The organism is Rhodocaloribacter litoris (assembly GCF_011682235.2).
Taxonomy (GTDB): domain Bacteria; phylum Bacteroidota; class Rhodothermia; order Rhodothermales; family ISCAR-4553; genus Rhodocaloribacter; species Rhodocaloribacter litoris.
Window position 1 is genome coordinate 1,014,609 of the sequence record NZ_CP076718.1, and the last position, 57,671, is coordinate 1,072,279.

The window sequence follows — 57,671 nt, forward strand, 5'->3', positions numbered from 1 at the left end:
GGCCATCAGGGGTGCAATCTGCCCCGGCAACCAGCCTTGTTGCCGCAACTGGCTCATGCCCAGCAATCCCAAGGTACCTGCAAACGTCAGAACCATAGCCCAGCGAGACGATGGCTGCCCTCCCGCCAGCGACAGGATCCATCCCCGGCTGCCGAGATACTGGATCAACACCCCCAAGAATACGATTCCCAAAAGCCCTCCTCCTAACAGTATCCAACTCTGCAGATCGCCACGTATCCCTACTTTCAAAAGTGTGACGAACTCCCGGACGCTCGTGCTGCTCCAAAGAGTCCATAGAACCATGATAAAGACAAACATGCCTACCACTTGCACGGTGTATTGCAGGGCTCCCCGGAACGACCAAGCCTTCGTGCCTAGGGTACGTTTTCGTCCTCGACGGGCCTCGCGCAAGGCATTGATCACCACCAGCAGGCCCAGAATGCCCCAGAACAGGCCGTCGGTGGCGGTCACGGGAAACGCTCCCCGGAGCCAGAACCACTGGTAGGAGTGCAGCAGCCACGTCCCGAAGAAAACCACTACGGTTGCCAGCCCGATGCCCCAGAACATCCCCAGACGCCGCACCCGCATGAAGACAGGATAGTAGACCATCTTCATCATGAAGTCTTTCCAGTAGATGTTGATCCGGCGCCAGTAATCGGTAAACGACGAGGCCAGAAAGTAGAGATGATGCGTCTCCGGCAGATTGAAACCGAACAGGCACAGAATACCGATGATCAGATGAAACTGCCCCGAGATGCGCAGGTAGAGCAGATAGGTCGTCAACATATACTGTATGACCCCCCCTAGATTCACGACCTCTGCCGGAGCAAGCACCAGATGATGATAGATAAATCTATAGAGTAAAAGATGGGTCACCCCTCTAAAAACCCATAAGATTCCCTTCTGATAGATGTCTTGAGCACTCTGATCATAGTAAGTACGGCGAAAAGTCTGGTAGTCTATCACGGGGAATAATAAAAAAAACAGGTTTGGAAGCATAAAGAAATAAGCAAGACGCTCCCAGAGGGTAGCCGGCTGTTTCTCATGTCGGAGTTCGTAGAGATAGATCGCCAGCCGGAACATGAACATGGCCCCCAGCACCGGCAGTACCAGTGTAGGAAGGGCCGTCCACCGGGTCTGAATCCACTCGGCCCGTATAGAGGCAAGCCCGACTCCCACGACCAACAAGAGTCCCACTCGAACATAGAACGGAACCGGTAGATGACATAGACCGATCAGCCCAACACCAAGACCAATCAGCATGATGCCATGTACAAAACCAAAGTTCAAGACAATGGCAACGAGGGTGAGCAGCAGAAAGAAAGGCAAACGATAGATGCGGGGAAGCCAAGCATGCACAAGAAACCCCAATAAGATAAGTGGGGCTATACGTAATAAACCAGATGCTTCCTCAATACGATACTGCTGCATTACCAGCAGCACCAAGGCAAGCTGCAAGCTCAGAAGAACAAATGAACTCCTCTTGAGGTCGCCACCGAAATAACGAACTGGGGTTGTCCCCCCGTCGACACCCAGACCAGACTGCATCTTATTGATCATGGATTATGAAATGGTTCTCTGTTTGACATAAGCGGAATATCCAGGTACGAAAAACCAGGCGCATGCAACACGATCAACGAGGATGATGCCTTACAAATGCTCCAAGCACCCAAATAGTGAGTCTTCGAACTGACTGCCTCAAGTCCCTCCCCGAGTCAATGAGCCAAGTTCACCTCAGTCCTGCTTCCATTTCCGGTCGAGAGTTGCAGGCCGAAGGTATTACCATGATCCAGTAGTTCCTGGTACAACCGACCAGCCACCAAGCGATGTCCCAGCGTGTTGGGATGCGTATCCCAGGGCGCCAGGTGAATTCGGTCGCGGTCATAGGTGTCGTACATTCCTTCCAAGCTCAAGGTAATAAAACCTTCCTCACGGGCCAGGCGGGACAAGTACGCAAACTCACCGCTGCGAGTTGACCGACCCGCCAGCGGCAAAAAAACCCATACCGGTGCCCACCCTCCGGTCGCCCGCCTTGAAGCCCGTCACCTCGCGCCCCACTGCCTCCACGATGCCAGTGGCGCTGTAGCCCAGCGGCATGGGCTTCTCCATCTTCGACATCACGTTGCGGAAGGTGTTCGGGAGGCCATCCTTCTTCACCTTCTGCAGCACCTGCCGTACGAGGTCCGGCCGCGCCTGCACCTTGCCGACCAGGCTCTTCTGCACCAGGTCGATGAGCATCTTCTCCGTCCCGGCGCTGATGAGCGAAGCCGCCGTGCGCACCCGCACCCCGCCGGCCCAGTCCGCCGGCGGCGGCACCGTCTCCAGCCGCGTCTCACCCGATTTTATGTTTTGGAGGATTTGTTGCATATCTATTTCTTTTCATGAAGCACACCGATTTCTCCACCCAGTCTCACCATCGTTTCGCCACACACGTCATCAATCAATTTTCTCACCTCATCTTCAGAATAAACATCAAGAATATCCAATACATATTTTCGTCTATTTTCATGGACATTCGTTTCACACAAAGAAACACCCTGCAATCCAACAAAATCCCACACAACAGCTAAGTTGCCCTTGAGAACACTTTCCAAGTCCAACACAAGCAATTTATTTTTAGGCACATTTTCCAAAACAAATTGATTATGACTAACCCAATATTCTAAATAGGGACGCAACCCATCAATGCCATTTTTCACATGGAATGCATCACAATGAAACTTCCTTTGATACCACTCACTCCACCAATTATCTCTTTTTGTAGAAACACTCTTGTTTATCATTGACCGCAACCATTTCATAGGATCTCTTGTAGTCAAAATGAACTTGGATTCTTCAAACAGATCAAGCAACACAGGAGTGAGAGGGTATAAATAATGAGAAGATTCCATCTCCAAAGATAGAAACCTATCCCTTCCTATAAGCATCTTTTCTATAGTCTTACGATCAAATCTACCTTCTTCAAAGTCAGTTACCAACTTCAAAGTAGGCCGGGTAAGAGGCTCATGTGCTGCTCTGCACACCCTTGCAAAAAGAGCAGCCAGACTTTTCGTGCCACTACGTGGTGCACCAACACAGTACACTTGAAAATTTCTTTTTTTGACAGGACAAAATTTTCCTATCCTAAAAACAAATTCCATTATTCTAGAACTGAAAAGCATTCTATTTTTTGCAATCATATTTTCTTCAAACATTATCTAATCTATCGCACTTGTCTCCAGCCAATATTTTTCTTATGCAAAGCCCATCCATACTCATCTTTCTCAAAATAGCTCCCTCTTTTCAGAGTATCCCACAGATGCAATATAACATGACCTAGCGTAGCATATCGACGCCCACTATAATAAACAGGATCGGCAATTTCCTCACTCATGTTAGCGGAGTTAAGATGCATTTTATTAGCTTTAGCCCATCTTGCCAATTGGAAATGACGGTATTGATCTTCACCAAATAAAACTGACGTGTCTATTCCACCACTTTCTGCCAACACTCTTTTTCGAACAAACTGATTTGAACCTGACCAGCAGCTATATTTACTTGTTCGCTTCAACTTCAGAGCAAGAATATGAATTAACCGATAGCTCCAATGTGCATGCTCAATGACGGCACCGGTAGACACCCCCACCGTACGCGGATGGGCTTCTAAAAAGCGATAGGCCGTTTGAAACACCGTTCCAGGCCTCAGCAGATCCTCTTCCCTCTTGATGGGCGGCACCACGCGAACATCTCCGTCTGACATCCAGATGTATTCGGTATCAGGATGTGAGGCCGCCAGCCCGGCTGCCCGGGCAAACGGTGTCCCTTGCTCTTTACACAGCACATATCGAGCCCCACAGGCCTGAATAACATCTCGCGTGCGATCGGTGGAGTTGTTATCTACAACGATAAGCTCTGCCAGTCCCGGCGGACAATCGAGCAGCGTATACGAGAGAAGTGTCGGAATGAGTTCACGCTCTTCGTTGTACGCAACCAGCGCAATCGAAACGCGCGGAGATTCACTCCGGCCAAATTTTTCTTCGATCCGCGTCCGGATAGGTGCGCAGAATTGCCACAGTTCATTGTCTGTCAACGCATCGAGTGGGAATCCTCGGCCCTTCATGCGCTGCCTGACACCTTCAATACTCAGAAAGTATCGAAGGTAATCTTCGTACTGCCAGGTTCTCCAGTTTCCAGGGTCCGGTCGTTTCATGACAAAACGCCATTTGCATCGAAGGAGTAACCAAAATAGCTCAGATCCGAAGCGTATACATCAGCTATGATCTGAGCCGTCTCGTCATCGTAATACGTCCGGTAGTCTTTGCGCCGGTGCGAGCTGTTCTGATGGGGAAGTTGTCGTTCAACACCGATACGCCTGCACACCTCGGCGAAGTCCGCCTCGAACCGTTCGAAGCGCCCTACATAGTCGACCAGTTGTTTCCCCTCCAGATCCATAATCCATTCCGTCTGAGGCGCAAAATGCAGGGGCTTGGATATGTATCTAGGATTCCGATCGACAAAAACCAGTCGCACCCACGAACGAAAGTCAATATTGTCCTCTTCGAGAAAATCCTGACCCGTCTTTTTCAAATAGGCATAGTGGGATACGGCTTTATCCCAGGGATTGCGCACGAAAGTGAACGTAAACTTTGCACTCCAGACATCGAACCCCACTTCTCTTCGCTTCTGCAAAGCCGTTTTGTGCTCATAGAGACACCCCAGAGCCGTCTCGATACTCCGTCCGCCGGTTTTGGGGATATGAATGAACAGGTAGTTCTGGAAATAGCGCTCTCGCAGTCGCCAGTACACCCTAGTCCCTTTGAGGACGACCTTTCGCAGTCTCGGGTAAGCTCGAAGATTCATGGGGTCTTTCAGGTATAGCCTAGCTGTCAGAGATCACGCGTCTCATGCTTCATTTCCAACTCATACCACTTCGCCTTGGCGTGAAAACGCTGCACGCCTTTGAGGGTGCAGTAGATCAGCCCGGGACGACCGTCGAGAAAACCGAGACGAAAGACATAGTGATAAAAAAACGTGAGCAGCGGAAAACCGGGAAGGCGCACCAGGCGAGCCTTCAGCCAGCGCCGGCGCTCGGCCTGGGTGCCGAAGAAGCGGGGCGGGACTTCCCCACCATGCCCTTCGAAATACACCCGCGCCTCCCACTCCGAGTACTCGTTGTGCTTCTCGATGTACCGGTAGAGCGAGTTCCAGTTCTCGTGCCGGATCGGATTGCGGAGCCGGCCTACCCGGCCGTCGACCACCACGTGCTCGTGCACCTCGATGTCGGCCATGTGGGGCGTCTGCTCGCCGTCGATGCGCCGCTCGTAGTGTCCCCTGCCTTTGCGAAAGAGGAACAGCTTCCAGAGGTCGAATCCGCCGTGGCGGAGCTGGCGGCCGAGGAAGTGGAGCTGGAAGCGAAGCCAGTAGCCGTCGTGGTCGTCGCGCCGGATGGCCTCGGCGATCTCGGCCTTGATGGGGTCGAGCAGGATCTCGTCGGCGTCCAGGATCAGAATCCAGTCGTTGCGGAAGTCAAACGTCTCCAGCGCCCACTGCCGCTTCTTGGGCCAGCCGCCGTTGTAATGGAACTGCAGGACCGTGGCGCCGTGTGCCTCGGCGATCTCGACCGTCCCGTCGGTGCTCTGCGAGTCGACCACCACCACCTCGTCCGCCCAGCCGTCGAGTGCGGCCAGGCAGCGCGGCAGGTTCTGCGCCTCGTTGCGGACGGCGATCAGTACGGAGACCGGCACGGTCCCCCGCCGTTCAACCCGATGCGTATGCGTTTCCGTCACCGGCTCGGTCGTGTTCATGCCACCACCTCCTGTGGTTTCCTCTCGGACGCCACCAGATCACGAAAACATGCCATCAATGTGTCCACGTACTGCTGCCAGGAGAACGCCTGCGCCCGCCGGAGCGCCGCCTGCCGCATCCGCTCGCGCACGGCCGGCTCACAGAGCACTTGCCCGATCCGATCGGCACAGGCGGCGGCGTCGAACACCGGGAAGTACACCCCCGCCGCCTCGCACACCTCCACGTTCACCGGCATGTCGGACGCCACCACGGGCAGGCCGGACGCCATCGCCTCCACGAGCGAATGTCCGAACGACTCCGTAAACGACGGAAACACGTACACGTCGGCCCGCGCATAGAGGCTGCGGAGCGCCTCGTAGGGCACGTAGCCCAGTTCGCACCAGTCCTCCCGCACCCCCAGAGCTTCGGCCCTTCGTACCAGCGCATCGTACTCGGCCTTGTCGGTCGTCTTCTCTCGTGAGGTCGTGGTCACCAATTTCACCCGGTGCCCGGCCGTCTTCAGGTGGGGCAGCGCCTCGACGAGCACCTCGAAGCTTTTGTGGACGGCATACGTCGACACGTTGAGGAGGACCGTATAGCCTTCCGCCCGCCAGCGGTCAAGGCGCTCGAACCGTGCGTCTTCCGCCCGCCGCGCCGCGAAGGCCTCGTGGTCGAACCCGTAGTGGATCACCTCCGTCCGCCGGCCGCGCAGGTCGATCCAGTCCCCCACCATCTCCTGCATCGCCCGCGTGGGGAAGAGCGTAACGTCGGCCGCCCGGATCGAGGCCAGGCTCAGCCAGCGCCGGACCGTATTGCGCCGCAGGCTCCGCCCCAGTTCGCGGTACATCTGCTGAAATTCCGGGCTGAAATAGGCTGCATTGCGTACGAGGAGCACCTGCGGGCACGGGCTCCGGAACGTCCCGAAGCCGGTGGAGGAGAACAGCACGTCCGCCTGCAGGCGACGCACCATCCGCGGGATCTCCACCTGGTCGAAGTAATTCCGCGCCAGTCCTCCGGTATCGGCATGGGGGTAATCGACCAGCGTCACGTTGGGAAACGGTCCGAACGTCTCCACCTTCGGGCGCGACGCCGCCGGCAAGACGACCGTGAACCGGTTCTCCGGCGCCCGGGCCGGCAACTGCCGCACCACGTTGATCAGGTAGGTGAGCGCCCCGCCCATGTTGGCCGAGGCCGCGTTGATCAGCACATGCATACCGGATGTCCGTTCCGTACCCACACGCGCCTGAACTCCAGCAAGCAAACGCTTGAGCCTGTCATAAAAACATGCCTGTTACGAGATGATACGAAATCGGCCCGTTCGAAGGCCTCCAGCACGCGCCCCTGCCGGTGATCTCCGGAAAAAGTCCTGAAAATCTCCACACAATTATCAGACACCGGATCGTGCAGGCGACGCTTCCAGGACCGGTCCGCCGGCCCGCTTCGTTTCGCGCCGGAACTCGCTCCCGTACGCCCTCATCGTGCCGGCCGTCACGTAGGCCAGGCTCAGGACGAGCCAGACAAACAGCCCGTTCCCCCCGATGGCGAACAGGATGGCTTCCCCCATGTTCACCAGCAGGGCCGCCGTGACCATCCAGGCCAGCGGAAGGGTTCCCCGGATAAAGACCGGCCACAGCAACGTGGCGAGAAACAAGACCAGCAGCATCGCACCGGCCACCCCGGTTTCCTCCAGCACGGCGGCCGGCTGAAACCCTTTTTCCACACTGGCGCTGACGGGTACCCCGAACGGTCCATACTCCACCCGGGCACCGGCCGGATCGGAAGGCACACCGAGTCCGATGCCCGTCACGGGCGCCCTGCGGAAGTTGTCCATGGAACGTTCGATCAGGGCACCCCGGGAATCCTCCAGGGCCGTCGTCACGTCCTGTGCGGCCTCGTCCTTGAGCAGAAACGTCACGATTCCTTCCGAGAGACGAGGACCGTAGACGTAGCCGAAGGCCGCCACGGCCAGCACGCCCAGCGCGATCACGGGCAGGTTGAAGGCACGCCGTATGTGCGGCAGCCAGGTGCGGGTTTTGAGCAGGCCGGCGATCACCACCAGCACCCCGGCCAGTACGAGCGCCAGCATGCCGGTACGCGACTGCGAGAAATAGATGCCGGCCCAGCCGGCGGCGACCGTCAACCAGAGCAAGGGCGACCGGAGCCGGTCGAAGAGCACCCGGCCGGTCACGTAGGCCGTCAGAATGGCCGTCATCGGCCCGTAGGTCTGCGGGTGGGTCAGGATCCCCTGAAAGCCGACGCCGTTGCGCGCGTAGGCATACTGGGGCAAAGCGTAGAGGGGCAAACTGCCCAGGATGGTAAAAACGGCCAGCGTGAGCAACCAGGCCTCCCAGTAACGGGCCAGGTGCCGGGTGCGGTACAGGGCCACGAGACCGGTCCCTACGCCGAGAAAGAAGGAGATCGCCTTGAAAACGGAAACGGTCGGCATCCAGCTGACGACCAGTCCCAGGAAGACCAGGGTGACCGTGAGCACCACCAGGGCTCCGAACGCCGGCGGCAGGGCCTCGTCGCTGAAAAGGCTGTCCCAGATCGTGCGCCCGGCGGCGGCGGCCAGTACCACCCAGCGCAACAGGGAGATGTCCACCGGCACCAGGGCCTTGTTGATCATGATGGCCAGCGCCAGGATGAACAACGCCTCGACCGTCTGCCGGGCTCCCCGCAAAGCATGCAGCGCTGCGCCAATCAAGACGATCTCACCACCGAACGGCATCACGGCCGCAAAGGCGGTCAGTCCCACGGCCCAGGCGAGCACATGCCACAACACCGGCGCCGTGCGCCACCGCTGGAGAAGACCAGGCTGCCCCTGCCCGTCCGTGTCTGGCTCAGGCCGGCCGGAATACGGCACGATCGTGCGTGTGGATGACGGAGAAAATTGTCTCATGCCGATACGTTCGTTCCCGGACACCCAGCCTTGTCAAACACCATACCAGTCACCATGTTCATCTGTACGCACCGCCCGTTCAGTCCACCCCTCCGTCGCTTTGGGACACCACCCAAGCCCTTCCCCCTGGCCGCGCCAGGCGGCCCTGCAGGGGGAAGTACCCCGAAGAGGGGATGGGGGTTCATGCCGACCCCACCTCAGAGGTGCGCAACGGACACGGGCAAGCTGCCGCCCCCAAGGGCGACGACGCCCTGCACGAACGTCTCCGCCCAGCGTCCCGGCGTGAACTGCTGCGAGAGCAGGTGGCTGGCCCGGCTCATGGCGAGGCGCTCCGCCGGGGTCATCCGGGTGAGACGCAGCATCAGAGCGGCCAGATGGTCGGCATCTTTCGGCTCGAAGAGAAAGCCGTTGTACCCGTCCTGGACCAGATGGACCGAGGCGCCCGAGGCCGTCGAGCAGAGGAGGGGCAGCCCGGCGGCGGCGGCTTCCTGCACGACCACGCCCCACGGCTCACGGCGGCTGGGCAGTACAAACGCGCCTGCCCCGGCAAAGATCTCCGGGAGCCGGTCCGGCTGGACGAACCCCAGGTCGGTCACCCCCTCCTCCCCTTCGAGAAGCGACGCCAGCTCGCCCGTGCCGGCACAGTACAGGGCCCACGGCTCGGGCGTCATGGCCCGGTAGCGGCGGTAGGCAGCCAACAGCGTGTCGAGCCCCTTGATGGGGATGTAGCGCCCGACGAACAGCAAGACCCGGGGCCGTGCCTGTCCCTCACGGTACACGGCGGCAAAGCGCGCATGGTCACAGGCGTAGATGCCGGTCCAGCACCGGGGCCCGGCATACCCCAGACGACGCGCCAGCTGGCGTTGCCGCTCGCCCGAGACCCACAGCACATCGATGGCGGGGTGCAGGTACCAGGGCGCTACCACGGACGCCATCCGCTGGCGCAGCGAGCCGGTCCATTGCGTATCACAGCCCGCAATCACCGGGATGCCATCCTTTCGCATCGCCCGGGCCACCGCCAGGTAGTCGCGGTCGAACCACCCGGCCATGAACAGCACATCCGGGCGGAAATCCCGGATCTTCTCCAGCATCTCCGCACGGGAAAGGGTGTGCCGGTCGTACAACCGGTCGATCCAGGCGAAGAGCGAGGGGTCGTAGGGTGCATCGGGGGCCGGCGCATGGCGAACGACCAGCAACGTCCCACCGGTTCGCGCCCGGAGCGCCTGCAAACACGCCGACATGTACCCCGAAAGCCGGGAGAAAAGGACGGCTACCCGCATCAACGAACCCCCACGGCTTGTCCCAGTAACTGCCGGTAGACCGAGAGCGTGATCTCCGCGTTCCGCTCCCAGCTGTAGTGCCGTTCATACGCTTCGAAGGCATGGGCATGGCCGGCGGCCAGCCGCTCGTTCATCCGCCGGATCCCCTCCACCAGGGCCTCCACCGTATCGCCGGGCGCCACGACGCCGATGTCGCACGTCTCGACCGTCTCACGCAGCACGGGCGCCGAGCTCACGAGGACGGGACGCCGGTAGTGCGCCGCCACATTGAGAACACCGCTCTGCGAGGTGAAGTCCTCCCGGTAGGGCAGGGCCACCCAGTCCGATGCCACGAACAGCTCACCCACCTCCTCTTCTTCGATGAACCGATCCAGGAACATGACCCGGCGTTCCAGGCCGAGTTGCCGGGCCCTTTTCCGATAAAAAGGCCCGTCCCGGTGCCGCGAGGAAGAAGCCCCCGCCACCAGCAGGTACAGGTGATCGCCCGCCCGTGCCATCGCTTCGAGGAAGCCGTCCAGGTTTTTCTCATCGCGGAGCTGGCCGAAGAACAGGGCCACGGGCCGGTCGGCGGGCAACCCCAGACCAGCCCGGATCTCCTCCCGTGCCCGTCTCACCGGCCGGTGAGGGTAGGGCCCGTGCGGCACCACATGGATCCGCTCCGGTGCGACCCCGGCGAAATCGATCAGCTCCCGTTCCTGGTAGCGGGAATGCACGAACAGGGCGTCCGCGCGGCGATAGAATGCCTGCAATTGCCGCTCCTCCCAGCCCCGGTGCAGGATCGGCTTCTGTCGCCGGATGTCGTGGGCCGAAAGCACCACCGGCACGCCGCTCTCATCGAGGGCACGGCGCCACAGGGGAAAGGTCAGGTGGTTGACGTTGGCCAGATGCAGCACATCGATCCCCTGTGCCCGCACGTAATCGATGGCCCGCCGCGGGTTGACGAACTGCCCGATCACAAAATTGGCCCGCCGCAGAACCGGTACCGGATGAGAGAGGGTCCACAACCCTTCCCATGCCCGGTACGAAGGATCCCGCTTCCACTCGAAGTCGGGGCTGCACAGCACCTCCACCTCGACCCCGGCGTGCCGGCCCAGCGCCCGCATCAACTCGTGCGTGTAGCGGCCGATCCCGCCGCTCGGGAAGAACACGTAGAAGCCAACCCGAAGGCGGGAAACCGCCGGGGGCTCAGACATGGACAGACCGTGTTGCAATGACTTTTCGATACGTCTCCTCCAGGACAGCCACATGTCGTTCGGGAAGAAAGCGCTCGCGAATCAGTTCGATGCCGCGCCGGCCGAACGCCACCAGGCGCGCCTCGTCGTCGAGCAGGTGCCGCACGGCCTCCGCAATAGCCCGGCCGTCTTTCGGCGGCACGCGGTAGCCCGTCTCGCCGTCGAGGCACCACTCGGCGGTACCGCCCAGGGCGGAGGCCACCACCGGCACGCCGCGGGCCAGCGCCTCCAGCCCCACGATGCCGAGCGTCTCGGGCCAGAGCGAGGGGAAGACGAAGACGGACGTCTCGTCGAGCAGCCGCTCCACCTCCTCGCGCGAGGCCCATCCCCGCAGCTCCAGCCGGTCCGCACACCCGTGCCGCGCGGCCAGGTTCCGCATGGCCTCTTCCCCGCCCTCACCCAGGTTGCCCACCATCACGCCGCGGACCTCCGGCGGCAGCAGCCCCAGCGCCTCGACGAAGTACTCCTGCCCCTTGTTCGGCGCGATGCGGCCCAGGAACGTGATCGTCGGCCGGGCCGGCACGGGCCGGGGCGCTTCGGACGGCGGCACCGGGCAGAAGTACGGCAGCACCGTGATCCGCTCCGGCGGGAACCCGGCCTGCACGTAGCGCTCCTTCGCCCCGTGGCTCGGCGCGATGACCCGGGCCAGACGCCCGCCGTGCCGGATGGCCCACGTCGCCCGCCGGTAGAACGCCAGCGCATAATGCGGGCGGGGCGTCAGGCAATGCTTGCGGAGCGTCGTCGTGAAGCAGCCCGGCCCGCAGGTGCGGAAGCACGTCTCGCGCGTGCGCTTGTAGAAAAACGTGTTCGCCGGGCAGACCCAGCGGTAGTCGTGCGTGGTCAGCACCGTGGGGCCGTAGTCCAGGCAGGCCGCCAGCACCCCCTCGTTCTGCACGTTGTGCACGTGGATGAGGTCCGGCCGCTCGCGGCGCAGCACGTCCGCCACCTCCGCCTGCGCCTGACGGGCCGCCCGCGCCTGCCGGATGGCCGGCACCCGCACCGACGCCGGCCACAGAGCCGGGTCGCCGTCGCCGTAGAGCACCCGGCAGGAGTGCCCCCGCGCCTCCAGCATGGGCATGAGGGCGAACAGATACGTCTCCACCCCGCCCTTCCGCGCCAGGTGCTCGTTGATGTGGAGAATGGTCACGGCGATGTACGATCCCTCAAGATGCGTTCGTCTTCCATACAGCAGTTCATAAGCCCGGTCAGAAACGAAGCAGGTCGCGATCCTCCGGCGCCACGTAACGGTCGAGAAACGGATCGAGCCAGTGGCTCACCAGGTCCCGCAACCGATCGATCTCCGCATGCGACACGAGCGCGTCCGGAAGGCCGATGCCGGTAATCGCACGCACGAGATGCCCTTTCATGCCGGAACGACCCACCTGAGCCCGCAACCGGGCCGGCCAGCCACGTCGTCGCTGCGTATCGCCGGCCCACCACGTCAGGCGGTTGATGCGGCGCATCATCTCGATCTGGAGATCCGGTGGTGAGACGTTCGCCGGCTTGTCCACGAAGTCACGCAACGGCTCGAAATCGGCCCCGATCACCCCGCAGAAGTCGGCCTCCAGCCCCGGATCCACCTTCACCTTGTCGAACAGCCGCAGGTGCACTCGTTCCGGTCCCAGTACGGTGGCCCAGCGATCCACCAGCGCCCCATAGTCCAGCCGACCGGCTTGCTCGCTCACAAAGGTCCCGAAGCTCTTCCGGTATGTGCCCATCTTGATACGCTGCTTGTAGGAAGAGTGCATGTAGCCCAGCGGATTGCGCACATAGATCAGCACATGGAGATCATGAGGTGCGAGACAGGTCTTCACTTGACCGATACGGGCTACATCAAGGCCATCAAAGGCATCCGCCGGACCAGGCTTCCAGTTCGTTTGCAAGCTGGTGCCAGGCTTCGTCTGTTTTTACCCCATGCTTGCCCAATAACGACCAGGCGAGTTCGTGATGGCCGGCCGATACAACTCCTTTCCTATCGGGACGTCCGGAACGCGGATAAAGCACGCCCTGCTCAGCCAATAAGACCTGGGTCTTCGCCAGAAAAACTTGCAGGGAGGTAGATCCTGTTTTGTGCGTACCGGCATGAACAAAAACTTTCTTCACGACCGGGACAACCATTCAATTTGCCTCAAGTACGATTGCCAGCATACGGTATCGTTCGTCCGCGACCCCAGTCGCCCGATCAACCCACCAACATCCCTCGCGGCCTGCAACACGACGTCCGGCGGCTGCGACGAGGGCGTGCGCAACAGTCCCCGGATCAGCCGGTGCGGTACTTCGTGCCCAAAAAAGCGTGCCAGTTCCAGCCAGCGCGGCCGCCGGTCCTCGCGGAGTCGATAGATGAGCCGGTTGCGTAGCAGGAGCCGCATCCGCCGGCGCTCCTTCTCCGGCGTGTCGGTGGTGGAGCCGGAGAAATGCCGCACACGGGCCGACGGCACGAAGGCGATCCGGTAACCGGCCCGCCGGATGCGCCGGCACAGGTCGTAGTCCTCGTAATAGCTGCCGTAGATGGGGTCGAACGGCCCGACCTGGCGCAGGACGGGAGTCCGCACGAGCAACGCCGGGGCCGGCGCCACCTCCACCTCCCAACCGGCCGCGTCCGGCTCCTCGTCCAGCCGGCGGCGTTGCGCTTCGCTCAGGCAGGCCGTGAAGCTCGGGTCCCAGCCGTCGTCATCGTACGTGCGGATCAGCGGCGAGACGGCCCCCAGCGAAGGATCGCCCGCCAGTGCTTCCAGGCAGCGGTCGATCCATCCCGGCGGGCTGATGGTGTCCTGGTTCAGAAACAGCACCACCTCTTCCAGATGCCCGGCCCTGGTGAGGGCGAAGTTGTTGGCCTCGGCGAAGCCCAGCGGTCGCGGCGTGGTCAGGATCTCGGCCTTGAAAGGCGAAAGGTCCTGCTCATACAACACGGTATTGCCGCTGTTATCCACCAGCACCAGGTGCATCCGCCGCGCCGATGCCCCCGCCAGCGACGCCAGGCACGCCGGCAGCCACCGGTCGGCGTGATAGGCGATGAGGATGATGGAGGCGCTCATAATGTCCTTTATGGCGGGTTGCTCGATGTCTAAGATTCCCTGCCGGGGACCGGAGCCGCCACGCCGGAACCTGTACCGGCAGACCCGAGCCACCGCATCGGCATAGTGATGCGACATCCATCGAAGGTATAACCCATATACTCCAGCTCGGCGGCATACAGGTGTTCGATGAGCCGGCGACTGAAGGTGTTATAATACTCCGTGTAGGCCCGCTTTCCGGGCGTAAGATTCTTTCTGGGCAGATGCACCGGCCCGGTAACCCCCTGGTGTTGCAGCACGGCATTCAACCCAACCTCCAGTTGCTCCTGCCGCAACACAACGTTCACCTTTTCCAGCATCGGAAAGAGGTGGTTCAAAAAGCGGGGTCCATCCGAATGGACCGGCTTGCGGTCGCCAAGCCGCCGGCGCAGAACGGCCCACACGACCCACGTGTTGAAGCCGATGCCCCGTATGATACGCACCCGGCGCCGTTTCCGCTTTTCCTCCCGCTCGATCCGCTGCTGTTCTCGTTCGACGTCGGCCTCGCTCAACCCCTCTCGCTGTCTTCGCCGTTCGAGGTCACGACGACGGAACGCAAAGTATTCGTCGATCCATACACCGTTCAAACGCTGGTAGTACGTCACGAGCCGGTCGAAGGGATTGCGCACGTTGGCAACGACCAGCAGCCGCTCCACTTCAGACGAAGACAGCACTCCGCTTGCCAGCAACCGAGGGACGTCATCGTGCTTCCGCCCGACGTCTTCGCCATCGAACTGTTTTTTGAGGATCTGTCCTACGACGCTGCACCCGGTAGCCGGAACCTGCACGTACAGGAGGTTGAGGTTTCTACAGAGAATGGCCATCGGTGTTGCCTCCTGTTTGGGAAACGAGGTCTCCGAGGCGGGTCTGGTATACCCGCTCATGAAACCGCTCGCAGGCATCCCGGCGGGCCGCCTCCACCAGACGCGCGCGCAGATCGGCGTCCCCGAGCAGGCGGTCGAGGGCCGATGCCAGCGCGGTGTGATCGCCGTACGGCACCAGCAGCCCCGTCTCCTCATGACGCACGATCTCCCGGATGCCTCCGACGGCCGTGGCGACGACCGGCGTGCCCACCGCCATCGCCTCGATCACCGTCCGGCCGAACGGCTCGGCCCGCGATGGCACGCAGACGACATCGCAGGCCCGGTAGAAGGCCGGCATGTTGGCGATGCTGCCCAGGAACCGGGTGCGCCCGGCTAGCCCCAGCTCCTGCACCCGGGCCTGCAGGGCTTGCTCGTACGCCTCTGCGCCGTGCCCGGTGATCGCCAGCGTCAGCGACGGATACCGGGCGGCAAGGGACGCGACGGCCTCGAAAAAGAATGTATGCCCCTTCATGGGACGCAGCGTACCCGGTACCCCGAGTATCAGGCCGTTTTCCGGTAACCGAAGCACCCGGCGCGCCTCACCCCTGGTGCGCTCCTCCTCAAAGAACCGCCGCCCCGCGGCATTGGGCACAAGGGTCACCTGCTCCGCCGCCGCGCCCAGCAAGTTCTCTGCGATGGCCCGGGAAGGCGCCACGAGCCGATCCGGCAGACGGGCGATGATCCGCCGGACGAGCGGTTTCAAAAGGACTGGCGCATGCATCTCGCCACCGACATCGGCGAACAACTCGCGCAGGTGCCAGACGACCGGCACCCCGGCCCGCCGCGCTGCCACCACAGCCGCCAGGCTCACGACGCTGTTGACGTAGACGACGTCTGGCCGCACCTGCGCGATGCACCGGTCGAAGGCTCTCGCCCGCCGGTATTCGGTAATCGCGTCTTTCATGAACCTTGCCGGATGCGCCCGGCGTAGCCAGTTCTTGTGCGGCACCACGGACGTTGCGTGTCCGCGCTCGGCATAGACAGCCTCCATCGGACCGGGATGTCCGAAGACCACGTGCACCCACCAGCCGGCGTCCCGCAACCCGTCGGCCAGCAGCAGACCGCTGAAGGTGGAGCCGTCCCGCGACGCGCTGTGCTGCACCAGCAGCACCCGCCCTGCCGGATCAGGTCTCGTCACGGCGCCTCCATCGATCCTGAAAGGCCTCGATCTCTTCGGCATAGAAGTGCCGGGCATAGCGCGTGGCATAGATACGATCCAGCAGCGCCTCCGGCAATTGCAACGTCGCCTTCACTTCTCGAAGCGATGCACCGTAGGCTTTGCCCTCACCCACATTGGCCCGGGCCACGTGGATGCGTTCCTCGGGCAAGTCCAGAAACGCCGCCAGGGCCGGCGCCAGCACCCGGTTCAGGTCCTCCAGCCGCAACACCAGGGCCGAGACACCACCCTGCTCCAGGATCTGGTATCCCCGTTCGTGATCGAACGGCCGTGCAAACACGTCGATGCCCAGCATCTCGTGCAGTTCGCTATCGAACCAGCGGGTCGGATCTGCAATACCGTTCTCTCCTTCCAGCAGTTCGAGCACCTTGTGCCGGACCCGGCCGGCGTCTACCGATCCGTCGCCCTGTACCGCCTCGGGGACTTTCTTCCAGCGATCCTCGAACACGAACGAAATCGCTCGTGCGACGGGGTCACGCACCAGCGTGATCACCCGGCACGGAAACGGCAGCCGCGGGATGAGCCGTTCCGAGACCAGCAAATGCGTGTGGAGCCGAGGCCGCACCGACGCACGCTGTCGTTCGACGGCCCGGCGCAGGGTCTCCGGGTTGAGCGTGTGCAGATGCAACACCGGCTCGGACAGGCCCAGCGACGCCAGGGTTCGCGTCACCGTGCTCGATCCGACCTTGCCCATCTGGTAGACCAGGATCGGGTTCCGGTGCTCCACATCACGCAGGGCATACCGGAGGCAGAGCCGCTCCGTGCCTTCCCGGATGCGATCACGCAGGCTCCGTGTCATACCCCCTCCTCCGTAGCCAGCAACACCTTCAGGTCTTCCTCCGGCACATAGCGGCGCATCACGTCCAGGTCCCATGCCTGCACCACCTCCCGGCCGTACCGGCGAAGCGGTTCGTCATCGATCGGAGGCAGAAAGTCGAAGCGCCACCCCGAACGACGAACAGCCCGGCGTACCCTCCAGGACAGAAAGGCCGGCAGCAACCGGTTGGCCCAGAGCATGACCTGATGCGCCCCGTCCGACGGGGTCACGTTGACCACGCGGCGCCGCACGTCGATCCGATCGAGCGGGGCACCGATGGCCTGCATGAAGTCGGCTTCGATAGCGCCACGCACCGCCTCGTAGGCCCGCACGCGGAGCGAAAAATGCCGCCCCCACCGCTCCAGCAAGCGCGGATAGTTCATGCGGTCTTCTTTCCGAACGCCGGCCAGGTACGTCTCGACCGATCGTGTCCGTCCCTTTTGCTTGATACCCTGGCGATAGGACGAGGACAAATAGCTTCCAGGGTGACGGAGATAGAGCACAACCTGTACTTTCCGTTCGCCCATTGTCTCCGCCAGGCAGGCAACTTCGTCATCGCCCAGAAGCCAGAACCCTTCACAACTTATCACGACCGTTTCAACGCGTTCCGCCTCTACCAGCGCCCTTTGCAGGTGATCCGTTGCGCGACGACGCCGCAGGTCCTCGTTGATCTTGAAGTGCGCGTTTCCACGCCTGCCGCTAAGCGGATAGATGATTCCACACGTACGCAAAACGGCATCGTTATCCACCAGTGCCTGCTGAATGGCCGACGAGCCGGCCTTCGACATACCGATGTGTAAAAACACCATCCCGCTCAGATCAGGCCTCAGAAGTAATATCCCCTCGAGCTACGGTCAGATTCACTGTAGTCGCTTCAGATACGCCACGAGCGCATCCAGCATAGCCTCGTCCACCAGAACGGGATCCGGCATGGTAGTACCCGGTGCAAAACCCTGCGGATCGGACAGAAAAGCTTTCAATGCACCTTCATCCCACTTTCCCCTGACGCGACGAAGTGCATTAGAATAGTTCGAAAACTCGGACCCGGCGATATCCCGGCCCCATACCCCCCAGAGCGACGGAGCACTAGTTCCCCCTGCTGCTCTGCTGAAGCTATGACAGGTGGAACAGTAATTTATCACCTCATCCAGCCCCAGTTCTCGCTCCTGTTCGGTAAACTGCAAGGTAACATCTTCGTCCTCCTGGCCAGCAGGCTTTAACTCAATAAACCTGGCATTATCGGCAAAAAGAAGAATCGCACCATCATCCAGCATCAGCAGGTCACGTATCCGCTCGCCAATACGAATGGGTTCAGCAAGCACTACGCGTCCCTCCCGGATATGTAGCCTGTACAGGCTCAAACCAGCGAGCGATGACACCAAGAGATCTCCATCCCAGGGATGCGCGGCGTTATCAACCTGTGTTAGATTAGAAATGCCTATTGAAGGTACCCAGGCATATACGGGCCGCACATATTCATCATGATGTCCCTGCCGCTTATTGTGTGGCCACACAAACGCGTTTTCCTCGGTTCCATAGGTGACGAGGGGCCATCCGTAATTATTTCCCTCGCGGATCAGATTCAACTCATCTCCTCCCCGAGGACCATGCTCGGTCTCCCAGAGATTCCCATCTCGATCTAGCAACATACCCTGAGGATTACGCACCCCTTTGGCATAGACGCCGGTCTGTCCTGTCTCAAGGTCGATTCGAATCAACTTGCCATAGCTGCTTGTGTCGTCCTGGGCGGCAATCTGTGGATACGATATTCCGTCGAACCGGTGCTCGCCCACCCCAACGATCAGATTCCCCTGTCGATCCAAGGCCATTCGGCCACCGGTATGATTGGTTATGATCGCTTTGTGTGGTGGATCTCCAAACGGAATGGGCGGATAGCTTTCATAAAGCACTTCCCATGCCTCGGCCCCGACACGTTGCCCTTCGAGCAAAGCCTTCAGGTCATTCACCAGCAGGCGAGAAACACGCATCCGCTTACCCTGTGCCTCGTCATCCCAGTAATGATGAGAAACCACCAACTCCACCCCTCTTTCGGTTTCCCTTGCTACCAGATCCAGCACCCTGAAATACCGATCCGCGTTCCGCCTCGTCCCCTCCCTTTCTATATGCTCCTGCATATAACCCAGGAAAGAGTTTTTATTCATATCAACATGAATATTTATTTTGATAACAACCCCTCCTGGTTCATAGAAAAAGAAGGTTCCCTCCCTATCAACACCTAGCACTACATCACCCACCTGTTCCAGAGCCCCGCCGTCGCCCATCAAACCATGTTCTCCCATGATATTATACTTATGAGCCTCCAGCACCATAAGATTGGTTTCAATCATTGATTTCTCCTGCCCACTGACCGTACCCTCCAATGCGGGCGCTACCACCTTCTTCACACCCGATGCTGAAGACCAGACATTTTTCAAGCTATCGTAGGGAAATATCTTAAATCTTCCAACAAGAATGCCATACGAAAAGCTGATCACAAGAGTACTCACAAAAAACAAAACCAACAGATACTTGCTTTTCAGAAAACCGAGTTTCATATCAAGCTCCGGTTTAAGGGTGGTATCAAGCGGGTCATAGCCATTGAAGGCGTCGGTGTGCAGCGCGATGTAGCCGCACCCTTCACGGGTGCGCCCCATGGCCCACAGGAGAGCCCGGGCCAACGGGACGTGCAACGCGTCCAGATCCGCGGCTACACGTGGGCCGTTCGCGAAGGGCAACCATGCCCTCAATAAAAATGACCTCCGCTATACTATCTTCTCATAGGCGAGGCTTCCGAGAAAAGGTCTTTCTGACGGCTGTCCGTTGTCACCTTCATCCCAGCCCCAGCACCTGCTCCACCTCCTGCCACATGTCCCGCGTCTGCGCCATGAACGCCCCGGCGCGGGCCTGTAGCGTCTCGACCAGGCCCTCCCGCCCGGGGCCGAGCGTGCGCGTCATGGCAGCGTGGACCTGCTCCGCATCGGTCGGGACGGGCAGCACCAGATCCGGGCAGCCGTAGTCGGCGAAGAGCATCTCGTACTTGTGGCTCCAGCTCGTAGCGATGGCAGGTACGCCCTGTGTCAGCGCGCTCACCAGCGCGTGGAAGCGCGAAGCCACCACCAGCCGGCTCCGGCCCAGTTCGGCCTTGATCCGGACCGGGTCGCGCTCCTCGATCACGGGCAGCGAACGGCCCAGGTGCTGCTGCACGGCCTCCACCAGCGGGACGTCGTGCGCACCGTGGATCAGCAACACCGGCTCCACCCCGTGCGCCTCCACGGCCCGGACGACCGTCCCGAGCAGCGGCACGTAAGCCTCGGCCTCTTCCCGGCTCGTGGCCTTTTCGACCATCCGCTGGTTCGGCACGATGCAGGCCCGGTTCAGCGAACCGATCTCCGCCGGCTCCAGCGGCTTGACGAGGTTGGTAAAGTCGGGCGCCAGGCGCAGGTTCTGCGCATCGGGGACCACCGATCGGGCATGCTCCAGCGAGATCGGATCCCGCGCGTAGACCCGCGTCGCCGCCCGCAGCACCCGGGCGAAGGCCTCCCGCATGGCCGGCTGCTCGAACGGCCCCAGCGCCTGGGGCAGCAGCACGACCGGCTTGGCCTGCCGCCGCCACCGCTCCACGTCCTCGGCAAAGCGCACCGTACGCTGGAGCGGGTGCTGATCCCCGAAGGCAAACCCGGAAGCATCCAGGATGGCATCCACCTCCTCCTCGACGACGACGCCAAACGACCGGCGAAGCGGGACCGGCAGGAACTGCAGGGCGAGCCAGGCACGCCCTTTACGCAACGGCGGCAGCAGGTAGCGCAGACCGTACTGCGCCCGCTCCTCGTACGTGCCGAAATCGCCCGGCACCGCCAGCACCACCCCGGGATCCCGGCGATGCAGGTGCTCCTGGATGGCGACCTGCATCAGCTCGGCTCCCTTGTTCCAGGCATTGGTTCCAACGATGCCGACGGTCATTCGAAGTTGTACCGGCAGATCTGCGAATTGGGCTTTTTCTGAGAGTAGGCCACCATCCCCTCCGGATCCGGAAAACCCACGGCGATGAACATGATGGGACGCTGATCCGGCGCCAGTTGCAACATCTCCTCCGCCCGCTTTTCATCCTCCTCGATATCCGGCCAGTTGATACAGCATGTTCCGAGCCCCAGCGTCTCACAGGCAAAGACGAAGCTCATGGCTGCCAGAGAAGCATCGATGTAAATCAGGTGCCGATCCCGCTCGCCGTAATAATTCCTGAGTTCGCCAACCAGCACAACAATGACCGGGAACTGATGGTAGAACCCGGCGGTGCCCCCGGGCAACGACGCCACCTTCGGCACGAGGTCCGGATCGTCGAATACCCGGAACTGAAAGGGTTGACGATTACATGCACTGGGAGACAGCTTCGCCACGTCAATGGCCTTCTCGATGAGTTCCCGCGGAACCGGATCGGGAAGAAACCAGCGGACGGAGCGCCGGCGCCAGGCCAACGCCAGCAGGTCCTCGTACTCGACGGTAGGCGGTACCGAAAGATCGCGTTTGTATGGCCTCCAGGGACGATCCTCTTGCGATGGCCGGGAAGGCTGGGGAAGCCGAAAGAAACGCTCCCGCAAACCGTCCAGCCTGGGATGGGCATCCGTCACGGTGAAGTATTCCCGCAGCACGTCATGCGCCCAGTGCAGCTCCTCCACCGTCAACGGCAGGTGCTCCCCCTGCTTCAACACCGCAGCTTCGTAAAAAAGAAACGTCTCTTCGATGTAGTCCAGTGCAAAGAGGCGCCGTCGCGGCCGCATGAGCAGGCCCTTCTCCAGCCTGTGTACATTGCGCCGCAACAGGCTTGACGTCGCCCCTTCCGCCGTTCGACTGCGCTCCCAGGCCAGCCGTCCCACCAGCACGGCCCGGTGTTCCCGGTCGAAACTGCGGTCAAAGAGGGCATAATACCAGGAACTGAGACGACCCGACCTTGCGGCAAGACGCATCAGTGCCGGTTCCAGCCGTTGCCAGATTCGCCGCATCCGGCGCCCCACAGCCGCCCACAACCGATGGGCAAAGGTCCTTGGGGCAGACGAGATCTGCCGTTCCCCCGCGTCCGGGAATGATACGACGCGTGAGGACTCCTTCTGAACAACTTGTGTGCTTTCCATGTTGCTCAAGTTGTGGATTGATCGCCCGCAAACGTCGGCCAGTATGCCGCCAGGTCAATCTCCAGCAGGTCGGGGAGCCCCGCGTTGCGCCTTCGCAGGAAGCCCGACAACCATCTACGCGTGGCCGGATCCATGGCAGGAGGACGCCGGGCCGTCATCGGGTTAATCCATCGAAACACTTTTTCCATAACCCGATGCGACAACGCGGGCGACTCAGACGCCTGCAACCGGGGAACCTGCATCCGGTAAGAGGATCCGAATTTCCGACGCAGACAATAATTTTCCAGGCATTTCAGTCGAGGAAAACGGGGATAACGCCCCGGGTTGGCATGCTGACCCACCTTGATGTCCGCAATGAAAGGCACCCCGATGAATTCGAGAACCTCTCTCAGAACGGCAAGCTGATTCCTTATAAAATGCTCGAAAATCAAAATCTTGACCTGTTTTCGGGAAAACCGCTCCAGGCAGTACCGAAGGTGTTCCTCGTAATAACTTCTCTGCAACAGGTTACCGTGCCCATAACGTATCGAATCCTCGAAGGAAGCAATGGCCCGTCCAGTACGGACCCAGTGCCAGTAATGGGAATACGTTCGGGCAACCGGGTCTCTGAGAAGTACGATGAGTTTGGCCTCAGATGCATATCTGGCAATACGGTCTATAGCCAGCCTGGAAGACAGATACGTAGCTGAATCCTCACCCTTTATCTGATCCGGTTTAGAGAGAGCAAAATGCCTCGCGTACCATGCTGCATAGACATCAAAAAATGATTCAAAATCCTGTTCCACCCAGCAACCATCCCACTGGGCCTGTGGAAAAGCATCAAGATCATCTATTGCAAAGAAATGCAATTCCCCCCGGGGTATGTAGACGTCCGGATGCTGCTCGAGCAGATGGTGCAGCGTTGTGGTGCCGCTTTTCATGGCCCCGATGATGAGAAAATCGGGGACGACCGGAAGCGCACGTGAGGCGCTTTCATCCGGCTTTCCCCGCCACAACGAGGCGGTGGCGTCCATCTTCATCCGTCCCAGTCAAAATGCTTTCCGATCAACCTGAAGAGCGCTTCATTGGGCTCGCGAAAGCGCTCATACAGCATCTCATGTTCCCTGGTACGTTTTCGCTCGTAATTGCCCCGATTTCGAACACGGACGTCGGCAATGGGGCGAGGTTCGAGATCCAGAAACCGAGACACTTCATCCACGACCTGTTGCGGATTCGAGAGCATTACTTCACTCTGCACAACGTATACCTGTCCTCGATCGAACAGTTCGAAATACCGCTCTAACTGCCTGGCATAAAGACCACGTGCCACATAGGAATAAGCATAGAATGCATGACTATGATATTCAGGATCTTCCAGCATTCGTTCCTCTTCCCCGGCCGTGCGTTCGGCCTCTTCCGCCAGGGCTTCGGCAAACGAAAGTTCTTCGAATCCTTTTCGCTTCGTATGTTGATAGTGTGAGTAGGCACGATCTACAGGATTACGAAGCACCGCAATAAGTTTTACATCCGGCAGGTTCTCATGAATCCGCTTTGCAACGACTGGATGGAACAAATACGAAGGACTCGCCTCCCCCGTCACACGGGACCCATGCACATACTTCAGAGGAAAGAAGGTTCGATACCAGAGTAGCCCTTTCTTGTAATGCCGGTCGAAGAAATGCACCTCTTTCCGCAAAGCCGGTAAGATATAGCGCTACGCAGTAACATGGTCCGCAACAATTGTGGTTGCTTCAAGTTATTAGTAGCTCGTCTCCGCTCCGCTTGCTCCAGTGCTCATGAAAGCCCTCTCCCCTGATCTCAGAGAACGTATCGTGAAGGCCTACCTCAACGGGGAAGGCTCACAAAAACACATCGCCCAGCGCTTTTCCGTCTCTCAACGCACCGTCAGACGTCTGGTCAAACTCTACCGAAGCACCGGTTCGCTCTTACCCCGTACGCGCTTCAATGGCCGTAGCCCCATCCTCGGCCCACAAGACCGACAATGGCTGCTGCAACTGTTCAAGGAAAACCCGGATCTGACGCAGGAGCAACTGGCCCATCGCCTCACCGAAGCCGGACGTCCGGTCAGCCAACAGACCGTCAGCCGGGCCCTTAAGCGCCTGGGGATCACACGAAAAAAAAGACCTTGAGACCTTCCCAACAAGATCGTCCAGCGGTTCAAGCCGAGCGCATGGCTTTCAGGCAGCGTCTGTCCGAGATCGCCCCTGAGCGGATCAAGGTGGTCGATGAGAGCCGGGTGGAGGTGGGCATGCGGCTCCCCTACGGCTACAGTGTTCGCGGTGCGCGCTGCCATGAGCGCGCGCCGCTGCGCAGTCCGATTCGGCGTAGCTTGATCGGCTGGATGGGATTCGATGGGTCGGGGGTCGTGGCCACGCACGCAGGCACGGTGCGTGGGTGGACCTTTCGCGGGTTTGTGCGCCGGCACCTGGTCCCGTATCTGAGGCAGGGAGACGTCGTCATCTGGGACAATGCCACGATTCATGGTGTCGAGGGGATCAAGGACCTGATCGAGGCGGCCGGGGCGGAGGTATTGCCGCTGCCGCGTTATAGTCCGGATCTGAGCCCGATCGAGTTGGCCTGGAACAAAATCAAGCATGTGGTCAAACGCGCGCGTGCAGAGACGGCGCAGGCGTTGGAGGCGTCCGTGGAGCAGGGGGTGGCCGCGGTTAGGCCCTCCGATGCCGTGGGGTGGTTCAAACACTGTGGTTATTTGGGTCAAAGTCCCTGAGTAGCGCTATATCCGGATGCTGGATCAGGTAATTGTACAACGCCGTCGAACCGCATTTCATCCCGCCCAGAATGATGAAATGCGGCAACATGCGTAGTGCACTCGTGCCCCTACGCACCGTCCACCTGATCCGATCCATTCGCACTTCCGAGAGATGCCTCGACGGGTGGCCTGCCGGGCGAAAAGACCAGTCCTGCGGCAAGCCCACCGACGTTCAACGCACGAGCACGACGGGTACCGTGCGAAGGAACTGCTCGCCCCGGACACGGACAAAATACATCCCGGCCGGAAGATTTTCTGCTTCAATCACTATATCGTGTTCCGTGTTCGGCTCGACGGTGCGCTCGAGGATCGTGCGGACGTGGCGTCCTGTAGCGTCGTAGAGCATCACCTGTACGCCCTGCGGGCGTGCCACGGCCAGGCGCAGGGTTGCCCGCCCCTGAAAGGGATTCGGGAACGGCGGTTCCAACTCCAGGCTGCCGGTCACGGCATGGGCCAGCGTTACCTCGGGCGAATAGGCGAACGATCCGTCGAAGTCGACCTGCCTGAGGCGGAACGTGTAGGTACCCGGCGGCAGGTCGGACAGGCGCAGTTCGTAGGTCTGGGGCTCCGAGGTCGTGCCCTGCCCGTCCACGAAGCGGACCGTCCGGAACGCCGTGTCCCCGGTCGAACGCTGCTGTACCTCGAAGCCGGCGTTGTCGGTCTCCGAAGCCGTGGCCCAGGCCAGCAGCACGTCCCGGCCGTCCGAGACGGCTTCGAAGCGGGTCAGCTCGACGGGAAGCTGGCTGCAGTCCGACGCACGTGAAGCCTTGGAGGAAGACGTGCCCCCGCCGAAGGTTCCGACTGCAACCGCCCAGTCCGAAACGTAGGGCAGCTCCCACACGTTGAGGCCGGCGGTCGCCTCACATCCATCCACCTCCACATAGGGGGCCTTCGTGTCGACAAAGACCACGTCGAGTTGCCCCAGCACCCCGGTCAGATCGCCCTGTATCTGATCGGTTTCCTCCTTATAAAACACAAAGGACGCCCGGGCCGGGTCGCCCAGACAATAGCCGTCCGACAGTTCGCTGCAGGGCTCCATGTCGTTGAGGAAACGGTTTTCCCAGAAAACAAAGTGCGTCTTAAACCAGTGAGGGTTAGAATAAGGATCTCGCTTATAACTACCGTCCCATCCCCATATGGCACTGACGCCCCCGGCCATGACCAAGGTCCACAACTGCCGGCGCTGGCTTTCTTCGTCCATGCGGGATGCATACCATCGTTCATCAAAAGAATGAGGAACGGTTGGGTCAGATTCAATAACCGCTACTGTTGCATTGTAATCGACGCCATTGAACCAATTACCCCGCGAGTACCAATCGGCACCAGGCCAAAACGTGTAATTTATATTTTCTCCCTGGTCACGAGCTCCGAGGGGGTGCTGCCAACCCATATGCTCACGCAGATAAGTCCCCCAGCCATTCAACTCGGTAACATCCGCAAACTCATGCAAGTCATACCCATAACCCATGATCCAGCCTGGTAACGGCCCCAATCGGGCGGCAATGTAACGCAAGAGCCGCTGCTCGCCTATCGTTGAGGCTCCAGCTTCCCCGAAACCAGCTTCAACACATTGAGACCGCTTGCAATCGCCATTGTACCAGATATGAACGACCCCGCCCCGGGCATAAACCTTGGTTATGATTTCCTCCAACACACGGAAAGAATCCATATCGGGGTCGTTGTTTGTAAAATCTGCTCCGGTAGCATTGATATCCACCCAGTAGCCAGCCATGAACACGAAAACACCATTAAAGCCCTCCGAAGTCATCCATTGATCCAGGTATCCATCAATCTCTGCCGACGACCAGTTGAAACTGTTCTTTTTTTCAAAACCCATACGAAACTGTGGAACGAAGGCCTCGATCTCCCCGTCGTTCCCCTTCTGCCGCGCCCACTTCGTATGCGTGGCCGACTCGTACTCCGTCACGAACCCGTACGCCTCCGTATCCGGGTTCGGATTGATCGTCACCGTGCCCGAAAGCCCGTCCAGCTCCGCATCCGCACTCGCACTCTCGAACGTCCACGTGCCGACCTCCGTCCCCGTGAAACGCCACTTCCACGTGTCGCCCCCGTCGTAGAACATCTCCGTCGTGTGCGTGGCCCCGCTGGCGCTGTGCGTGAAGGTGACCGTGGCGACCAGGTCGAACGGGTTGCCGCTGTAGCTCGGGTTCTCCACCTCCCACTCCAGGTACGGCGCCCACAGCGTGCCCGTACGGTCGAGGGAGTTTGTGTTCGTTTGTTGTACCCGGGTTTCACCGGCAGCACCCGGAAGGATCATATGGGCCAGAATGAAGAGGAAGAGAAAGATCCGAATCCTGTCGTGCATGTGGCTGGTCGTAGCTTACAGGTGGTGGGAAGGAAGGATACCGGCAAGACAAGCGAGCGGTCGATTATCTTCAATTTTTCCACGTCATTCCACGTAGAAGTATCCTTCTTTTGCTACGATATCGTCACGGGCGCCGCGGGGATAAGCGGCGACGTGTCATTTCCCCATGAAGCGCTCACAGAGCGGGTCATCCTGCCCGGAATGCTCCAGTGCCACGGCCCAGTCGGAAACGTGGGGAAAGGAAACCCCGGCCACACGCCCCGTCACCATCCTGCAAAATCCCTGTTCTTCATAAGGTTGCCGCGTATCGACGTATACCACCCGAAAGGCGGTGGTGTCCGGCATGGCATGGAGACCTAGAACCACCTCTCCTGCCTCTTCTACATAGACCACGTACATGCCTTCTCTGGGATCTCCCAGACAATACTCAGCGAGTTCGGGACAGGGCTCCATATCCGGCAGGAAACGCTCTTTCCAGAACGTCGCATACGTCCTGATCCAGTCCGGACGTGGATACGGGCGCGAGCCGGTACGACGCCCGAAGAGACGACGCACCCGGTACCAGAGGCCCTGGTCCGGGATACCGGCCAGGTTGCCCCAGATGTTGGCGACCCCGCCGGCCAGGGTGGAATGCCAGAGGCCGCGCCGTGTATCCTCCATCGAATAATCCTTCTCGCGGAAAGGTGCCCCGTCGCGTATGCGAAAGCGATCCTCTGAGAAGGCCGGCTTATCGGGGCGTGCCCGGATCGTCTCCAGATAAAGCGGATAATCCGGCCGGTGCTGTTCGTAGGAGGCATAGTCGAGCTTTTCGCTCAGCTGGGTGAGCCTGTTCTTGTGCGACCTTGCCCCCAGCAGGTGCGGCCATCCGAAATGGGCATGGAGGTAGTCGTGCCAGGCATCTAGGGTCGCGCCGTCGACCCACTCCCAGAGATCGAAGCCATAGCCCATGGTCCACCCGGGCAGCGGCCCCAGCCGCGCCGCAATGTAGCGCTGCAGGCGACGGTCCGCCTGGCCGTTGAGGCCCCAGCGTGCCGGCGTCTGGGTTCGGGATTCATCGCCCCACATCCAGAGATGCACGACCCCGCCGGCCGCGTGGGTCTTCGTGATCAGCAACTCCAGCGCCTCGAACGTGCGCGGGTCCGGATCCGGGTCTTCTGCATCAATCGAACGGCAGCGCTCGGTCCCCAGCTCAAACCAGTGACATAAGACGGGAACGTGAAAGCCCGTGAACCCGTGCTCCTGAAGAAATACGCGGATGTCTTCGTCGATGGCCTCCCGATGCCGGTAGATATAATCCGGCGCCTCGTACATGACGAACTGTGGAACGAAGGTCTCGATCTCCCCGTCGTTCCCCTTCTGCCGCGCCCACTTCGTATGCGTGGCCGACTCGTACTCCGTCACGAACCCGTACGCCTCCGTATCCGGGTTCGGATTGATCGTCACCGTGCCCGAAAGCCCGTCCAGCTCCGCATCCGCACTCGCACTCTCGAACGTCCACGTGCCGATCTCCGTCCCCGTGAAACGCCACTTCCACGTGTCGCCCCCGTCGTAGAACATCTCCGTCGTGTGCGTGGCCCCGCTGGCGCTGTGCGTGAAGGTGACCGTGGCGACCAGGTCGAACGGGTTGCCGCTGTAGCTCGGGTTCTCCACCTCCCACTCCAGGTACGGCGCCCACAGTGTGCCCGTACGGTCGAAGCCGGATACGACACCAGACCCCGGATTCGGCGTACCACAACCCCACACCATGCACAAGGGTATTCCAACAAACATAAAGCATATATAATTCATTTTATTTAAACTGTTATTTAAAACCATATCAATCAATCACATCCAAATCCAAAGTCCATTTCCCGCCAAGCATAAACAACACATTACTCATTAAAATACAATGATTCACAATATCCTACAGAGCAAACGATATTTAAGTTTACGCAATCTATACTGAAGATCCCAAGCAATCACATATGGGTGAAACAGCTTGCGTACGCGGCGAACGGTTCTGTCCAAAATCCATGCCACACACCGTTCAACAAAAGAGGGGCTTTTAGGATTTATATACTCACGTACATAGCCAAAATTTTCCAACGCATTTCCTGCCTCATACTCAATGAGCTCAATTTCTCTAGGTGTAAATCGCTTCTTGTATATCTGTATCTTATCTGCTCGAATTCCGGTAGTGAGCGACGAATGCCAGGGTTGTTTCGTGTATGTCTGGCTAAGTGCAGAAGCCTGATAACGATTTGTGGTATCAATGTATGATTCGCCAAGAAAATCAAAAATACACTCCAAAACATTCTGTGTATCTACAACAAGATCTTCGTAACGAATTTGCAAGATTCTACTTGAATCAATACAATCTTTTGCCGTCTTCCATGCCAGCACTTCATCCCGCCACATTCTACCTAGACCAATAGCGGAAACCGGCCCATAGACCATACGCCTCATTGCTTCTGCAACATCACGTCCGTCGCGCACGAGATGAATAAATAGAGCATTAGGAAAATCAGTATTTATAAGAGATAGATAGCGAACATGTTCAGGGGTTTTATCACCCCATCGTGACGCCCCTCTACTTCGCGCATAATATTGAAACAGAACCGAAACTATTTCTGCACGAGAATAGACCTTCAACTCAGATTCCACCTGATCTACGGTCAGAGACAATCCCCACATTCGAATCTGTGCATCTGCAAGCAGATCCCGTATAAAGCGACGCCTTTTCGCAGGTATGCGTAAATCCCCGTAACAATGAAAAATATCAGCAAATCTAAGATATAACTGACTTTCCGGAGGAATAGTAATGCGCGGATGCGCATCAATCAGTGCCTGCAGCAAAGTTGATCCAGATCGGCTACAGCCAACGATAAAAAACGGCGCCTCTGAAACATCGCCTGACACAGCGCGAGAAGATGTATGTAAATGCGGCTGATTCATATATACATCAAGCGGAAACAGACTGTGAATCATCCTCCACCTGCGCGGGTGTTGCTTTTACACTCCAAACAACTCCTGGCAAAAGAGAAAACAGGAAAAAAACAAACATCATCGTGCTGACGACCAGGACATCCGCATAGGATATTCCGAGCAAACCAAACAAAAATACCAGTGCCCCCTCTCGAATACCGATGCCGGCATAGCCAATGGGAAGCCGCTGCAGCAACATACCAAGAGGAAGTACCGCCAAGCACATTATGAAGGGAACAGGCACATGAAACATTCGAAAGCCCAGATAGAACGACAGTACGGGAAAAAGTTGTTCTGCAGCTGACAGGCCATAGTTGATCAAAATAATGCGCTGCTGAACCTGGTACTGCTTCAATGTATCGATGAAGCTTTGGAACCGGCTGAATTGTCTGAACGGACGACCATGTTTCAGGCAACCGTATAACCACCGCTGCAAGGGTTTACAGAATAACAGGGCTCCCAGTACAAAGGCAAATAATGTCCCTCCCCATACGATTCCGCTCTCCACTGGAACGAGAGAAACGTCAAGTTGCAACAGAAGTAGCCCTATGGAAACCGCTGTGACGGTCAGGGTAGCCAGTAGTCCGACCAGACGTTCCAGAACAATAGAAGCCGCTACGGCCTGTGGTGAAGCTCCCGAGAAACGCAGGTGGACATATCGGACCAGATCGGGGCCAAGACCACCCAAAGGCAGCAACAACCCTTGAAAACTACTCATGTAATAGACCCTTACCGCATCGTACAACCCCGGTGCCGGAGCAATGGCTCGTAGCAGCATCCGCCACTTCCACGCCATCCAGACTCGACTGGCCATCATGATCAGGATCAGAACAGGCAAGTAGACGAGTTCGGCTCGCCCAAGCATGTCCCAGACCTGCGCCCAGTCGAGTCGACTGTACAGAAATACCAGCAACCCGAGGCTGACCGCGAAACGAACCAGCAGTTTAGCAGCCGGCCTCACAGCAACTCTGCATGATGGCACAAGAAAAGCACCCGCATTGCCCCTGTCAATAGACCCGTCCCCCCTCCAATCGTCGCCTGAGCTTTCCTCGATAAACCTGTGTCAAGGACCGACGTCCTACTCCGGGAAGACGCCAGATAAAGTCCGCCTTGAGGCGGCATATCCGCAGCGGATCTATGCCGGGTGCATTATAGACCTGTCCGGGGATGATCCCCCACACACAACTGGGAACTTCCAGACGACGCAGCACCCGCGTGCTGAGGGCACTGCCCAGCGTATAAGGCAAACAAAAATGACGACCGGCACGCTGATCCACCCGACTCTGAAGCAGTTCGCGTGCTCTGATGACATCTCGTTCGATACAACGCTCCGTCGCGGTCAGGTCCTGGTAGCGCATAATGGCACGCAGATCATCACCCGGATGAACCGGGGACCGCGCTGCCAGACGTTCAATGTCCAGCTTCCAGAATGAGGTTCCGCGAAACAGGGACGTCGTCCGGAAAAGTGGCAACCCGTAGTAACGGGACGGTTGAATACCCCGCCCGACATCGTCCAACCCGAGATAGGCCGTCACCGAGGTTTGATAAGGCACGTAACTGCTTTCCGGTCCCAGAATCCCCATGACGCGGGTATCACAAAACACTTCCCGATGAAACAGCGAATGCGATTCGATCTCCACCCATCCGGAGCGGTACATTTCCCGGAGTTCGGGCCAGGTACACAGGGTCGTGTCCTCCGCATCCAGGCGTTCGATATCCGACAGGGTGGCGCGCCCTTCCCACACGTCCCGCAAATTACTTCGAACATCCGGTGCATCCAGCGTCAGACCCGCAATCACGAACAGCACGCCCTTCATCTGATAACGCTGCAGTAACGGGAAGCCGTAACGCCAAAAACTGGACCGCGCGTCATCGAACGTCAGCACGACATGCTTGTCCGGCAGTACCTGCCGCCCCTCCAGAAAAGCAACCAGCTCCTCCATTCCCACCGTACTGTAACCATTCTCGCCGAGAAACTGCAGATCGGCTTCGAAGGCATGGGGATCCACCGTGTGATAGACAAACACCGGGACGTATCCCCGCAGAGGCTCCGGTTTTCGCGCGTATACGAAATCAGGATACCCGCGTAACAGGGAATCCAGTTCATGCCGAAACTGATCAACGAACGTGAAATCCATACTGAATGACTATGCCGCTCACCCTAGGTGGGTACATGGATCTTCACCGTCCTTTTCGCCAGCAGAGGACGCACCAGACGCCAGTAATACGATAAAAGCCGGCTTACTATGCGGACACCGAAAGCAACCAGCCGTCCTAAGCCCCCCCCGGCCGGCCGCACATACAGAGGCCCCCCACTCAGTACGTCTCGATCGGCCACTTCCCGTAGGGCCTGGATCTCCCGGCGTCGCCGTACAAACTGCGGGAGGTGCCGGAGAGCCTTCCAGGTACCCTTGAGATACAGATGCGGTATGCCACGCATCAAGAAAAAGCCACATTGCACTACCTCGAACAACACAAGGGCCGGGGCGATCACCAGCAGGGTACGCACGGCGTAGTGCGTGGTGATGAACCGCCACCGATTGTAGACCTGCCCGCTGGCCCGATAATGACGTGCCCGGCCGAAGGGCTTGTACTCATGATAACCCACCGCCGCAGGCACCACCATACTCAGATAACCTGCGAGTAAAAAGCGCTGGTGCAATTCACCGTCATCCCCCCAGGCCAGTTCATAACCCTCATCGAACCCCCCGACTTCCCACAGCTTCTTCCTGTCTATCAGTGCAATTCCCCCCCCGATGGCTACCCTCGGTCTGTTCTCGAGTTGCCCGGCGATCCGGTCGCGTCCCATGGCTTCCGTAGCGCCACAATAATGGACCCGCGTGCCGGCCTGATATACACGGGCTGGCTCCTCAAGATACATCAGACGGGGAATGCATATCGCCACACGGTCGTCAACTTCCATCACCTCCAGCAGACGCAGCAAGGCATCCGGCTCGAACACAACGTCATTGTCCGTCAAGAAAACACGGTCGGTATGAGCCAGGTTGAGCCCCAGGTTACGCAGCCGGTTCACCTGACGGGTGTTCCTTGGCTCCCGGTGGATCCGAACCTCGGGAAATGCCGCCCGCACCATCTCCACACTTCCGTCGGAAGACCCATCATCCACCACCACGATGTGCGGCCGGACTCCCTCTTGCCCCTGAAGTGAACGAATCGTCTCCAGCAGGGTCGACCGGCCATTGTAGTTGACGATGACAACGGACAGCTCCCGCATTGCCTCCCTAAGCTTTCGAATCTTCCCGGTCAGCGATGCTTCGTTGACGGCATCATTCCGTCTTTTCCACTCCGCCTGCTTTCCTCGACCGAATGACGCGGCACGGTACCCCTGCGGCCAGGCTGCGGGGTGGAATGGCCGAGCGAACCACAGCCCCGGCCCCGATCACCGCACCCTCCCCGATGGTAACCCCGTCCATCACCTTCACGCCGGCCCCCAGCCAGCAATGCGCCCCGATGTCAATACCGCGGCTCTCCAGTCCTTCCTGATCGGCAAACGCCGGAGCACCTGCAGCGATATCGTAGTTTCCTCCGCCGACCAGGTAACAGTAGGCCGCCAGCAGGGTCCCCTCCCCGACCGTCACACGGCTGGAGGAAAAAATCTCACAGTTGAACCCGATGTTGACGCGATCTTCCAGACGGATGTCGCCATCCTTGCAACTGAGGATGGTGTTGCGCCCCACGAACACACCGTTTCCGATGGAAATGCCCTGGTTGGTGGCGCCTTTGGCATCCAGCAGACAGTTATCGTCGATGACCACGTTATCCCCGATCACGATTTTATGCGGGTGACGCAGCACCACCCCGGTGCCAAACACCACCCCCTTCCCCACATGGCCCAGTACCAGCGGGTAGAGCCTGCTTCGCAGGAAGAGCCCCAGCACGCCGGGCACCCAGCTACTGAGGAGCATGACGAGTTCATACTTGATCAGCGCTCCCCAGCCGGGTTGACCCACGACCAGCATCCTGTACCGGTCCGCACGGGAACGCCCGGTCTCGTCCAGCAGCTTGCGAACCTTGGTGTCGCGCCGAACGATTCCCCTTTTGCGAACCGGCCGTCCTTCCCCGTTCCGAAGGCCCCTGTTAGACCGGCGCTTACGGAAAGGAAGCAACTTCAGCATGGCCATCTCATCAGTACGTCATCACGCCCGGGCGGCGTGCGCACTTTCTCGCGGTCTACCTCCCCCGGACGGCGCACGGGGCCTCAAGGCGCTTCACCTCCGGCCAGCATCAGATGTGATCCCAGCACCAGCGCATCCAGTTTGCTTTGCATGAAGGCCTGGATGGCTTCCTCCGGCGTACACACGATGGGTTCCTCGTGCATGTTGAAGCTGGTATTGATCAGGCTGGGTATGCCGGTGAGGGCCTTGTATTCCTTCAAAATGGCATAATAGGAAGGATTGTCTTCTTCCCGTATCAGCTGTGGCCGGGCGGTGCCGTCGACATGGACGACCGCCGGAGAGCAGCGCTTCATGGCTTCCGTGCAATCGAACGTGATGGTCATGAAGCGCGCCGTCTCCTCCGCTCCCTCCAGGTCTTCATAACATAAGGCCCGGTCTTCCCATAGCGTCACGGGCGCAAAGGGCATGAACTCGGTGCGTGATAACCGCTTGTTGAGCCAGTCATTGACGGTCGGATCGGTGGTCTGGTACATGATGGTGCGGTTGCCGAGAGCACGGGGCCCGTATTCCATACGCCCGTCGAACCGGGCCACCACCTTCCCCCCGGCCAGCAACCGGGCCACCGTACGCTCCAGCGTATCTTGCAAGGGGATCGGGCGCACGCCGGCCGAACGCATAGCGCGTCCCACGTCCTTCTCTGTGAAGTCAGGACCGAGGTAAACGTCCCGTAGAACCGGTTCCGGCCGGTAGCCCTGCACGCGGCTGTGCTGGTACAGCGCAGCCCCCACCGCGAGCCCGTCGTCCCCCATGCCGGGATGGACGAACACCTTCTCGACCGACGGCAGTTCGTGAACACGCTGGTTCAACTTGACGTTCGCGAAAACACCACCGGCCAGCGCCACCTGCTTCACCCCGGACTGGCGGACCCAGTAGTCACAATAACGGGTTACGGCCTCCTCCAGCAGCACCTGCACGCTGGCACTCAGGTTCTCATGCGAGAAACCGCGAGGTAAGGCACGCTCCAGCTTCCTGATGGCGGAGTGATCGAAGCACTTTCCGGTGTTGCGAATCGCCTCGCCGTCCCAGGCGACGAAACGACGAAGCAGGTCCAGGTATTCCGGTTCCCCGTAGGCGGCCAGCCCCGTGATCTTCCCCTCATGCCGGTGTGCCTTGAATCCACACAGGTGGGTGACATAGGCGTAGTAGTTCCCCACCGAATCGTAGCTGTCCAGATCCTTCAGGTGCTCGAAGGTGCCCCGCCGTACCCGGTAGACCCGGGAGCACTTGCCATCCCCCGCGCCATCCTGCGTGATGACCGTCGCCTCTTCGAAACCACTCGTAAAATAGGCCGAGGCAGCGTGGCAGAGGTGGTGATCGTGAAACGTGACCGGCGCCTCGATCCCGAACGTATCACGAAGCACGTCGCGCATCTTGCGCTGGCGGGAACGGGTAAGGCGTCGCTTGGCCTCGTAATAGGCCTGTCGTGCCAGCCTGAAGTTACCTGCTACCGTTGAAAAGGCGCCACCCAGCGACAGGAACATCTCGCGCGCCGTGCCCTTGGGTTCGCGGAAGTAATCCTTGATGGGGATGCAGTCGGGTTGCCAGAAAAGATGCTCTGTGGCCACCGCCACCTGGTCGATATCCCCGGCTTCCACACCGGCAATACGCATGACTTCGGCGATGCTGCGTCGCGGAAACCCCATACACATCTTGCAGCGATTCAACCGTTCCTCATTCACTGCTGCCACGACGCGTCCATCGATTACGACGGCAGCTCCGCTGGTAATGCTGTCGGCGATACCCAGAATAATCATTTGTTTTATGAGCTAAATGATAGAAAATGCAGAAAGGCTAGGGGACTTTCCGAGCATACCGAATGCTCTTTACATAACGCACTGGAGGAAGGCAACTTTGCCCAATGTCTCTCACAACCAACCAGCCTTCAGATATCCCTGCACCGTATCGGCAATACCCGTTTCATTCGTAAAACGCGGAGAAAAACCCAGGTGCTCGCGAACTTTCCTCGTATCGAAGGCACGGTCCTTCGTGAAGAAGGCTAGCCGACGCCGATACAGGATAGGTTCGATACCCAGACGCTTGGAGATCCACTCCACGCCGTCGGCCAGAAGGAACAGCGGTGCCGACGGCAATGAAACAAAACGTACTCGCCTGCCCAGCAAAGTACCGATCTGTGTGAGCATGGACACAACGTCGGTCGGCTCAGTATTTCCGCAGATGTAAACTTCACCCCGGGCGGCCGGATGACGAGCACAAAGCAGGATGCACGAAACCAGATCCTTTACATGAATCAGGTGGTAGCGGGTATTGTGCCCATCGAGCAGGGGAAAGACCCCACGTCGGGCAAACTTAAAGAGTTTGAGCAACCGACGATCCCCCGGTCCGAGAATAGCAGCAGGACGCACAACGGTCAGGGGCAATTCGGTCTGAGCTGCCCAACTCCGAACCCATTGTTCACCGGCTAACTTTGTCTCTTGATAGATGTCGCCCGGCTGAAAAGGTGCTGTCTCGTCGGCCAGTCCGGTAGCGACGTGCCCGTGCACACCGACCGTAGAAACATGAACAAAGCGACGAAAATCGGGTTGCTGCCGAGCAGCTTCGGCCAGCAATCGAGTACTGACAACATGTACTTTCTCGTATTCGTCATCGGCGGCGCCAGCGTTCCGGTAGCAGGCAGCCAGGTGAAACACGTAGCGAATACCCGGCATTGAGGCCCTCACAACCTCGGGATCGTACACATTGCCCTGGTACACCTCCACCGCGTCCCGGAGTCCATCCGGCAGGCGAGCCGGAGAACGCACAATTGCCCGCACCCTGGCACCGGTCGTCAAAAGCCGGTGTACCAGAACTCGCCCTGTAAATCCGGTTGCCCCGGTTACCAGTACACGTTCCCCTGCAAAACCGGTAACCTCAGGATGCATGGCGCAATGCGTCTAGTTCGGCATACAGCGTCAGTAGCCGCTGCTTGAAGGTAGCATAGCTGTGTTCCCGCTCGATGAGATCCACAGCCCGGCCGGCACGTTGCCGGGCATGCTCCCGGTCCCGCAACACTTCCAGCAGGGTGTTCGCCATGGCCTCCGGCGTCGGATCACACAAAAAGGCAACAGCGTCGGTCAATACCTGGGTATGCGTCGGCAGGTTGGTAGCCACAACAGGAATGCCGGTATGCAGGTAGGAATATATCTTCATCGGTGTGTTCGTCCCTTCGAGACGGGGTGAAACCAGCACATCAGCCTGTTGAAGATAGGCCTGCAAATGAGCAACCGGTCGCGGTCCGGTAAAATGAACCCGGCGGGTAAGTCCCTGCGCTGTACACCAGGAGCGATACCGCTCCACATCAGCCGCTTTGCCACCGATGACCACAAGATGAGCAGAATCCTGATCGGCCAATAACTTGAATGCCTCCAGCAAAAGATCTATCCCCTGGTACCGTTCAAGATTGCCTACGTAGAGAAGAAGCGCACCGCTAATCTCGTAGGTCTTCCTCAAATCCTCTACAACCCCGCAAGATGATTTTCCTTCCAGCAAGGATATATCTTTAAGAACAGTAATATGCCGGGCCCCCTGTTCCGCAGCATAAGTTGCCAGTGCATCGCATACGGGAACCACCGCTGCGGCCTGTCGAATGGGTGCCCGCTCCAGTCGTTGCATCAGCCCGCGCAGTCGCGTCCCCACCTGGAAAGCTGCCGCCAGTTGCTCAGACAGCACCGAATCCATGTCGTAAACAAACGGAAGACCATACCAGCGGGCCAGGGGACGTACCCAGAAGACAGCTTCTTCGACGGCATGAACACAATCGTAGCATTCTCGGCGCAGTTGCCGGAGTGTAGTACCGATCAGAAGTCCGTCATAGAGTATCTTGGCCAGACTGAAGCCGGGCGATACGGTTGCCAGTCCGGGAAGGCGCCAGGTCCGGATGATACGCAGTCCCCGGTAGGCTCGCGACTGCCCCATGGGATACGTCACAAGATCCACCTCATGCCCCCCCTCCGTCAGAGCACGCACGAGATGATCTACCGCGATGGGGGTTCCCCGCTCCTCGTAGAATGGCTGAGGTGCGACAACCAGAATCTTCATACGGCACCTTGCCTCTCATACCGGGCAATGACCGGAGAACCGATGTGATGATGCAGCCTGAGCCACGCGGCTCCTCGCTCCAGCATGCGCGAAACCGATACTCGCTGCAAGGCACGATGCATCGCCATGGGCCACACGAACTGCCCGATGCGTCCATCGCATCGGAAGCCTTCCCGCGCAAATGCTGCGTCCACATCTCTGCTTGCAAGCACCCGATAGGGACGTGTGTCATGCTCAATCCGCTTCTTGGCAGCGAAGAACCAACCCGCCACGGCATTGACACTTTGCTTCGACGGGTAATCAACCAAAACCATCTTGCGTGCTACCCGGCATAGTTCTGCCACGAAGGCCGGCCAGTCTTCAACATGCGCCAGCAACCTGTATGCGATAACTACATCGAACTCCTGCGACGCAAAAGGCAGAGAGGTCAGCGGGCCCACGACGAAACGCACCGCCCCCTGTTCCGTCCAGGGCCTGATGTGCATTTCACAGGCAGGACTGCTCCCATGCACCACCACCGTATCGAAGCGCTCGGTAAGAACCGGAAGATTCTGCCCATGCCCGCCGCCAACGTCCAGTACCGAACCATCCTGGTCGCCCAGCAATCGACGCGTCACCTGCGCCTGGACATCCAGCAGCCAGGTTCCCACGGAACCGGCAAACCGCATGGCATATGCGGCTGTCGCCGTTTCAACGTCCGGTGCCGTCTCTTCGTCCTTGATCTCTGGAAACGTCATTTTCCTAATCTCCAGGCTCAGCCCGGCACAGGCCACGCACGCGATCACCCGCTTTCCGATGTCGACTCTGCTTTCCTCTGTGCCCGGCAAATCGAAACTGATCAGGCATCACCCGTCTCTGCCAGAAGGTCCTGGGAAGGGAGCACTGGCGACGACATCGACCCTACCCTTCCACGTGGTGGATCCGGCACATAGCGCCGGACAAGACGCTGCACGACGCGCTCGGCAACAGCGCGGGCTGTGGTGTACTTGACTCCTACAACGCTGATGAAACCCTGCGCCCCCCCCTGGCGCCCGTGATCGACGAGGACAGGCCTAGTGGAGGGCTCCGACGGATTGGAAGACCCGGCAGGGACATAGCCAGCATACACACGGTCGATCGCGGAAGCAGAGAGACGAAGTGCGGGCAGCGCCGCGTTGAGATCATCAAGAAATGCTTGCATCTCACTTGTCGTCGGCTCAGGGCGATCCATAACCGCATTCCGTACCGCATAGCCGGTTCCTGCTGCCAGTCTCCCTTCCCAGTCCGTAAGGAAATAAGTCCGGCGTCCGCGTCCGGGCGGTTTCACAGCCAGGACATCCTTCCCCCCCAGAGCAGGATGATCAAACCGAACGTTCCAGGCAAGCAAAGGCCGGCACAGATCTGGTGTGTTCACCCCCGCCCGTGTGGCAACAAGCGGCGACCAGGGACCGGCGGCATTCAACACCACCCGGGCAAAGAGCTGCCAATCCAGACCACGCTGCTGCTCCCTGAAACGTACACCCTGTACGACACCGTCGCGTACCACAACTTCCGTGACTTCCATATGGCTTAAAGCCCGAGCTCCGAGTGTACAGGCCTCAGCCAGCACCTGCCGTAGAATCTGGTTGGGCTGCAGCATACGCGCATCGTACCAGACCGCCGCTGCCTTCAATCCTGTTGCCGGGACAACGGGGAAAATCTCCCGAACGGCCTCAGGTGAGAGAAGGGTACCCGAAGGTAAGTGCCTGTCGGGCCGCACACCCCGGTTTCGGTCGACAGCGAGACTATCGTTAAACCACAAGGCAGTACGCATGATGAGGGGACGCAGGAAGCCTTCGCCGTAGAGCGGCATCACACAACGAAGCGGCTCCACCAGATCCGGATACTTCCGCAAAAACCAACGACGTTCGCGGACGGACATTCGAGAGCGGGCAACGTCCAGCGTCTGAAGATAGCGCAGCCCCCCATGCAAAATACGGAAATGGTTTGAACTCGTCGCCGCACCGAAATCGTCTCGCTCAATCAACACGGCCCGATACCCGGCCCGTGTCGCCTCTGACAGCAGCATAACCCCGTAAATGCCGCCGCCGATGATCGCGACGTCGAAATGTTCATCGACTACCGCTTCAGGGTCATACACCATGATTCTGTGTGAGATCACTCTTGCCCTTACCGACCTACTCTGTACAATTCAAACCCCATCTGCTGGTAATCGAGGCGCCACTCGTATTTGCGCCACTTCAGGACAGCGTGTTCCGTCAGCCAGGCAAACAATCCATCATCGTATCGCTGGTTACGGTACGTATCCACCAGCACCCAGACGCGTTGCTCGCCGCCCGTGTAGGGCGGCAGAACGGTTCGCCAGCGTGCCTTGCCGCCCAGTACTTGCAGCATACCCTCCGGTATTTGCTGTTCCAGATGATATCCGAGTGAGCGAGAAAACACGACCACGTGATCGCCGGGCCGGTAGCGTTCCTCCACCGCTTCGATCGCATCCAGGATGTCCAGGCTGGCCCTGCCGGTATAATGGGATATGAAGCCCGGCAAAAGGGCAACCAGCACCAGCCCGGTCACGGCATGACGCACCGGCCCGAAATTGAGTCGTGCCAGGGTCGCCGACACGACCGCACACAGATGGGCAGCCAGCGCAATGAAAAGCGGCAGCGTCGAAATGATATACTTGGCCCGCACCGGAGGCAGAATGAGAGCCATCACCAGCAGTCCAAGCACGGGAATCCCTATCCCCGTGACAAAGAACGTGCCCTGCAACAGGTCTCGGTGAAACAGGTGGACCAACCCGAACAGAGCCGCTATCCCGATCACCGGCTCCACATGCTGCACCAGCTGCAACATAACCTGCACCGGCTCGGCCCAGGACTCGGCCGTCAGGGCCTTCACGCCCCACGACAACGCAACCCGCACGAAAAGCGAAAGTGACACAAGCCCCAGCAATCCGGTTATCAGGACGTGCATGCGGGCAATCCGCCGGGAATAGCCCCGGGCGTCGGCGTCGCGCCGGCTCCAGATCCAGGCTGAAAAGACCACACACGAGGCAGGCACCAGTACGGCCGTGGCGTGGAACAGCACCCCCAGCACGTTCGCCAGCAGGGCCGCTGCCAGCAACCCGTAGCGATCCTCCCGCAACGCCCGGTAATACAAAAAGTAGGACAGGACGCCGAAGAGGAAAACCCCGCCGTAGAACCGGGCCAGCTGGGTATGATACAGATGCCAGCCGCTGAGCAGCACCAACACGCCACCGATCAGCGCGGTGGGACGCCCGAGCACCCGGCGACAGGCCCAGTAAAACACGGGGACACTCGCCGCCCCCAGCAACGCAGCCGGTAGACGTGCCGCCCAGGCCGTCTCTCCGAAAAGCGCCGTGCTCCAGACCACCAGAACATAATAGGCCGGCTGTACCAGGCTACGGGCCCGCTCGGCGGCGTACGCCACCGTGTAGAACTCGTCCCCGGCGATCCCGCCCTGCCAGATGCCCCACCCCCGGGTGATCAGAGCCAGCAAGGTCAACCCGGCGAGGGTGATCAACTCCCGCCGCGAATACCGATCGTCCAGCCGGTCCACACGCACCGTAGCAATACCCATGTTACCCGTGCTCGAGACAGTGAGCCGACGCCTTCCGGACCCGCTTCAAAAACTGCATACCAGCCTGGTTGCGAACGAAGCGCCCGGGTGAATCCCTCCGGCCGAATGCGCGGAGCGTAAGAGAAGAAGCCGCCAGCAGGGTCTTTATGTGATGCGCGGGCCCGGCGTGATCGACGGAGCCCGGAAGCATCACCCCGAAGCTACCCGCACGCCGGTACTCGTCCCGGAAAGGCAACGGGTCGCTCCCGGGCAACACAGGCACACCTCGTGCCGCCGCCAGGCGAAAGAGCGGCGAACGCGGCCAGAAAACGGGCCGTTTGGCACTGTCCCCCAGAAAAAAGAGCGGGAGGTCCGGGCGGGTCAACAACCTCCGAAGACGACGCCCCCGGGCCCCGAACCATTTCCCGAAACCCCAGGGCACGATCGGCAACGCACCGGCCCCTGCTACCGCCCGGATCACGTCTTCGATCGGCTGCCCGTCTTCAAAACGCCGGCGTGTACCAACCGCCAGCACTTCCATGTGCTCCCGGGTCACGATCTGGCGTCCGGCCAGAACCACCAGCATCTCTTCCGCATCGGACGTGAAGACCAGCCCCACCCCCCCGTCCGTCTCACGGCGACGCCACACGCGCCCTCCGGATCCCCCCGGAAAAGCCTGTCCGAGCGCCCTCAGTCGTTCGAATCCACATTCCCCGGCCCCTTCCGTCAGGAACAAAACCCCGGTGAACCGCCGGTTTCCTCCCTCCTGCCGCGCCACCCCGCTAAAGTTCGCGTGCGCGGCCTCCAGAAAAGCGACCGGGACAAAACAGTCGTGCAGATGAACGTGTGCGTCAATCAGCAGCAATTCGGCCGGGGCGAGATTCATGGGATCGACAGGATGTACCCTAATTGACGATCTGCTCGATCCGGTATTCTTTCAGGTCCTTCGCGTGGACGAAAATGATCAACTCTCCGACCAGCCCGATCGCAAAGAGCAGCACGCCCAGCACGATCAACAAAACGCCAAAGAGCAGTGCCGGGCGATCCGCCAGCCCCTCTCCCAGGAACAATCGCTGTACCACCAGGACGACGGAGAAAAGCACCCCGCCCAGGAAAACGAACAGCCCGCTGAGCCCGAAAAAACGAAGCGGCTTGGAGGTAAACTTGACCAGAAAGAAGATCGACAACAGGTCCAGCAACCGCCGGATGTAGACCCCGGCCGGGAAATACCTGGAGAAGGCATCCTGCTCTGCCTGCGGTGCTTCCACCTCCACCACCTTGAAACCGTAACTGCCGGCCAGGATCGGGAAAAACCGTTGCTGGTCTCCGTACATGTGCACTTCTTCGATCACGGCCCGCTTCATCACGCGTACACTGCACGTCAGGTCCTGAAACGTGACCCCGAGCAACTTCCGCAGGATAAAATGGAAAAACCGGGTTTGCAGCCGGTTCAGCCGGCTGTCGACGCGCGGCCAGCGTCGTACGATCACCATGTCGCTCTCTCCCAGCCCTTTCACAAGCGAGGGGATCACCGCAGGGTCGATCTGGTGGTAAGCCGGCAGGGTGAGGATGACGTCGCCTGTCGCCTGCTCGAAACCGGCGTTCAGCGCCGTGGCCTCCCCGTACCACTTTGCAAAAACCAGGATCTTCACCGGCTCACCCTGCTCCTTCAACCGCATGAGCGGGTCAAAAACGCGCGGATGCCGGCCCTCGATGACGAAAATGAACTCATACGACCGTCCCGTCTGCTCGAGTTGCCGCTTGTAGTCAACGTAGAGTTGCTCGATCGGCGGGATCCGTTCGGGATCGCGCACGGCAATCACCACCGACAACGCTACCCCGGATGCAACCGCATTGTCCATATTCAGAGAATGTCAACTTTCAAAAGGTGCTCGGCACGAAAGTTCGCCCGGGTGTAGACCAGCCCGCAGAGCACACCGAAGAGCAACAACGCGACGCCGAGCAACCCCCAGAGCATGCCTACGCCGAGGTACACGTACGCGGTGCTTTCCGGATGCATCATCACGTGAACCCCACTGAATCCCAGGGCTGCCACGCTGAAGGCCAGGCAGAGCAGGGACGTGATACCGAATCCGAAAAACGGCAGCCGGAAAGCCGTCATGATCGTTTTCAGGGCAATGATATCGAACAAGACCTTGTAGACCCTGGAGAGCCCGTACTTCGAATGCCCGTACTTCCGGGGGTGGTGGCGCACCTTGAGCTGGGCAATGGCCGCCCCCGAGAGGGCCAGCATCGTCGGCAAGAGCCGGTGCATCTCGGAATACAACCGGAACTTTTTGATCACTTCGGCCCGGTAGGCCCGGAGGGCGCAGCCGTTGTCCCGGATGGGCGTACCCATCACTTTCCGGATCAACCAGTTGGCAATGCGCGAGGGGATCTTCCGGGAAATCAGGCGATCCTTGCGTTGCTCCCGCCAGCCGGCCACCAGGTCATAGCCCTCGTAGACCTTTTCGACGAGCCGGCCGATGTCCTCGGGATCGTTCTGCAGATCACCGTCCATGGTCACGATGACGTCCCCGCGTGCCTGCTCGAAGCCTGCATAGAGCGCAAGCGTCTGCCCGAAATTTTTGCTCAGCTTGATGAGGCGCAACCGCCGGTCCTGCCGGGCCAGTTGGAGCGCCTGTTCGAAGGTGCCGTCCGTGCTGCCGTCGTCGACCAGCAACACCTCGAAGGTGTACCCCAGCGGCGCCACGGCCCGCACGATGGCCTCGCAGAGCGGCCGGATCGACTCCCGTTCGTTGTAGACCGGGACGACGATGGACAGCGCCACCGCCTGTTCGGAATCGGGGGTTCCAAGGCCGCGTCTCGCCCCGGCCAGTTGATCGGCAACGTCCGTGTTCACAGGCTCCAGGAGATAGAGGCAATGCGTTTCCAGGGAGGAGCGCTCCGGGCCCGCTCCAGCCAGGCCAGGAAAGCACGCAGGCCCTCGCGAAACCCGGTGGTGGGTTGATACCCCAGCAGCGCCCGTGCACGCCCGATGTCCGCCCAGGTCTGGGGAACCTCGCCGGGTTGTGCCGGCAGGTGCACGCGCCGGGCCCGAACGCCCAGTTCCTCCTCGATCGCGTCCACCATCTCGAGCAGCCCGATGGCCCGGTTGCTGCCCAGGTTGATCACCTCGTAGTTCGTTCGGTCGTAGTGCATGGCCGCCCGGATACCGGCAACGATGTCGTCGATATAGGTGTAGTCCCGCCGCGTCCGGCCATCGCCGAAGAGCGGGACGGGTTCGCCGGCGAGCATCAAACGGGCGAACTTGTGAATCGCCAGGTCGGGACGCTGACGCGGGCCGTAGACCGTGAAGAAGCGCAGGGCGATGAACCGGATGCCGTAGAGATGGCTGTAGACGTGCCCGAGCAGCTCTCCGCTCACCTTCGTGCTCGCATACGGGCTAATGGGCCGCAGCACGTGGTCCTCTTCGCGCCAGGGTACGTTGGGATTGACCCCGTAGACGCTGCTGGACGAACCGAAGACGAACTGCCGCACCCCCCACTCATGCGCCAGTTCCAGCAGGTTCTGCGTCCCGTTGACGTTGACCTGCTGATACTCGACCGGCGCCTTGATGGAGGGACGCACGCCTGCCCGGGCCGCCAGGTGCACGATCACGTCGTACCCTCCCGCAAGCCGTTTCCGCAGCCCCTCCAGGTCGCGGATATCCGCCTCCACGAGCCGGTACCGCTCGTAGTCCCGGTGGGAGACAATGTTGGCGTGCTTGATAGCCGGGTCGTAAAACGGGTCGAAGTTGTCGACGACGGTGACGCTGGCACCCGCTGCAAGCAACTGCCCGACGAGGTGGCTTCCGATGAAGCCGGCACCGCCGGTCACGAGGATGGCCTTCCCGGCGTGAACCTGCTCCAGATGCGGCTGATCGTTCAATGCATACACACGTTTTAGGTGATCTTTTCTGTGACCCTCAAAACAACCGCTCGGGGGGCACGTCCCGCAAGTACGGCGCGGTGGCGTCTTTGGGGGAGAGGATCGGGTCTTTCACCGGCCAGGCGATGGCCAGGTCGGGGTCGTCCCAGCGGAGGCCGCCGTCGCCGGGCGGATGGTAGACATCGGTGGTCTTGTAATGGACGAGGGCCGTCTCGCTGAGGACCACGAAGCCATGGGCGAAACCCTCGGGCACGTAGAGCTGCCGGCCGTTCGCGCCGGAGAGGATGGCGGCCGTCCACCGGCCGAACGTCGGGGAACTGCGCCGCAGATCCACCGCCACGTCGAACACCTCACCCTGGAGAACGGTCACGAGCTTGCCCTGCGGGCGCGGGTTCTGAAAATGCAGGCCCCGGAGCACCCCTTTGTGCGAGAAAGAGACGTTATCCTGCACGAACTGCTCCGGCAACCCGCATGCATGATACCGACGGGCCTGCCACGTCTCCAGAAAGTAGCCTCGTTCGTCCGGGTAGACGTCCGGCTCGATGAGGAGGACGCCGTCGAGTTCGGTCCGGTGTACCTTCATGCGGTCGGGGAGGCGTCGAGGGGGTGCAGGCGGGGGTCGGCGAGGAGGCGGAGCAGGTAGCGGCCGTAGGCGCTGTTGGCCATCGCCTGCGCCTGCCGTTCGAGCGCCCCGGCGTCGATCCAGCCGAGCTTGAAGGCCACCTCCTCGGGGCAGGCGATCTTGAGTCCCTGCCGCGCTTCGATGGTCTGCACGAACAGGGCTGCCTGCTGCAGGGCATCGTGCGTGCCCGTGTCCAGCCAGGCCAGGCCCCGCCCCATCAGCTCGACGTGCAGCCGGCCGCGCTCCAGGTAGATGCGGTTGACGTCGGTGATCTCCAGCTCCCCCCGTGCCGAGGGCTTCAGCGAGGCGGCGATGTCGAGCACGTCGTTGTCGTAGAAGTACAGGCCGGTGACGGCGTAGTTCGACTTCGGGCGTGCGGGCTTCTCCTCGATGCTCACGGCCCGGCCGGCCTCGTCGAAGGCGACGACGCCGTACCGCTCGGGGTCGCGGACGTAGTAGCCGAATACCGTGGCGCCCTCGGTGCGTGCGGCCGCCCGGCGGAGCTGTTCGGGCAGGCCGTGCCCGTAGAAGATGTTGTCGCCCAGGATCAGGCAGGAGGGGTCGCGCCCGATGAAGTCCCGGCCGATGACGAAGGCCTGTGCCAGCCCCTCGGGGCGCGGCTGCTCGGCGTAGGCGAGGTGGAGCCCCCACTGGCTGCCGTCGCCCAGGAGCTCTCGGAAGCGCGGCAGGTCGTGCGGCGTGGAGATGACCAGGATGTCACGGATCCCCGCCAGCATGAGGGTCGTCAGCGGGTAGTAGATCATCGGCTTGTCATAGACCGGCAGGAGCTGCTTGCTGACGACGCGGGTGATCGGGTACAGCCGGGTGCCGGAGCCGCCGGCCAGGATGATGCCTTTGCGCTGCATGGTGCTGTCGTTGCGTGTGGAGATGCGCCCCGGGCGCGTCAGACCACCTCCGCCATCTGCTGGAACTCGGGGTGCGAGGCAGCGAGCTCGTCGAACGTGCCGGTGGCGTCGATGCGACCGTCCTTGAGGAAATAGAGGCGGTCGCAGCGCTGGACGGTGCTCAGCCGGTGTGCGATCATGAGGACGGTGCGGTCCCGCTTGAGGGATTCGATGGTCTCCATGACCCGGCGTTCGGTCTGGTTGTCGAGCGCGGCCGTGGCCTCGTCGAGGACGAGCACGTCGGGGTTGTGGTAGAGGGCACGGGCGAGGCCGACGCGCTGGCGCTGGCCTCCGGAGAGGCGCACGCCCCGCTCGCCGGTCACCGTGTCGAGCCCCTCGGGCAGGCTCCGGACGAAGTCGGCCAGCTGGGCGGCTTCGAGTGCGGCCCACACCTTCGCGTCGTCGATCTCGCCGTCCGGGATGCCGAAGGCCACGTTGCGGCGGAGCGTGTCGTCGAGCAGCACGATGACCTGCGGCACGTAGCCGACGTGGTCGAGCCAGCCGCGGAGGTTGTCGTGGATGTCCACCCCGTCGACGGTGACGCGCCCCTGCTGCGGCCGGAGCAGGCCGAGGATGACGTTGACCAGGGTCGACTTGCCCGAGCCGGTGCTGCCGACGAACGCCACCGACTCGCCTTTCCGGACCTCCAGCGTGACGCCGTGGAGCGCCGGACGGCCGGCATCAGGATAGGTGTAGGTGACGTCCTCGACGCGGATCACACGCTCGAAGGCTAGCGGCGGCGGGGGCGGCTGCTTCTTCTGGCGCTTCCACGACGGCCCCTCCAGCCGCTGCAGGTCCTCGACGATGTGCGGGATGGCGGCCCCGCTGAACTGGATCTGGCTGATGCTGCCCACCATCTGCCCGATGCTCTGGCGCAGCCGCACGATGGCGGCCCCGTAGAGCGCCAGCATCGGCACCAGCGAGGCCGCGTCCGTCCCGACCAGTACCAGCACCATGACGATCCCCAGCAACCCCACCACGGCCACCATCTCGAGCACGTTCGGCGAGGCCTGGCGAATCACCTGGTGTAGCCGCATGACCCGGGCAAAGTTAGCCACGCTGCGGTGAAAAACCTGTTCGAAGTAACGCTCGCGTCCCAGCACACGCATGTCTACGAGGGCCGAGAGCCCCTGGGTGACAGCCTTGATGACCTCCTTTCGTTCGTGCTTGGCCTCGATGCCGTAATGCTGCAACCGGTGTTTGAAGATGCGCAGGAAACCCCAGCTCGCCCCGCCAACCAGTGCGATCCCCACCACCGCAATACCCGGGGTGGTCACCAGCAACAGCACCACGGTGAAAAGGGTCATCATGCCCGCCATCGTCAAGGTCAGGAGCGGGTTGATGACGCCGGTCATGATCTCCTTCGTCTCCGTGGTAATGTTGCGGAGCAACTCGGCCGTGTTGCGGTTCAGGTGAAATTCCCACGGCGCGCGCAGGTAGGCACGGAAGAGCCGGTCGGCCAGGCGCACCCGGTGAAACTCGGTAACTTGCACCTGCAGGTAGTAGACGCCGTAGAGATAGAGGTTCTTGAACAGAAAGACCACGATCAGCAGGCCGGCGCCCCAGAGCACCAGCTCACGACCAGTGGTGATGTCCAGCGCTTCCAGGATGGAGGCGGCCGCCGGGATCGCCATCACCTTCTCCGGGACGGCCAGCGTGGCCACGAAAGCGGGCACGGCCCCGATGCCCACCACGTCGAGGAAGGCCCCCAGGATCATCATCACCAGCAGGCCCAGGTACTTGAGCTTGTCCTGCCGGCTGAAGAGCGGTCGTATGAGGTTCAGGCGTTCGAGCATAGGTCAGTCGTTCGTCACGCCGGCCAGGCCCAGGCGTCGCAGATCATACTTGCCGTCGGTCACCTCGCGGCACCAGTCCAGGTGATCCAGGTACCACTGCACGGTCTTTCGGAGGCCGGTCTCAAAGGTCTCCGCCGGTCGCCAGCCCAGCTCCCGCTCGATCTTCGCCGGGTCGATCGCGTAGCGAAAGTCGTGGCCGGGGCGATCCTGCACGAACGTGATGAGGTCTTCGTGCCGCGGCACCCCGGGGTCGGGCGCCAGCTCGTCGAGCAGCGCACAGATGGCCCGCACCACGTCGATGTTGCGTCGCTCGCTGCGGCCCCCCACGTTGTAGGTCTCTCCCGGCGTGCCGTGCTCGAGCACCGTCAGCAGGGCATCCACATGGTCGTCCACGTAGAGCCAGTCCCGCACGTTCTCGCCGCGCCCGTAGACCGGGATGGGCTTGCGCTGGATGGCGTTCAGGATGACCACCGGGATGAGCTTCTCGGGATACTGGTACGGGCCGTAGTTGTTCGAGCAGTTCGTCACGAGGACGGGCAGGCCGTAGGTGTGGTGCCAGGCCCGCGCCAGGTGGTCGGAGGACGCCTTGCTGGCCGAATAGGGCGAGCTGGGCCGGTAGGGCGTCTCCTCCGTGAAATAGCCCTCGGGGCCGAGCATGCCGTAGACCTCGTCCGTCGAGACGTGCAGGAAGCGGAACGCCGCCCGGCCGGCCGCATCGAGGCCTTCCCAGTAGTGACGCGCCGCTTCGAGGAGCGTGTACGTGCCGAGGATGTTCGTGTGGATGAACGCCGCCGGCCCGTCGATGGAGCGGTCCACGTGCGACTCGGCCGCCAGGTGCATCACGGCGCAGGGGCGGTAGGTGGCGAACAGCCGGGCGACGGCCTTCGCGTCCGCGATGTCCACCCGTTCGAAGTGATAGCGGGGGTCGTCCGCCACCGGGGCGACCGTGCTCAGGTTGCCCGCATACGTCAGCTTGTCGACGTTGACGACGGTGTAGCCCGTGCGGCGGATCAGCCGGCGCACCAGCGCCGAGCCGATGAACCCGGCCCCGCCGGTAACCAGAATGACTTGTTTCATCTTCATGCTAAGAATGCAAAGCGGGCACGGCTCCGCCACGTCGGTTACATCTCGAGATGAAAACCGACCGCTCCGTACGGTTCCGAAGAAAACAGGGCGGATTCCCGGCCTGTCCAAACCCGGATACGGACACAACTTACAATGCTAACACATCGACGAAACAGGCGGTCCCTTAACACATCGTCAAGAAATGACGGGCAGACCGCCGGCCCGATCGTATGGTTCCATCGATGCTACAGCATGCGGATGCCTTCTCCGACCTCACCGTGTACACGGCGCTGTTTCCCATTGAAACCCGAACGCGCCGTATACACGTCCGACAGACTGCCGAAGCGTGCCAGCGACGAGGAAGCCCTCCGGCTCAACTCCCCCGAGACACGCGTGCAGGGATACCCGGAGGAGATCTTTTCTCTCTTCGGCCGTCGAGATGACATGAGGGTACGGATTGTATCTGAGCGCTCTGTCAGAGATTGCGCAGCCGCTCGACCAGCAGGGCAACGGTTCCGATGCTGGTCAGGATGGTCAGCGCATCCCGCCACTGAAAGCCCTGCCGCACGCGAGACTCGACCATGACGATATCCCCCTCCTGCAAAACCGGATAGGCGCCGGGATGAGCCAGCATCTGCTCAATAGGTTCGTCATAGAGCACTTCGCGCCGCCCGCCTCCCGTCTCCCGGAAAAGTTTGATCCGATACTTGACGGACTGCCCCGGCCCGCCGGGTGCCATGGAGAAGCCTGTCAGCGCGAGCAGGCGGCCCAGATCGGTGCCGTCGCTGACCTCATAGATGCCGGTGCTCGCCGACCCGACCACGAGCACCTGGATGGTTGCATCACCAGGCTGGGTGAAGACATGGTATGACGTCCCCGTTGCGGTGATGCTGTTGTGGCGCCCGAACGCCTGCCCCTGCGCGGGCAGCGTCGCCAGGCCGGTCACCAGAAGCAGGGACAGTATACAGAGGATACGCATGGTAAAAGAAGCTCCTTAGGGCACAACACCGCAGGCCCGAAACGCAGTGGTTTGCCGGATAAAACGGACAGGGGCGTCTCCGGTTGTTCAGCCTTCCGTGAGGGCCTTCACGTCGCGATAGCCGTAGGTACCGTATTCGCTGGTATACTGTGCATAGCGATCGTAGTGGCGAAAACGGTACTTATAGCCGTAGGCCATGGACACGTTGAAGCCGTTGAGCACGGTTCCGATCGTCGGCGTCCCGACACTCTCGAGCGACTCCACGGCGAAGTCGAACTCGCCTTCCTTGGTGTGCCCGGCCCGCACGACGAGCAGCGCGAGGTCGCTCTGGGTAGCCAGCAGCGCCGCATCGGTGGCCACACGCACCGGCGGTGTATCTATGATAATGACATCGAACTGTGCACGCAACGTCTCGAGCAGGTCGCGCATGCTCCGCGTGGCGAAGAGCTCCGACGAGCGGGAAACCACCTTGCCGGCCGGAACGATCCAGAGGTTGTCGATCTTCGAGCGCACCAGGCGTTCGTCGAAGGCGGGGTCGCGCGCGAGGAAGTGCGCCAGGCCCGGCCCCATTTCAAGGCCGAAGAGCTGGTGAATGCGGGGGCGCCGCAGGTCGGCATCGATCAGCACGGTACGGCGCCCGGCCTCGGCCATGACCACGGCCAGGTTGGCGGCCGTGGTGGACTTGCCCTCCTCCACGCTGGCACTCGTGACGACGATGGTCTCCACGACAACGTCCGGCCGGCTGAACTGGATGTTGGTCCGCAGGTGGCGGTACGACTCGACCACCGGCGACATCGGGTTGAGCAGCGTCACCAGTCCGGTCGCGAGGCGTTGCCCGTCCCGCTCGATGAAGTCCTTGCCGCGGGCTTCCTCTTTGATCATGGGCCGGAGATCCGGCACGGTCCCCAGCACCTTGTACCCCCGGTGACGAAGCTGCTCGGGCTTGAAGAAGCGGTTGTCGAGCTTGTCTCGGACGATGGCCAGCCCGAGCCCGGCGAGCAGGCCGAAGAAAAGCCCCAGCACGAGATAGCGCATGCGGTCCGGGCGCACGGGTTCCGCGGGCTGCTTCGCCACACGGAGGACGCGGGCATAGCCCGGCTCCGACTCCTCGGTGACGCGGACGTCCTGCAGCCGGGATACGACCGCCGCGTACATCTGCTCGGCATACTGGCGCCGGCGTTCGAGTTCGGTCATCTCCCGCGCCTGCTGCGGGATCGTGCGCAGCTCACGCTGGTACTCCTGGAGGCGCCGGTCCATCACCCCGATCTTAGCCTCCAGCTCGCTGATGGCAATCTCGGCCTCGGCGACCTGCTGCCGGAGGTTGGTGACGTAGGACAGCCCGGCTTCCCCACCGGAAACCCCGCCGGTGGCGGTCACCTCGTCGAAATACTGCTGGGACAGTTCGTCCAGCTTGTTCCGCAACCGCCGGATGTCCTGGTTGAGGGGGGCCAGGCGCGGATCGTCCGGGCTCAGCCCCGGATTGCGGCGGAGATAATTCTCCAGGTCCAGTTCTTTCTCGGTGAGTTGCGCGCGCACCTGGCGGAGCTGTTCATCGAGGTTCGAGGCAATGCGCTGCACCAGCCGCGGGCTGATCTGGCTCAACTCCTCCTTGAGCACCTGGAGCGAGGCCCGGCGCGTCTGCAAGTCGATGCGGGCGGCGTCCCGCTGTGCCTCCAGTTCGGCGATCTTCTGGACGAGGTAGCTGCCGGCCTGGTCGAGCCCGACGGCGCCTTCCCGGCTGAGGTAGGCCTGCACGGAGGCCTCGGCCTCCTGCAGCTCCTGCAGGCGTTTCTGCTCCTGTTCCTCCAGCAGCTTACGCGCCGCCGTGATGTGGGCGCGGCTCGCCTCCTGCGTCAGGTGCACGTATTCCTCCGCGTAGAGGTTCGCCAGGAGCATGGCTTCCCGGGGCGAGGTGCTGACCCCGGTGATGCGGATGATGTTGTTGCCGTCCCGGCCCTCCGGCTCGAACCGGGGGTAGCCGCTCAGGGCAACCCCGGCCAGTTCGGGATTCGTCTCCTGCTCATGCTGAAGCCGCCGGTGGACCCGCCGGTGCAGGCTGTCCGACAGGTAAAGCAGCTGGATCTCGCCCATCAACGTCCGATCGTTTCGGGCAAAGAGGTTGTCGTCGAAGCCGGCCGGCGAGGTGGTCGTTGCGGTGGTGGTACGCCGCCCCTGCAGGTCCAGGATCACGAAACTCGCGGCTTCATACTCCGGCTCCAGCGTGTACGTGTACGCGGCCACGGAACCGGCAACGACCAGAAACGCCAGGATGATGAGCCAGCGACGGCGGTAGAGCAGGTCCAGCAGGTTTTCAATCTGGGCCCGGCCGCTCGGGGCCGGCATGGCCTCGTAATAGGCCCCCTCGCCCCCGTCCAGGCCACCGGCATAGCCATCCGGTCCTCCACTACGCCTGCGATAAACTGAAGCCATAAGCAGTCACTCAAGAAATGGGGAGATCAGACGACCTGAGACACCAGGGTGCCCGTCCGGCACCATCGCCCCGTGTTACGTAGCTACCGTTGAAAAGATCGAATCACAAAGCCTATGCCGAACACAACACCGCTGAAAGGTCGAAGCAGCACGGGGCAGGCATAGCCCGGCCATGTTTTCACTTCATGAACCATCAATATACTGAAAGTATAGCGCTTTTGATGCCGATGTCCTAACAATTTTTCCGGAGTCCCCCGATCCGGCCGGTTCAGACGGGACCCTCAACCCAAACACGGATGATCCTGCAAGGCTTTTCGATCTCAGCTTGAGCCGGTCTCTTCAGGCTTTTATCAGTTTCTCGTCTCATCCTGGGACGTGTCCCCGCTTTCAACGCGGCCCGTGTGCCCTGGTCTCTTCTGGCATCCTCCTTGCAGATGTCGTCGCCCGAAGAGGCAACCGGCTCTCCGATCCCGGACCTATGCACCTATGATCTCACTGTACACCGAGCAACGGCACATCCAGGCAGTCCTGCACGAGACGCTCGCCGAGCTCCGGCGTGCCGGCCGGGAGGTAGACCTGCCGGTTCCCGTACGGAAAGCGCTGGCCTACATCCACGAGCACCTGTTTGAAGAGACCCTCGACGTGGCGGCAGTATGCCGGCACTGCGGGCTCAACAACCACAACATCTCGAGCCGCTTCAAACGCCATGTGGGCCTTGGCATGCGGCGCTACATCGAACGGGGACGCCTGGAGGCGGCTAAACGCCTGCTGCACCATCCGGAACTGAGCATTCTGCAGATCGCCTGGGCCGTGGGATACGCCTACCCGGAATCGTTTGCCCGGGCCTTCAAGCGCTATACCGGCTGCACCGCCACAACCTACCGGGCCAGACTGTTAAGAAGAAATGGCAAGACGACACGCGACGCAACCCTTCAGCAAACCGCTTACCCTGCCGGCAGGACGTACCCGCCCCCCGGGAAACTGTAACTTTTTTTAACCGGCGCTCCCGCATTTGCCAACACCCGTTTTTTCACGCATATTGGGTTAAGGTTCGCCCAATGATTTTAAACCCGGAACCTGCGAACCGCCATCATCTCACCAGAAACCTATCTGTGCTGGTCGGGCATGATGATCGTTCCCATCCCTGCCCCTTAACACTGGAACCCGGCCATGAACCCTTTGCTACGTAGCGGTGTTGCCGCACTGATCGCCCTGCTCTTATGCCCGGCAATCCCCTCCTTTGCCCAGACGAGCACGGTCATTACCACAAACAACAGCGCAGCCACCATCACCATCGAATTCCTCGGGAAGGTAGACAACGGTAACGGTACCTACACCTGGAGCTACCGCGTCACGGAAACCAGCGGCAAAGATCTGAGTCACTGGATCCTGGGCCTGTGCATGGACCTTTCCAAAGTCATCGCCTACACGCCCGGCGCCTCCGATGCCGGCATAGGGGACGTTGAGAAAGGCCCTGACGGCGGCGGTACGTCCATCACCGGCATCAAATGGGAAGTCGAGGACGATTTCGACGACAACGGCACCGATGGCGGCGACAGTCGCATTTTCTCCTTCACGCTGAATATGGACTTCGCCATCGGACCGGTACCCGTCGGGGTCAAGTCGGGTGGTTCGGGTGGCCCGTCCCAGCAGGCTGGTACCGGCAGCATCAACGGACCGGTCTGCACGACGGGTGACCTCTGCGTCGGCGTCGACCCGGCCGACCTGCCTTCCTGGGACGGCAACATCACCGAACACCATGACGGCACGGGCTCCGCGACCCTCAAGGCTCCGCTCGGCCTGCAGCGCATCGAGCTGTTCAGCAACACCAACCTCGAACTCAGCGACGTGCAGGATACCGGAACGATGGCTTCCCTCGTCGGTCCCGGCATGTTCGAATGCAGCGTTCCCGGTACCGTAGGATGCCTCAAGTACACCTGGACGGGTGACGAAGAAGATGCGCCGACCGAGGTGAAACTCGTGCTGGTAGCCCCAGGACCCGGCCGCTCATTCTTCTTCGTCCACTTCAGCGACCTCTGCGATCACACGGTCCGGATCGACCCCGAGCTGTACCTGTACGCCGTCGGTACCGAAACGCTGGAGGCACCGGAAAGCTTTGCCCTGGAGCCGAACTACCCGAATCCGTTCCACGGCACTACCACGATCCGCTTCATGCTGCCCGAGGCTGCAACCGTGCGCCTGGCCGTCTATGACCTGCTGGGCCGTGAGGTGACCACGCTGTTCTCGGGTGAGCTGCCGGCCGGCTCCCACACGGTCTCCTGGGCGGGGCGTGACGCCCGCGGCGCCCTGCTGCCCAGCGGCGTCTACCTCTACCGCCTGGAGGCCGGCACCTTCGTCCAGACACGGCATATGACCCTGCTCAAATGAGACATGCAGCGGCGGTGGAATATCCTCGGACGGTATTCCTGCCCCCTGTAAACCCCTTTCATAAAAAGGAATAGAAGCCATGAACCTGCATAGAGAAGAAAACAAGGACCTGCATCCCGCACAGAGTCCGACGGCTTCCCAGAAGCCGTACGAACCGCCGGCCATCACCCAGTCCGGCACGCTGAAAATTCAGGCGGGCTCGATATGCCTCTGGACGAAATGCTAGGCTCCGGATGCACACCGGAACGTCCGAACCGCACCGTATCGCGCACACCCGATACGACATTCTGAACCCGTACGCAGTCCCCCGGGGCCGGCACGCTGGAAAGCGGCCGGCCCCGCTTTCTTGGCACCTCCCGTCCCTCACTTTCCTTTGCCTCAATCCATTGTGTAATGAAGAGGGCTTTGCTACCTTTCCCGACACAACTATTACGTAGTGAATGGTCATGCTGCGATCCGTCGTATTCCTTACCGGCTGGCTGATTCTTGCGCTGCCGGGCCGGGCCCAACCCCTGTCCATCGTCTCCACCGACCCGGCCGAGGGGCAGGCCGGCGTGCCGCTGGCCAAAGTCGTCGTCTTCAACCTGAGCAAACCGCTGCCCCAGTTCGGATCGGTCTTCGTCAAACGCTTCACCTGGTCCCCGATCGACTCGACACGCCTCACCGTCTTCGGCCACGACCAGGACGAGGACGGCAAGCTCACGGTGGTCTTCTTCACCCTCCAACACACCCCCGGCACGGACTTCTCCTTCTTCGTCTACGGGGTAAAAGCCGCCGACGGGAGCACGATGGAACGCCCCTTCGCCCTCAACTATTCGACCGCAACCGAGATGGGCACGCGCCGGGTGAGCGGGACGGTCGCCATCGCCGCCGGAACCGCCACGCGCACCTCGGCGAAGCGGGCCCGGCTGCAACAGGTCGTCTGGGAGGTGCTCGAAGCCCAGGCCGAGCAACTCGAACGAGCCGTCTGGGCCGGAGCCGCCCCCTACGTACCCGCCAAAACGGTTGCCCGCCCGAAAACGGGCATGACGGGCGAGCTTGACCTGGACAAGACGGTGGTGCTGCTGCTGGACCGCTACGTCGTCGACCGACGGTCGTGGCGCATCCACGCCGCCGCGGCCATCCAGGAAGACGCCACGTTCACCTTCAACCACGTGCGCGACGGCACCTACTGGCCGCTGGCCATCAACTGGGACGATGAGGAGGGCGAGGTCGTCGCCGCCTACGGCTTCTACGACGCCGACGGCGACCTCGAACCCGATCCGATCACGGTCAGCGGCGGCGACGTGACGGACCTCGGCGTCGTCCTCGAGGAAATCAGCGTCGGCACCGACCCGGACCCGGCCTCCCCCCGGCCGTTCACCCTCCACCCGAACTTCCCCAATCCGTTCAGCCCACCCACCGAAATCACCTTCGACGTGGGCCGGCCCGGTCCCGTCCGCCTGACGGTCTACGACCTGCTCGGGCGCACGGTGCGCACCCTGGTCGACGGTTTCCGGCCCGCCGGCCGTCACCGGGCCTCCTGGGACGGCCGCA

Annotated in this window: 52 protein-coding genes (2 of these 52 cut by a window edge); 6 read left to right on the forward strand and 46 right to left on the reverse strand. The window is 60.8% G+C overall.

From position 1 onward, the window contains the following. From GQ464_RS04250 to GQ464_RS04335, 18 genes are all read right to left on the reverse strand, one after another. A protein-coding gene (locus GQ464_RS04250) for an SGNH/GDSL hydrolase family protein (RefSeq protein WP_166979295.1) crosses the window boundary here: on the reverse strand, positions 1-1,560 show its 5' portion. 1,044 nt of this gene lie to the left of the window's left edge; the window shows 1,560 of its 2,604 coding nt (coding positions 1-1,560); the start codon lies at positions 1,558-1,560; its stop codon lies off the left edge, out of view. 399 nt (positions 1,561-1,959) lie between these two features. Next, entirely contained in the window at positions 1,960-2,367 is a 408-nt protein-coding gene (locus GQ464_RS04255) for an alcohol dehydrogenase catalytic domain-containing protein (RefSeq protein WP_166979292.1), read from the reverse strand. 2 nt (positions 2,368-2,369) lie between these two features. After that, entirely contained in the window at positions 2,370-3,194 is an 825-nt protein-coding gene (locus tag GQ464_RS04260) for a sulfotransferase (protein WP_166979289.1), read from the reverse strand. Positions 3,195-3,202: 8 nt separating this feature from the next. Beyond that, complete coding sequence (locus GQ464_RS04265; RefSeq protein ID WP_166979286.1) at positions 3,203-4,189, reverse strand: glycosyltransferase family 2 protein; 987 nt, start codon at positions 4,187-4,189, stop codon at positions 3,203-3,205. Next, positions 4,186-4,785: a sulfotransferase family 2 domain-containing protein gene (locus GQ464_RS04270; protein ID WP_166979283.1), complete on the reverse strand. Its 600-nt coding sequence runs from the start codon at positions 4,783-4,785 to the stop codon at positions 4,186-4,188. The genes GQ464_RS04265 and GQ464_RS04270 overlap by 4 nt, the downstream gene beginning before the upstream one ends. 80 nt (positions 4,786-4,865) lie before the next feature. Further along, on the reverse strand, positions 4,866-5,783 hold the full coding sequence (locus tag GQ464_RS04275) for a glycosyltransferase family 2 protein (RefSeq protein WP_228350585.1): 918 nt from the start codon (positions 5,781-5,783) through the stop codon (positions 4,866-4,868). Next, positions 5,780-6,976, reverse strand: a complete 1,197-nt coding sequence (locus tag GQ464_RS04280; RefSeq protein ID WP_166979277.1) for a glycosyltransferase family 4 protein — start codon at positions 6,974-6,976, stop codon at positions 5,780-5,782. Before GQ464_RS04280 ends, GQ464_RS04275 begins: the two co-directional genes overlap by 4 nt. A gap of 174 nt (positions 6,977-7,150) precedes the next feature. Continuing rightward, a complete protein-coding gene (locus tag GQ464_RS04285; protein ID WP_228350586.1) occupies positions 7,151-8,626 on the reverse strand; it encodes an O-antigen ligase family protein in 1,476 nt (491 codons plus the stop codon). Between the two features lie 233 nt (positions 8,627-8,859). Continuing rightward, a complete protein-coding gene (locus GQ464_RS04290) occupies positions 8,860-9,858 on the reverse strand; it encodes a glycosyltransferase family 4 protein (protein WP_228350587.1) in 999 nt (332 codons plus the stop codon). An 83-nt stretch (positions 9,859-9,941) separates the two neighbouring features. Continuing rightward, entirely contained in the window at positions 9,942-11,135 is a 1,194-nt protein-coding gene (locus GQ464_RS04295; RefSeq protein ID WP_166979268.1) for a glycosyltransferase family 4 protein, read from the reverse strand. Continuing rightward, a complete protein-coding gene (locus GQ464_RS04300; RefSeq protein WP_166979265.1) occupies positions 11,128-12,321 on the reverse strand; it encodes a glycosyltransferase family 4 protein in 1,194 nt (397 codons plus the stop codon). Before GQ464_RS04300 ends, GQ464_RS04295 begins: the two co-directional genes overlap by 8 nt. Positions 12,322-12,379: 58 nt before the next feature. After that, positions 12,380-13,057, reverse strand: coding sequence for a hypothetical protein (locus GQ464_RS04305; protein ID WP_166979262.1), 678 nt, complete (start codon positions 13,055-13,057; stop codon positions 12,380-12,382). Next, positions 13,017-13,277 carry a hypothetical protein gene (locus GQ464_RS04310; protein ID WP_166979259.1) on the reverse strand — a complete coding sequence of 87 codons (261 nt, stop codon included), beginning with the start codon at positions 13,275-13,277 and terminating at the stop codon, positions 13,017-13,019. The genes GQ464_RS04305 and GQ464_RS04310 overlap by 41 nt, the downstream gene beginning before the upstream one ends. Further along, positions 13,274-14,209: a glycosyltransferase family 2 protein gene (locus GQ464_RS04315; RefSeq protein ID WP_166979256.1), complete on the reverse strand. Its 936-nt coding sequence runs from the start codon at positions 14,207-14,209 to the stop codon at positions 13,274-13,276. Before GQ464_RS04315 ends, GQ464_RS04310 begins: the two co-directional genes overlap by 4 nt. A gap of 29 nt (positions 14,210-14,238) precedes the next feature. After that, positions 14,239-15,051, reverse strand: coding sequence for a sulfotransferase family 2 domain-containing protein (locus GQ464_RS04320; protein ID WP_166979253.1), 813 nt, complete (start codon positions 15,049-15,051; stop codon positions 14,239-14,241). Beyond that, positions 15,035-16,228 carry a glycosyltransferase family 4 protein gene (locus GQ464_RS04325; protein ID WP_166979250.1) on the reverse strand — a complete coding sequence of 398 codons (1,194 nt, stop codon included), beginning with the start codon at positions 16,226-16,228 and terminating at the stop codon, positions 15,035-15,037. The genes GQ464_RS04320 and GQ464_RS04325 overlap by 17 nt, the downstream gene beginning before the upstream one ends. After that, on the reverse strand, positions 16,215-17,066 hold the full coding sequence (locus tag GQ464_RS04330) for a putative capsular polysaccharide synthesis family protein (protein WP_166979247.1): 852 nt from the start codon (positions 17,064-17,066) through the stop codon (positions 16,215-16,217). The genes GQ464_RS04325 and GQ464_RS04330 overlap by 14 nt, the downstream gene beginning before the upstream one ends. Then, entirely contained in the window at positions 17,063-17,467 is a 405-nt protein-coding gene (locus tag GQ464_RS04335) for a hypothetical protein (protein WP_166979244.1), read from the reverse strand. Before GQ464_RS04335 ends, GQ464_RS04330 begins: the two co-directional genes overlap by 4 nt. A 102-nt stretch (positions 17,468-17,569) precedes the next feature. Between GQ464_RS04335 and GQ464_RS04340 the strand changes: the two genes are divergently transcribed. Then, a complete protein-coding gene (locus GQ464_RS04340; protein WP_166979241.1) occupies positions 17,570-17,884 on the forward strand; it encodes a hypothetical protein in 315 nt (104 codons plus the stop codon). Positions 17,885-17,944: 60 nt separating this feature from the next. Here GQ464_RS04340 and GQ464_RS04345 read toward each other — a convergent pair whose 3' ends face one another. From GQ464_RS04345 to GQ464_RS04365, 5 genes are all read right to left on the reverse strand, one after another. Continuing rightward, on the reverse strand, positions 17,945-19,738 hold the full coding sequence (locus GQ464_RS04345) for a PQQ-dependent sugar dehydrogenase (RefSeq protein WP_166979238.1): 1,794 nt from the start codon (positions 19,736-19,738) through the stop codon (positions 17,945-17,947). Between the two features lie 175 nt (positions 19,739-19,913). Next, entirely contained in the window at positions 19,914-21,044 is a 1,131-nt protein-coding gene (locus tag GQ464_RS04350; protein ID WP_166979235.1) for a polysaccharide pyruvyl transferase family protein, read from the reverse strand. Then, positions 21,041-22,210 (reverse strand): nitroreductase family protein, encoded by a 1,170-nt coding sequence (locus tag GQ464_RS04355; protein WP_228350588.1) that lies wholly within the window; start codon positions 22,208-22,210, stop codon positions 21,041-21,043. The genes GQ464_RS04350 and GQ464_RS04355 overlap by 4 nt, the downstream gene beginning before the upstream one ends. 5 nt (positions 22,211-22,215) lie before the next feature. Beyond that, complete coding sequence (locus GQ464_RS04360) at positions 22,216-23,229, reverse strand: sulfotransferase family protein (protein WP_166979232.1); 1,014 nt, start codon at positions 23,227-23,229, stop codon at positions 22,216-22,218. After that, positions 23,226-23,873 carry a sulfotransferase domain-containing protein gene (locus GQ464_RS04365; protein WP_166979228.1) on the reverse strand — a complete coding sequence of 216 codons (648 nt, stop codon included), beginning with the start codon at positions 23,871-23,873 and terminating at the stop codon, positions 23,226-23,228. The genes GQ464_RS04360 and GQ464_RS04365 overlap by 4 nt, the downstream gene beginning before the upstream one ends. Positions 23,874-23,985: 112 nt before the next feature. Here GQ464_RS04365 and GQ464_RS04370 point away from each other — a divergent pair, with 112 nt between their 5' ends. Both GQ464_RS04370 and GQ464_RS04375 read left to right on the forward strand, forming a co-directional pair. Continuing rightward, complete coding sequence (locus GQ464_RS04370) at positions 23,986-24,339, forward strand: helix-turn-helix domain-containing protein (RefSeq protein WP_166982032.1); 354 nt, start codon at positions 23,986-23,988, stop codon at positions 24,337-24,339. Between the two features lie 41 nt (positions 24,340-24,380). Continuing rightward, complete coding sequence (locus GQ464_RS04375; protein WP_166982035.1) at positions 24,381-24,938, forward strand: transposase; 558 nt, start codon at positions 24,381-24,383, stop codon at positions 24,936-24,938. Between the two features lie 214 nt (positions 24,939-25,152). Here GQ464_RS04375 and GQ464_RS04380 read toward each other — a convergent pair whose 3' ends face one another. The 23 genes from GQ464_RS04380 to GQ464_RS04490 all read right to left on the reverse strand — a co-directional run bounded on the left by GQ464_RS04380 (position 25,153) and on the right by GQ464_RS04490 (position 53,747). Further along, on the reverse strand, positions 25,153-27,306 hold the full coding sequence (locus GQ464_RS04380) for a DUF5060 domain-containing protein (protein ID WP_228350589.1): 2,154 nt from the start codon (positions 27,304-27,306) through the stop codon (positions 25,153-25,155). Between the two features lie 156 nt (positions 27,307-27,462). Then, a complete protein-coding gene (locus GQ464_RS04385) occupies positions 27,463-29,052 on the reverse strand; it encodes a DUF5060 domain-containing protein (RefSeq protein ID WP_166975737.1) in 1,590 nt (529 codons plus the stop codon). Positions 29,053-29,199: 147 nt separating this feature from the next. Beyond that, positions 29,200-30,273: a sulfotransferase family protein gene (locus tag GQ464_RS04390; protein ID WP_166975740.1), complete on the reverse strand. Its 1,074-nt coding sequence runs from the start codon at positions 30,271-30,273 to the stop codon at positions 29,200-29,202. Beyond that, positions 30,248-31,231, reverse strand: coding sequence for a lysylphosphatidylglycerol synthase transmembrane domain-containing protein (locus tag GQ464_RS04395; RefSeq protein WP_166975743.1), 984 nt, complete (start codon positions 31,229-31,231; stop codon positions 30,248-30,250). Before GQ464_RS04395 ends, GQ464_RS04390 begins: the two co-directional genes overlap by 26 nt. Before the next feature lie 46 nt (positions 31,232-31,277). Further along, positions 31,278-32,408 (reverse strand): polysaccharide deacetylase family protein, encoded by a 1,131-nt coding sequence (locus GQ464_RS04400; RefSeq protein ID WP_166975746.1) that lies wholly within the window; start codon positions 32,406-32,408, stop codon positions 31,278-31,280. A gap of 23 nt (positions 32,409-32,431) precedes the next feature. Further along, positions 32,432-33,505: a glycosyltransferase gene (locus tag GQ464_RS04405; protein WP_166975749.1), complete on the reverse strand. Its 1,074-nt coding sequence runs from the start codon at positions 33,503-33,505 to the stop codon at positions 32,432-32,434. A gap of 52 nt (positions 33,506-33,557) precedes the next feature. Then, on the reverse strand, positions 33,558-34,412 hold the full coding sequence (locus GQ464_RS04410; protein ID WP_166975752.1) for a DapH/DapD/GlmU-related protein: 855 nt from the start codon (positions 34,410-34,412) through the stop codon (positions 33,558-33,560). Between the two features lie 77 nt (positions 34,413-34,489). Next, a complete protein-coding gene (locus tag GQ464_RS04415; protein WP_166975755.1) occupies positions 34,490-36,220 on the reverse strand; it encodes a carbamoyltransferase family protein in 1,731 nt (576 codons plus the stop codon). A gap of 111 nt (positions 36,221-36,331) precedes the next feature. Then, complete coding sequence (locus GQ464_RS04420) at positions 36,332-37,345, reverse strand: NAD-dependent epimerase/dehydratase family protein (protein WP_166975758.1); 1,014 nt, start codon at positions 37,343-37,345, stop codon at positions 36,332-36,334. Beyond that, positions 37,335-38,501: a glycosyltransferase family 4 protein gene (locus GQ464_RS04425; protein ID WP_166975761.1), complete on the reverse strand. Its 1,167-nt coding sequence runs from the start codon at positions 38,499-38,501 to the stop codon at positions 37,335-37,337. The genes GQ464_RS04420 and GQ464_RS04425 overlap by 11 nt, the downstream gene beginning before the upstream one ends. After that, positions 38,498-39,238, reverse strand: coding sequence for a class I SAM-dependent methyltransferase (locus GQ464_RS04430; protein ID WP_166975764.1), 741 nt, complete (start codon positions 39,236-39,238; stop codon positions 38,498-38,500). The genes GQ464_RS04425 and GQ464_RS04430 overlap by 4 nt, the downstream gene beginning before the upstream one ends. 101 nt (positions 39,239-39,339) lie before the next feature. Next, a complete protein-coding gene (locus GQ464_RS04435; protein WP_166975767.1) occupies positions 39,340-40,623 on the reverse strand; it encodes an FAD-dependent oxidoreductase in 1,284 nt (427 codons plus the stop codon). A 26-nt stretch (positions 40,624-40,649) separates the two neighbouring features. Beyond that, the gene (locus tag GQ464_RS04440; protein ID WP_166975770.1) at positions 40,650-42,080 is read right to left on the reverse strand and encodes a glycosyltransferase family 39 protein; all 1,431 of its coding nucleotides are present in this window, start codon (positions 42,078-42,080) and stop codon (positions 40,650-40,652) included. Position 42,081: 1 nt separating this feature from the next. Further along, a complete protein-coding gene (locus tag GQ464_RS04445; RefSeq protein ID WP_228350590.1) occupies positions 42,082-42,945 on the reverse strand; it encodes a hypothetical protein in 864 nt (287 codons plus the stop codon). A 19-nt stretch (positions 42,946-42,964) separates the two neighbouring features. Further along, a complete protein-coding gene (locus tag GQ464_RS04450) occupies positions 42,965-43,873 on the reverse strand; it encodes a glycosyltransferase (protein WP_228350591.1) in 909 nt (302 codons plus the stop codon). A gap of 50 nt (positions 43,874-43,923) precedes the next feature. Next, positions 43,924-44,922, reverse strand: a complete 999-nt coding sequence (locus GQ464_RS04455; RefSeq protein WP_166975779.1) for a glycosyltransferase family 2 protein — start codon at positions 44,920-44,922, stop codon at positions 43,924-43,926. Next, on the reverse strand, positions 44,919-45,959 hold the full coding sequence (locus tag GQ464_RS04460) for an NAD-dependent epimerase/dehydratase family protein (protein WP_228350592.1): 1,041 nt from the start codon (positions 45,957-45,959) through the stop codon (positions 44,919-44,921). The genes GQ464_RS04455 and GQ464_RS04460 overlap by 4 nt, the downstream gene beginning before the upstream one ends. A gap of 28 nt (positions 45,960-45,987) precedes the next feature. Then, complete coding sequence (rfbC, locus tag GQ464_RS04465) at positions 45,988-46,533, reverse strand: dTDP-4-dehydrorhamnose 3,5-epimerase (RefSeq protein ID WP_166975781.1); 546 nt, start codon at positions 46,531-46,533, stop codon at positions 45,988-45,990. Then, a complete protein-coding gene (gene rfbA, locus GQ464_RS04470) occupies positions 46,530-47,438 on the reverse strand; it encodes a glucose-1-phosphate thymidylyltransferase RfbA (RefSeq protein WP_166975784.1) in 909 nt (302 codons plus the stop codon). The genes rfbC and rfbA overlap by 4 nt, the downstream gene beginning before the upstream one ends. 38 nt (positions 47,439-47,476) lie before the next feature. After that, positions 47,477-49,273: an ABC transporter ATP-binding protein gene (locus GQ464_RS04475; RefSeq protein ID WP_166975787.1), complete on the reverse strand. Its 1,797-nt coding sequence runs from the start codon at positions 49,271-49,273 to the stop codon at positions 47,477-47,479. A gap of 3 nt (positions 49,274-49,276) precedes the next feature. Beyond that, a complete protein-coding gene (gene rfbB / locus GQ464_RS04480) occupies positions 49,277-50,350 on the reverse strand; it encodes a dTDP-glucose 4,6-dehydratase (RefSeq protein ID WP_166975790.1) in 1,074 nt (357 codons plus the stop codon). Between the two features lie 463 nt (positions 50,351-50,813). Beyond that, positions 50,814-51,317: a hypothetical protein gene (locus tag GQ464_RS04485; RefSeq protein ID WP_166975792.1), complete on the reverse strand. Its 504-nt coding sequence runs from the start codon at positions 51,315-51,317 to the stop codon at positions 50,814-50,816. An 87-nt stretch (positions 51,318-51,404) separates the two neighbouring features. After that, a complete protein-coding gene (locus GQ464_RS04490) occupies positions 51,405-53,747 on the reverse strand; it encodes a polysaccharide biosynthesis tyrosine autokinase (protein ID WP_166975795.1) in 2,343 nt (780 codons plus the stop codon). A 486-nt stretch (positions 53,748-54,233) separates the two neighbouring features. On the opposite strand from GQ464_RS04490, the gene GQ464_RS04495 reads away from it, so the two are divergent. The 3 genes from GQ464_RS04495 to GQ464_RS04505 all read left to right on the forward strand — a co-directional run. Further along, positions 54,234-54,734, forward strand: a complete 501-nt coding sequence (locus GQ464_RS04495; RefSeq protein ID WP_166975798.1) for a helix-turn-helix domain-containing protein — start codon at positions 54,234-54,236, stop codon at positions 54,732-54,734. A 183-nt stretch (positions 54,735-54,917) separates the two neighbouring features. Continuing rightward, positions 54,918-56,135 (forward strand): FlgD immunoglobulin-like domain containing protein, encoded by a 1,218-nt coding sequence (locus tag GQ464_RS04500; RefSeq protein WP_166975800.1) that lies wholly within the window; start codon positions 54,918-54,920, stop codon positions 56,133-56,135. 446 nt (positions 56,136-56,581) lie between these two features. Beyond that, positions 56,582-57,671, forward strand: the 5' portion of a protein-coding gene (locus GQ464_RS04505) for a FlgD immunoglobulin-like domain containing protein (protein ID WP_166975803.1). 95 nt of this gene lie beyond the right edge of the window; the window shows 1,090 of its 1,185 coding nt (coding positions 1-1,090); it begins with the start codon at positions 56,582-56,584; its stop codon lies off the right edge, out of view.

Excerpts from the sequence above, each read along its gene's own strand:
- GQ464_RS04330 (WP_166979247.1), bottom strand. The coding sequence starts at position 17,066 with ATGACACGGAGCCTGCGTGATCGCATCCGGGAAGGCACGGAGCGGCTC.
- GQ464_RS04360 (WP_166979232.1), bottom strand. The coding sequence starts at position 23,229 with ATGAAGATGGACGCCACCGCCTCGTTGTGGCGGGGAAAGCCGGATGAA.
- GQ464_RS04430 (WP_166975764.1), bottom strand. The coding sequence starts at position 39,238 with ATGACGTTTCCAGAGATCAAGGACGAAGAGACGGCACCGGACGTTGAA.
- GQ464_RS04400 (WP_166975746.1), bottom strand. The coding sequence starts at position 32,408 with ATGGATTTCACGTTCGTTGATCAGTTTCGGCATGAACTGGATTCCCTG.
- GQ464_RS04500 (WP_166975800.1), top strand. The coding sequence starts at position 54,918 with ATGAACCCTTTGCTACGTAGCGGTGTTGCCGCACTGATCGCCCTGCTC.
- GQ464_RS04415 (WP_166975755.1), bottom strand. The coding sequence starts at position 36,220 with ATGATTATTCTGGGTATCGCCGACAGCATTACCAGCGGAGCTGCCGTC.
- GQ464_RS04495 (WP_166975798.1), top strand. The coding sequence starts at position 54,234 with ATGATCTCACTGTACACCGAGCAACGGCACATCCAGGCAGTCCTGCAC.
- GQ464_RS04390 (WP_166975740.1), bottom strand. The coding sequence starts at position 30,273 with ATGATTCACAGTCTGTTTCCGCTTGATGTATATATGAATCAGCCGCAT.
- GQ464_RS04265 (WP_166979286.1), bottom strand. The coding sequence starts at position 4,189 with ATGAAACGACCGGACCCTGGAAACTGGAGAACCTGGCAGTACGAAGAT.
- rfbC (WP_166975781.1), bottom strand. The coding sequence starts at position 46,533 with ATGAAGGTACACCGGACCGAACTCGACGGCGTCCTCCTCATCGAGCCG.
- GQ464_RS04445 (WP_228350590.1), bottom strand. The coding sequence starts at position 42,945 with ATGAATCTCGCCCCGGCCGAATTGCTGCTGATTGACGCACACGTTCAT.
- GQ464_RS04490 (WP_166975795.1), bottom strand. The coding sequence starts at position 53,747 with ATGGCTTCAGTTTATCGCAGGCGTAGTGGAGGACCGGATGGCTATGCC.
- GQ464_RS04485 (WP_166975792.1), bottom strand. The coding sequence starts at position 51,317 with ATGCGTATCCTCTGTATACTGTCCCTGCTTCTGGTGACCGGCCTGGCG.
- GQ464_RS04350 (WP_166979235.1), bottom strand. The coding sequence starts at position 21,044 with ATGACCGTCGGCATCGTTGGAACCAATGCCTGGAACAAGGGAGCCGAG.
- GQ464_RS04355 (WP_228350588.1), bottom strand. The coding sequence starts at position 22,210 with ATGGAAAGCACACAAGTTGTTCAGAAGGAGTCCTCACGCGTCGTATCA.
- GQ464_RS04440 (WP_166975770.1), bottom strand. The coding sequence starts at position 42,080 with ATGGGTATTGCTACGGTGCGTGTGGACCGGCTGGACGATCGGTATTCG.
- GQ464_RS04275 (WP_228350585.1), bottom strand. The coding sequence starts at position 5,783 with ATGAACACGACCGAGCCGGTGACGGAAACGCATACGCATCGGGTTGAA.
- rfbB (WP_166975790.1), bottom strand. The coding sequence starts at position 50,350 with ATGAAACAAGTCATTCTGGTTACCGGCGGGGCCGGGTTCATCGGCTCG.
- GQ464_RS04375 (WP_166982035.1), top strand. The coding sequence starts at position 24,381 with ATGGCTTTCAGGCAGCGTCTGTCCGAGATCGCCCCTGAGCGGATCAAG.
- GQ464_RS04420 (WP_166975758.1), bottom strand. The coding sequence starts at position 37,345 with ATGCATCCTGAGGTTACCGGTTTTGCAGGGGAACGTGTACTGGTAACC.
- GQ464_RS04260 (WP_166979289.1), bottom strand. The coding sequence starts at position 3,194 with ATGTTTGAAGAAAATATGATTGCAAAAAATAGAATGCTTTTCAGTTCT.
- GQ464_RS04370 (WP_166982032.1), top strand. The coding sequence starts at position 23,986 with ATGAAAGCCCTCTCCCCTGATCTCAGAGAACGTATCGTGAAGGCCTAC.
- GQ464_RS04475 (WP_166975787.1), bottom strand. The coding sequence starts at position 49,273 with ATGCTCGAACGCCTGAACCTCATACGACCGCTCTTCAGCCGGCAGGAC.
- GQ464_RS04315 (WP_166979256.1), bottom strand. The coding sequence starts at position 14,209 with ATGAGCGCCTCCATCATCCTCATCGCCTATCACGCCGACCGGTGGCTG.
- GQ464_RS04295 (WP_166979268.1), bottom strand. The coding sequence starts at position 11,135 with ATGTCTGAGCCCCCGGCGGTTTCCCGCCTTCGGGTTGGCTTCTACGTG.
- GQ464_RS04320 (WP_166979253.1), bottom strand. The coding sequence starts at position 15,051 with ATGGCCATTCTCTGTAGAAACCTCAACCTCCTGTACGTGCAGGTTCCG.
- GQ464_RS04410 (WP_166975752.1), bottom strand. The coding sequence starts at position 34,412 with ATGGCCATGCTGAAGTTGCTTCCTTTCCGTAAGCGCCGGTCTAACAGG.
- GQ464_RS04280 (WP_166979277.1), bottom strand. The coding sequence starts at position 6,976 with ATGCATGTGCTGATCAACGCGGCCTCGGCCAACATGGGCGGGGCGCTC.
- GQ464_RS04425 (WP_166975761.1), bottom strand. The coding sequence starts at position 38,501 with ATGAAGATTCTGGTTGTCGCACCTCAGCCATTCTACGAGGAGCGGGGA.
- GQ464_RS04380 (WP_228350589.1), bottom strand. The coding sequence starts at position 27,306 with ATGCACGACAGGATTCGGATCTTTCTCTTCCTCTTCATTCTGGCCCAT.
- GQ464_RS04335 (WP_166979244.1), bottom strand. The coding sequence starts at position 17,467 with ATGAACTATCCGCGCTTGCTGGAGCGGTGGGGGCGGCATTTTTCGCTC.
- GQ464_RS04345 (WP_166979238.1), bottom strand. The coding sequence starts at position 19,738 with ATGGGGCGCACCCGTGAAGGGTGCGGCTACATCGCGCTGCACACCGAC.
- GQ464_RS04435 (WP_166975767.1), bottom strand. The coding sequence starts at position 40,623 with ATGGTGTATGACCCTGAAGCGGTAGTCGATGAACATTTCGACGTCGCG.
- GQ464_RS04405 (WP_166975749.1), bottom strand. The coding sequence starts at position 33,505 with ATGCGGGAGCTGTCCGTTGTCATCGTCAACTACAATGGCCGGTCGACC.
- GQ464_RS04385 (WP_166975737.1), bottom strand. The coding sequence starts at position 29,052 with ATGGTGTGGGGTTGTGGTACGCCGAATCCGGGGTCTGGTGTCGTATCC.
- GQ464_RS04255 (WP_166979292.1), bottom strand. The coding sequence starts at position 2,367 with ATGCAACAAATCCTCCAAAACATAAAATCGGGTGAGACGCGGCTGGAG.
- rfbA (WP_166975784.1), bottom strand. The coding sequence starts at position 47,438 with ATGCAGCGCAAAGGCATCATCCTGGCCGGCGGCTCCGGCACCCGGCTG.